Origin of the sequence: Chryseobacterium sp. WG23, from assembly GCF_024586575.1 — a bacterium.
Taxonomy (GTDB): Bacteria; Bacteroidota; Bacteroidia; order Flavobacteriales; family Weeksellaceae; genus Chryseobacterium.
The window spans coordinates 115,343-173,013 of record NZ_JALCZE010000006.1 but is presented as its reverse complement, the minus strand read 5'-3'; the positions used below and the strand labels follow the sequence as shown (position 1 = coordinate 173,013).

The following is a 57,671-nucleotide window of genomic DNA, read 5'->3' as shown; positions in this document are numbered from 1 at the left end:
TCAAGAATAATATCACTGACCCCTTTTTCCAGGAGCTCATTAACCTTTTCTGAAAAATACCGGTTGACCTCCAGTGTTATGTCTTCAAACCTGTTTTTATGATGCATCGTTTCATAAGACGGATTGACATGCATCAGAATATAAGGAAGCTTTGTCTCCGCAGCGGTATCAAACATTTTTTCATCATACTGACCTCCTGAAATATCATTGATCATATCAATGCCTTCATTAAAACCAAACTTTACCGTTTCTGCATAAAATGTATCAAGGGAAACCAATGCTTCAGGAAATTCTTTTTTAATCTGAGAGATTATATTTCCAATCCTGTTTATTTCCTCTTTACTGCTCAGAAATTCAGCATTCGGGCGTGTTGATTGCGGGCCAACATCTATAATTTCAGCTCCTTCTTTCAACAGTTTTCCGGCATGCTCCAATGCAGATTTTTCACTACTGAACCGTCCTCCATCAGAAAAAGAATCCGGTGTCAGGTTCAGGATTCCCATGATCTTTGGAGTATCCAGCTGTACTAACCGACCGTTACAGTTTATTGAGTAAGTTTGAGCGTTTACAGGTCGAGGTGTTTGTGAATCTGAAAGCATAGCGTAATTGGATGATAAATGGTTTTGTATGCTGCAAAATTAGGGAGTTAATAGGTATTTTCGCTGAATATTTACAAAAAATAGTAGAATAGAAATATATTTTAATTGGCATATAGATAGCCGATACCCATCAACATCATAAAAATGCTGAAAAGGTACCGGTTATAAGAAACTTATATTACATATCAATTATCTCTTTATCAAAGTCTAATCAAAATTAGTTTCAGCATTGTTATATGTACTTACTTTTGCTGTTGCTTCAGGGGTTAGAAGAATGTAGCCCGCAGCCGGAGTATTGGTTTTTATAGACAATATATTGTGGCTGATCATCCCTGAAATCAGTCTGTCACTATTGTTTGAAACCATAATAACAGGTTCCGATTCAGAGGTTTTTAAAATGCAGTTATTGATTGTAAAAAACTGGGCATTGTCGATATAAAGACCCTGGCGGGATTTTACATTGTCTATAAAAATATGATATCCGTTGACACGTGTTCTTCCGATCTCCCCTCCTGAAATATGAATGTTAGATCCTACTACTGTATAGGGCAGGCTTAGTAGTCCATTAATATTTGAATTTTTGATAACAACATCTGAGGAATTACTGTTATAGGAAAAATCAGAAATAATTGTAGAGTTTTCTACAATCATTTGTTTGTAATGGGTGATGGTATTAAAATAATAAAAAGAAGATTCTTTAATTGAAATCTTATTAAATTGAGTTGAAACCGGTGATTGAAATTCAATTTTAGAAGCTGGCGCATTAATTTTTGACAGATTAACCTCACCTGTCCCCCAAAATAACAGATTCCCCCCTTCAATTATTCCTCCATTAAGTACAAATTTACTTTTTAAAGGATACTGATCTTTAGCAAATTCCATAATACCATGAAATACAGGCTGATCCTGAAAAGCACCTCCAATATGAAGATTATTTACAGTAACCGTATTATTGTTATTGTAACTTGCCCTTATCCCTTTTTTCAACAATACTTTACTTGCAGCTGTTTTAATCTTCAGATTATCAATATATAATTCCGTATTAAAAGTTTGAAGAGCAGAACTGTCAAAAGTTAGATCTCTCGTTCCTCTATCGCTGATATCAATATCCAAGTTGCTGATGTAGGCATCACCGGTAGCTTCAAACCACATGGCTCCACTGGGATTATTTGCTTCAAATTTATCAGAATCATTGGATATATAAATGCCATTTCCAAAGAATTTAGTATTTCTGTCAGAACAAACTGCAGAAGCGCCATAGTTTTCAACTTTTATATTATCAATATAGTATTCACCAAAAGACACGATAGCCCCATACCCCCATTGTATCATTCCCATAGAATCTGCCCTGTTTCTTAGAACGAAGCTTACATCTGAGTTTAATTTTTCCAAAATTTCATCTGCTAAATAACCACAGTCTTTCGTTGTTATATTCTTAATAAACGTTTTTCCAGACTGAGTTTTACCATCATCAAACGAGTGATAGACATGAAAAGGCTTCATTGAAATATTTTCAAAATGACTGTCCTCAATATCAACATTTCCATAAGAATAAAAAGTAATAGCCGACATCGCATGAATATTTACAGCTCTTAATTTTTTTATACTGGCTTTTGATTTCCCATCGCCCTGTATGAATAAAAAAACATCAACTAAGCTTGGTATGATGGATGGTACAGAAGCATCTCCTGGCCCTTGAATCCATTTTTCAATATTTCCATTTTCATTTTTGTAAGTACCTCTTCCTCCATCAATAAAAATGTTTTCAAATACCATATTTTTATTGACTGTAATTTCCCAGCCACAATCTGAGTCATAATTATCATTTAGCCGAAAATTAAAGTTGATAAAACTAAAATTGTCAACTTCTTGAGTAATTTTGTTGAGTAAATGATAGGTTAGCCCATTACCATCAATGGTATACCCCATAGATGATATTTTCATCATGTTAGAGATAGCAGGACTATCATCATTAATACCATCGCAGAAAGGATTGAAAATCTTTGCATGTAATACTTTAGTGTTTACCATTACTCTTTTATAGAAAAAAGTCCCTTTTTTTCTATAAATAATCTGGTCTACTTTAGCATCAGTCATTGGTGATCCATCTTCCCAAACTAATGTCTTTTTAAAATTGACATTTTCATTTGAGAAGCTGTCTACAAGGATTACTACATCATCTGTTGGATAACTGCTTCCAGGAGAGAAAAAATCTTCTGTGTAAATCATAATTTTGTTTTTTTGGTTGTTACTGTTATCAATTCTTGTAAGAGATTGTAAGCAAAAGTAGGCGGGCATAGCGACAAATCTCGACGTATTAAAATTGTGTTTTATGAAAATAAGAGATATGGAGATGTAGAGATTTGAGATATGAGACAGTCAACGTATTAACTGTAGATTTTGTATTGATGTAGGAGGGGTAAGATTCAAGAACCAAGAGACAAGAAGCAAGACATCAGATATAAGATTTCAGATGTAAGAGGCAGAATATTTACTGTTAAACCTTATCACCCGCATCCCGGACCCCGAATCTCGTACCGTACCCAACAAACTCTCTTATCAAAAATTCTGCTACCTAAAAGCGAATTCGTATATTTGGAAGATTAAGAAAATTTATGCTAAAAACGTCAGTACAATTCGAGAAAGTTATCAGTCAGTGTCGTGATCTTTTCGGTAAAAAATTACAGGATTATGGTGCCGCATGGAGGGTTTTGAGACCGAGTTCCATTACGGATCAGATTTATATCAAAGTCAACAGAATCCGTACGCTTCAGATGACCGATAAAAAAATGGTGGATGAGAGTGAGGAAGATGAATTTATTGCTATTGTAAATTATTCTATTATAGGCCTTATTCAGCTTGAGAAGGGTCTTTCCAATGATTTTAACGAAAATAAAGAAGAAATTCTTGGTCTGTACGACAAATATGCCAATGAAGCCAAGGCATTAATGGAAAGAAAGAATCATGATTATGGTGAGGCATGGAGAGATATGAGGATCTCTTCGATTACAGATTTAATTTATCAAAAAGTACTGAGAACTAAGCAGATTGAGGATAATCAGGGAAAAACCATCGTTTCTGAAGGGTTGGATGCCAATTATTTTGATATGCTGAACTATGCCGTCTTCTGTCTGATCAAGTTCTCTGAACAAGAAAAACAATTCGAACCCAAAACTATTTAATATGATCAAAGGTTTATTACGTTTTATTATTGCAGTCATTTTTATCCTTTCCGGCTTTGTAAAAGCTGTGGATCTGGTAGGTTTTTCTTTCAAAATGGAAGAATATTTCTCACCTGTTGTTTTCAATATGCCATTTTTTGAAAAATTTGCACTGCTGTTTTCAATCATCGTTGTTGTACTGGAGCTTTTCCTTGGGTTTATGCTTCTGCTTAAATTAAAGCTTAAATTAACCTTATCTTTACTGATAGCACTTTGTGTATTCTTTGGATTCCTCACCTTTTATTCCGCCTATTTCAATGTAGTAACGGATTGTGGATGCTTTGGAGATGCCATTAAGTTTACACCATGGCAGAGCTTCTTTAAGGATGTTACCCTTTTGGTAGGACTGATTATCTTATTTGTCCTGTACAGAAAAGAATTCCGTAAAAAAGATGAGTATAGCAGTACTCCACAGAAGAATTCGGGAAAATTCAGATACATTATTCTGGGCGTTTTTTCTTTGGTTATGATTTACATTATGGCACAGGGGATTATGCATGAGCCGATCATTGATTTCCGTGATTATAAGGTGGGAACCGATCTGAAAGCCGAAAAAGAAAAAATCAACAAAAACCCATCTGAATATAAGACTTTTTATTCTCTGAAAAACCAGAAAACCGGTGAGGTCTTAAAGGTAAATCAGGATGATTATATTAAAGAAACTAAATACTGGGCAGAAGGTTCTCCATGGAAAATAGAGGAAGGAAAAAATGAATCTGTTCTGGTAAAAGAAGGCTATAAATCTGAAATCGTTAAATTTAAAATTGAAGATCCTACTGGCATGGAGCTTACTGAGGAGATCATTAAAGCACCAAAGGCTATTTTAGTATTTTCTTACCATCCAAAAGAGGTTTCTGCAGGTCTTCTTCAGAAAGTGGAAGCTAAAGTAAATGCTGAAAAAGGAGTTCTTATCTATGGCGTTTCAACGGATCAGAATGCCTTTAAAACTATTAAAAATGCAATGATGGATGGAACGGCTATCAAAACAATTGCAAGAAGCAACCCGTTTGTACTGATCCTGAAAAACGGAAAAATAGTAAACAAAATCCCAGCAAAAGATTATATACAATAAAATATAAATGATAAGCGATACATGACAACTGATCATTATCAACGATCACCTTTAAACACTAAAATATTCAACAACACATGCAAAAATCAAATAAATCTATCGCCGGATATCACTTATTAATGATCCTTTCTTCTGTAGACGGAGAGTTTGCTCCTGAGGAAGGAATGCTTGTACAGCAATATCTGGCCGATGAATTTCCATTCAGAATGAACCTGGACAATGAGCTTGATACTCTTGCTCTTTTGCAGCCTGAGGAATGGAAAGATCACTTTGAATTCCATGGAAGATGCTTCCTTGATGATTCTACCGAAGAGGAGCGACTAAAGTTTGTTCAGTTTGCAAAATCATTGATCAAAGCAGACAATAAGGTAACAGAAGAAGAGCATACCTTCTATGTCCTTCTGAAAAATTTATGGGGATTGTCTTAAAATATCTTCAGAAAGTAAATAAATAATCTAAAAAGTAAAATAAATAAATCTTATGAGAAGAAAAATAGTTGCAGGAAACTGGAAAATGAACAAAAATGTAATTGATGCACAACAATTAATGATTCAGTTACTAAGCTATAAAAACAACAATACAACAAACTGTGAGGTTTGGATTGCTCCACCGGCTTTATACTTGATGATGGCAAAAGACGTCTTTGAGAAAGATGAGATCGGGGTATTCTCTCAGGATGTGAGCGAGCATGAAAGTGGTGCCTATACGGGTGAGATTTCTGTAGATATGCTGGAATCCATTGATGCAACGGGATCACTGATCGGCCACTCTGAAAGAAGACAGTATCACGGAGAAACAGATTCTCACTGTAACAGAAAGATCAAATTAGCGCTTGACAAAGGTCTTATTCCTGTATACTGCAACGGAGAAACTCTTGAGCAAAGAAAAGCAGGGCAACATTTTGAGGTCGTAAAAAATCAGACTGAAGTAGCTCTTTTCACTCTTTCAGCTGAAGAAATCAAGAAAGTGGTGATTGCTTATGAACCGGTTTGGGCTATTGGAACAGGAGAAACGGCAAGTCCGGAACAGGCTCAGGAAATCCATGCACACATCAGAAGTATTATTGCCGCAAAATACGGACAGGAAGTTGCAGATGAGATTTCTATCCTTTATGGAGGTTCTGTAAAGCCTGACAATGCTAAAGAGATTTTCTCTCAACCTGATATCGACGGTGGTCTGATTGGTGGTGCCGCTTTAAAACTGGAGGATTTCTCTAAAATTATTGAAGCTTTTAATTAAAATATTTATGCTGTAAAAAGGGATGTCGAAGATGTCCTTTTTTACAGCATCTCATTCGTTTTGATTTTTCAGAAAAGCGGATCCGTTCAAAAAATAGAAAATAAACAAATCCCAGGATTTTTATTTTTTCAAATAGGTCACTTAAAATTAAATAAATGGATTTTTTAAAAACGATCGCCATCATATCTGTTTTTATATTGTTCCTTCTTATTTTGTTTTTATTGACTTTAAAGTCCAATAAAAAGTTTCCGAATCAACTTTTTGCAGGATATCTTTTTCTAACTGCTCTTGACGTAAGCGGAGTCTTCATTGCTGAGCCTGTCATTAGCCTTCTTCCCAACCTGGAGATCTTTAGATGGACTCTCATTTTATTGAATATACCGCTATTCTATTTATATGTCTTATCACTTTGCTATGAAGATTTTCAATTAAAAAGAAAACATCTTTTTCATCTTATACCTTTTGTCATTATCAATCTCATATTGGCTTCAGGAATCTATTGGGCAGATGGTATTGAAAAAAAATATTTTTTCAAACATCATCATAAGACCTTTGAAATGATTACTTTTCAATATTTGATAGAAATCCAGTATTTAATATATACCATTGCTATTTTTATGGTGTTGAAAAGAACCCAAAGTATCTATTTTGAAAACCAGTCTTATTCTTCCAATTTAGTCTTTAAATGGCTGTTCCAACTAACTGTACTTTTTATGGTTGTTCATTATTTTGCAACCCTTAAAAATATGCTGAGATATACTGATGAGCATCAGCTACTGACTGTCATTAACGGATTTCTGGAAATCATGGCATTACTTGTCACCAGCTGGTTTGTCTTAAAAGCATTAAAATATCCTGAATTTTTCAGGGGAGTTGATCCTCAGTTACAATTAATAAATGATTTTAAAAATGAAACTGAGCCCAAAACCAGATCAGAGGCCAAACAAAATATAGATAACAGCAACATTAATTTGCAAATCGAATTACTGAATATATACATGGCTGAAAAAAAGCCATACTTAGATCCTGCTCTTACTGTGCAAAGCCTCGCAGCACAAATGAATATGCCCACCCGGGAATTATCAATTTTAATTAATTCAAATATGAAACAGCATTTTTTTGATTTTGTAAATACCTATCGTATCGAAAATGCAATGGAATTATTAAAAAAACATTCTAAAAAAGATTCTACGGTCTTAGAAATTTTATATCAGGTTGGCTTTAATTCAAAATCATCATTTAATACTGCTTTTAAAAAGCACACTACTTTAACGCCCACAGAATATAGAAATACGTATTATAAGAAGAATTAGTCAAACACTTTATTTCTTTTTTATTTGGTTCGACTTTTTAAAATCGGTCGCTTTTCATAACATAATAATTCAAATTTGTCTGCTATAAAACAGAGACTATTTTTGTCTCACAGACTAAACAAAAAAGATTATGAAAACAAAGAAAATATTTTTCAGCATACTATTTTTAGGAGCAAATATCTGGGGATTCGGACAGGACACCATAAGGCTAAAACCCTATATTGAAAACATGAAAACTGTAGAGGTGTCTATTGAAGGAAAAAAATATAATTTCCTGTTTGATACCGGTGGAGCAGAAACTATTATTTCGCCAGAAATCGCAAGGCATCTTAATAAGAAAATATATGGAAGTTCAACAGGATTTAGAATGAGTGGAGAAATTATTAAATCTCAAAAATCAGATGGTATTTCCATTACTATAGGTTCTACAAAAATAGACCATCCAACAGTCGGTGTTTTTGATATCATGGCCATTTTACCAAAAGAATTCCCTAAAATAGACGGTGTTATCTCATTAAAATCATTTGCTGCCCACATCCTGACTCTCAACCTTGCCAACAATGCTATTATTATAGAGAATCATTCTTCATCACAAAAAGCAATACAAGGAAAAAGTATTATTCCCAGCAGATTTGCCAATGGGCTGGAAGCTACTGAACTCAATATTTTTTTGAATATTCCAAGGGACAATCAATCATACTGGTTTCTTTTTGATTCCGGAAACAGTGGTCCCTTGCTTTTATCTACAGAAACAGCCAAAAGCTGGAAGCTGCCGAAGGATAAAGATGATATGAATGTTGAAAATCAGTTTATTATTGGCAAAAAAACATTCAGTTCAAGATCATTTACAAGAGATATTATTTATGATGGTGTACTCAATTTTGAAACCCTTTGTAAATATATTTTCACAATTGACTTTAAAAACAGTAAAGTTTGGGTAAAGTAAACAGAAAGATAATATCTTTTTCACTTAAAAAGCCAGTAATTTTCATATTGATGAATTCTTCATACAGAGATCATGAAAACGGCGGAATCTTCGATTCCGCCGTTTTCTTTAAAAAAATCTAATTATTGAATATCGACTACATACATCGTTCCTTTGTCTACTTTTCCTGTTTTAGGAAGAATTTTGGCTTTAGGATTTCCGTTTCCATCATCTACCACTCCAAAATCATCATCATTAAAAACGGCCAGTTTATTATTTCCCAAATAAACAATTCCTTCAAACTTATCATGCTCATAGCCCAGTTTTGCTACGAGATCCACCGCCAGTTTTTTAGAAACAGGTTTTATTCCGGCATTTGCAATCTCATCCCAGGTACTCTGTTCCAATGCTTTATTATTAATTTTCATTCCGTCTACAGCCGCCAGATCCGTTCCATTAACGTCTGTAGCTCCGGATATATTGATTCTGTATACTTTTTTTATTCCTCCCTGTGTTCCGAAATTTCCGTCTCTTTCAATCACCAGGAATTCATTATTACTTAATGCTGTAATATCACAAACCGAATCAGAAGCTCCGCCATCCTGTTTGTATACATACTGTTTCGTCTGTCCTGTAATAATATCGAATGTTACAATCCTTGTTAATGTAGTATTGGTTGCCAATGCTTTAGTGGGAACCAGCATCATCGACTGTATTGTTCCTACCAGTGTTCTTCCATCCGGAGTGATACAAAGTCCTTCCATACCTCTGTTGGCCCTTCTTTTGGCTAAAACTGCAGGAAGTTTTCTTGTTCCTGTATTCACTCCAATTGGGCTTATCCTTTCCATTTCTACCCCTTCTGCACTATAATGAACGATATGCGGACCATATTCATCAGAAACCCAGAATGTTCCATCCGGAGCTGCCACAATACTTTCACTGTCCAGACCATATGTATCTGTTCCTAACATATTTCCTGAAGCATCATAGGCTACTTCACCGGTACTTCCCATTCCTATAGGATTTGGAAGTCCTGTGATAGGCTGGCCTGAAGGGTTTTTAAGTTTAATATATTGAATGACCTCGATATTACCTTCTGCATTGATTTTAAAATGCATAATCGTTGGGGTAAAATTAGGGACAAGAAATTTTTTACCGCTTAAGTAATCTGTATTCGGACCACGGTCTGTAATGACATAAAATTCTCCTTTTCTTGTAGGATGTGCCGCTGCTCCGGATCCAAATCCTCCGTTGATCACATCTACTCCATTGATAGTAGCCAATTTTGAAAAAGCAAATTCCTGCGGAAGCTTAGAATAATTAATCTCCTGGTTACTGGTGATGTCATCATCTTTACAGGATGCCAGCGCCATTAACACAAATGCGGATAGTAGCAGTCTTTTCATATTCTCTTTTATGGCTGCGAAAATATAAATTGATTGTAAACTGATCTTGAATATAATGATAATTGTATTTTAACAATGGAGCCATGAAAATGAATTTAATATAAACAGTAAAACTTTTGGTTTAAATCCGAAAACCTAACAACATCTTCAATTTGATTATCAATTCAAAAAAACATAGCATTAAAAACCATTCAGCTTCAGGGAAAATATAAAAACTAAAAGATAATTCACAAAACAGGACTCAAAAATTTATATGATATATTTGCGGCGTTTTAAGGTTGAACACTGTTCATTAATAGGGAATCAAGTGAGAATAAAATTTAATTCTTGAGCTGTACCCGCAACTGTAAGCTGTTTTACTTATAGCAAAATACAACCACTGGATACTGATCCGGGAAGGTGTGCTATAGGATGCAAGCCAGGAGACCTGCCTTATCCATTGTCACTTCAGGATCGTGATTATTGTCACTTTTCTTAAGTAAGTTTCGGGAATAAAACTTTAATTTAATTATATCATGAGAAAAATCTATTTTTTTTTCTTACTGCTTTTTATGCAGTTTTTGTCTGCCCAATTTACAGAGAACGACATTAAGTTTTGGGTAGGAACAGGTTCAAAGAAAGCCTATTTCATTGCAGATTTTAACGATAATAATTCTCTTGCTTCTTATGCATGGGGGTACCGTTTTGATGCGGATGGTTTACTGATGGAAGACATGATCAACGCTATTGTAGCTGCAGAACCTCAAATGGAGATTGATATTCCTTCAGGTTTTCTTCAAAGCTTTCATTATAATCATCATACGCCGGATATTGATGACAGCTGGATCCCATGGTCCGGAGCCAGCGCAGGAAATATGACATGGAACAACGGCCCGGGTTATACACCTCTGACTGATGGAAAATGGTACGGAATTACTTATGGAATTGATGATGCTGACACTCCGCCTTCTACACCTGTTGCGGCATACAGCTCACAATGGTATGTTCCCTCTCAGATTACCAACTGGATAGGAACAGGAAGTAATAAAAGCCTGGTAGTGGTTGATTTTGGAACCAATCAGTCAAACGGAAATGCAGATTCTTTTGTGTTTGGAATTAAATATAACGGAAGCATCACAGCCGAGCAGGCCTTACAGCTGATCCGGTCTCAAGCCTCTTATTTTAATTTCACCTCATCAAACAGCCAGATTTCTGCTCTTTCATTGAATAATTTTACAGGAAACGCCACAGTGGCAGACAGCTGGAAATTATATAAAGGAAAAGACCTCTCAAGCTGGCAAAAGAAGTCTGACCTTTCCCAGATTCAGTTAGCCAACAATGACTGGATGGGTATAAGTTTCGGACAGAGAAGACCATTTACCCCTACGGAAGCAGCCGATTCTATGCTGGGAGTTTCTTCTGTCACAAAGAAAAAATTCAGTATTCATCCTAATCCTGCAAATGATTTTATCCAGATCGAATCCATTGAAAAATATAAAGAAATAAATATCTACTCTTCTTTAGGCCAAAAAGTAATCACTTCCCAAGCCACAAAAATTGATATTCATTCTTTGAATTCAGGTGTTTATTTTGTTGAGATAAAGACAGCAGATACTTCAACCATCCATAAGATCATCAAGAAGTAGAACATCCTATGTGAAATGCTTTTTTCATACAATGATAAAACAAAAAAACGCACCGTATTGGTGCGTTTTTTCCGATTTCCAGCATCGATTATTTTTTCTCTGTTGATCTCTGTAAAACCTCATCTACCATTCCGTAGCCTTTAGCTTCTTCAGAAGTCATCCAGTAGTCTCTGTCAGAAGATTTTTCAACCCACTCATAAGTTTGTCCTGAGTGATGTCCGATGATCTCATAAAGCTCCTGCTTTAATTTCAACATCTCTCTTAAGTTGATTTCCATATCAGAAGCAACCCCTTGTGCACCTCCTGAAGGCTGGTGAATCATTACTCTTGAATGTTTAAGAGCAGAACGTTTTCCTTTTTCTCCTGCCACTAATAATACAGCTCCCATTGAAGCAGCCATACCTGTACAGATTGTTGCTACATCCGGTTTAATGATCTGCATAGTGTCATAAATTCCTAATCCGGCATAAACACTACCTCCCGGAGAGTTGATGTAGATCTGAATATCTTTTGACGGATCAGCACTTTCTAAGAATAAAAGCTGAGCCGTAACAATATTAGCTACCTGATCGTCAATTCCTGTTCCCAGGAAAATAATCCTGTCCATCATCAAACGGGAGAAAACGTCCATCTGAGCAACGTTTAATCTTCTTTCTTCCATGATGTACGGTGTAAGATTCGTTGGGCCATACATTCCCATATACTGATCGGTAACCAAACCGTTGTTTCCTAAATGTTTTACAGAGAAATCTCTGAAGTCCTTTTTAATGTCCATATTTATATTATGTATTATTTTAACAAATATTCTCGAAGTTTAAATTACAATATTTATTCCTAAAATTTTATGAGACTTTTTGTCACAGAACAGGAATATATCTGTCCATAAACTATCTGTTTCTGCCGCCATAGATCCCTTTAATCGGTGAATACTCAATAATAGCGCTCAACCGTATGGAAGCCTGTTTCAACAGGGTAATTTTTTTGATCAGATCATAGTATTTGGTCTCATCATTATTACTGTAGCGGTCTAATTCTTTTGCCGTTTCTTTTATCAGATAATCAATATATCTGTATTTATGCAACAATACATCACCTCTTACCTGATCTGCCACTTTATCACCATAATTGGGAGGATAAATATTCCTTGATGCCCAGTTTTCCAGATCATCGAGAGGAATCAACGCGTCAACAACCTTTGTGGTAATGTCTTCGTCCATAAAAGATACAAAAAAGTTTCCACTTCTGAGCTCTTCCTTTTGAATTCCTTCTTTTACCTGATTAATGATAATTTCGTTTTCTTTTACTAAAAATGTATATTGTTCTTCTTCAAAATGATGAAGGATTTCTTCAATGACAGTGATCTGATATTCTTCATTATTATCAGTAGTTCTTTTCAGAACAATATCTCCAAACATCAGCATATGGTCCACCAGTTTGTTCTCCATAAACAGAACATCATACAGAAAGGGATCTTCTTTCTCCTTATCCAAAGGGACGATCTCCATCTTTGGAACAGCCGTTTCTTTCTGCTGTTGCTGAACATGGTGGGTCTGATTCTGTGTAATCTGTTTCTGAACATCAAGCTCATTGAAAAGACTCTGCTCCGAAAGACCAAATTTATTGGATACTTCTTTAAGGTATACTTCCCTTTTCAGTGCATTCTGAACGAAGGAAACCGACTTTACAATATTCCGTATAGCCTCCGCTTTTTTGATAGGATCGGTACCGGCATCTTTTAACAGGATCTCAGCCTTAAAATCGATAAAATCCATCGCTTCATTTTCGATGTATTTTTCAACGTAGTCCTGTGGATGTTTTCGGGCAAAAGAATCGGGATCATCTCCATCCGGGAAAAGCAACACACGGATATTCATTCCTTCGGTCAAAAGCATATCAATACTTCGGAAACTGGCTTTAATTCCTGCGTTATCACCATCAAAAAGAATGGTTACATTTTCCGTAAGTCTTTTGATCAGTTTGATCTGTTCTGTAGTTAGGGAAGTTCCGGAACTTGCCACTACGTTTTCAATCCCGGACATATGAAGTGAAATCACATCCATATACCCTTCCACCAAAAGACAGGTATTCTTTCTCGAAATGGCCTGTTTGCTCTGGTTTAATCCATAAAGGACATTAGATTTATGGTAGATCTCTGTTTCCGGGGAATTGAGATATTTGGCTGTTTTGACATTATTTTTAAGGATTCTGGCTCCAAAACCTAAAACCCTTCCTGAAAAACTGTGAATCGGAAAAATAACCCTTTCCCGAAATCGGTCTATTCCTGCGGGAGCATTTTCAGGGAAAATGGAAAGCCCCGATTTCTCCAGAATTTCTTTAGAATACCCTTTCTCCTCTGCATACGCTGTAAAAGCATTTTTCTTTTCAGGAGAATATCCCAGCTGGAATTTCTTGATGATATCATCTTTAAGCTCACGCTCTTTAAAATAAGCCAGTCCGATACTTCTTCCATCTTCAGCATCCCAAAGAATTTCCTGAAAATAATTATTGGCAACTTCGTGGATTTTATACAGAAGATCTTTCTCTGTCTGGGCATTCTTGGCTTCTTCGGAAATTTCACGGAGATCTTCTTCAATTTCAATTCCGTACTTCTTGGCTGCATGGCGAAGTGCTTCAGGATAGGTAAAATTTTCAATTTCCATCAGGAAAGAGATAGCTGTTCCTCCTTTACCTGTTGAGAAGTCCTTCCAGATCTGTTTACTTGGTGAAACTACAAAACTTGGAGATTTTTCCTCATGGAATGGGCTGAGCCCTTTAAAGTTAGACCCCGCTCTTTTCAACTGCACATATTCACCCACAATCTCTTCTACCCTGATTGTGGAGAATATTTTATCTATCGTCTGCTTAGAAATCATGATGTAAAAATATGATATTTCTTTTCCTCCAACAAAAAAAGAAAGCCCTGCAAAAGTTTTCCGAGGCATAATTTCTTATCATAAAACCTTCTAAACCCCTGCTGCACATACTTCAATAAAAAAACCGGGAGCTTCCCGGTTTAAAAGTATTTGTAAACAAAATTATCTTTTTATGAATTTCATACTCTCTTTTATACTGCCATATTCTACATAAACAATATAAGTGCCTTTTTCCAGATCTTTAGCATGCTTACCAAAGTCTAAGCTATTTTCACCATTTACTTTTACAGTATATTGATTCAATAATTTAGAGGAATAATTATAAATCTTAACACTTACTTCTCCTGTAAGCGCACCATTACTTATTAGTTTTGTATTATCATTAACAGGGTTATCTCCAATATTAAATTGAGTACTCTTTTGAACATTTACGGCCTCAGATTGAGTAACATCTTTGTTATTTGAAACCACAAAACCATTTATAATATTTCTTCTGATGCCATTCCCCAGACTAGCAGCCAGTTTTATAGAATAGATCCCATTTTGTTCACGGCTTACATCTGCTACAAGTCTGTTGTTACGAAGTTCAAATTTCACATTCACTGCCTTTTCTTTCGGTCCGGTATTCTTTCCTTTTAAATCCGATATCCAATAGGTTTCATTTTGAAGTGAAACTTTTTGAAGCTCTTCAGAACTAAGGTTAGGGAAAGTTACCTCCAGATAAGTTTTCTCATTATCTTTTTTAATTCTATATTCCATCGGACTGTCAATTCCATCTTCAACCACAGCCACAAATTTAGAATTACTGCTTAATTTAAGTTCTTTATTTCTCAAATTGAAGCCTGATGATAATAACCGACTTTCAGCCCCCCCACTCTTATCCGGAATCGTATTATTTTTAATTTGACTCAACATCTTTCCTGTAGCAGGATCTAAAATATCTACAGAAGCATTGACATCTTTGGTAATAACTTCAAAACGGACATTATTGGCATTTTTGCCTAGCTGTAAGCTTTCCATATCATTACTTGAAATCAATTGATAATTGCTTATCACTTTAAATTCAGAACTTTCCGGCTGTGACATCTTATTCGCCAAGCCATTATTGACAATTTGTCCGTCCAAAACCGGTTTTATAGCGTTATCCCAAACATAAACACCTTCCATTATATCTATATGGTTAATATATCCTCGGGGGTCAGTGTCCGTCATCAATTGCTTGGAACCCGGTCTTGTGGAGCTGTAAAATGGAGTAACCCCATCATTTTTTCCTCCTCCTAATGCAGCAATCGCAGTTCCCGCCGGAATAATTGCAGGAGAAAGCAGTCCTGTTACTCTGGTATATCCCCAGGCTCCCAAACTATAATGTTTCTTAGGTTGATTAAGCGGGTGATTATCCATATAAGGTCTGAAATAAGTATCACAGTAGGAAGTAGTGGACAGTTGTGATCCCGTTCCCAACTGTAATGCACCGGTTATCCAGGCCCACATCGGATAATTCGCAAAATCTGCAATCTGAGTCCCTCTGTGAGGTGTTCCTAAAGTGATTACCTTGTCTACTTTATTTGTTTTTTGATATTCCAATAGAGCAACATCTGAAGCTTTTCCTCCATTACTGTGTGCAACAATAGTCATTATATTGGCTCCTAAATAAACACCTACCTGATCAATTGCTCTTGATAATATCTCTCCATTTTCCCAATCTCCCAAAAACCTGCTGGTTGCTACAAAAGCTGTTTTGTAACCGGCACTGTATGCTTCTTTATACATTGAATTTCCAATAAGCAGAGATTCGGTAGACATCACAAAACCATGGGTAAAAAGAATAGTTTTTCCATTATAATTGGGTGGTACGGTACCATACAAAATATTCTTTCCGGAAAGACTGTTAAGATAGTTTAACGATAGTGCATTAGGTTCCGGTAAAGTGGCATACGAAAGTTGCTGAGTAAAAAATTTACTCGAAAAAAAAACTAGAAGGAGTAACAAAATTTTTTTCATAAGGTTTAATTTTATAATTAGGTATTATTATATTAAATATCCAATCAAAATTAGACACACAGCAATAAAATGACAAATAAAAATCACATAAAATAAATTAAAAACAATAAAACATAAAAATAACTGGTTTATCAATAAAAATATACATCAACAATGATTTAACTTAGAATTACATTAATAAAAAACAATTGACTTACAAGACTTTCATTCATCAGGTATTGCAGAAACTTTTTTGTTATTCTGATATTCAATTCAGGTCAGCTTATTTTTAATAGTTATTTTACTGCGGATTATTATAATCAATTCCAACCTGTGAGTCATAATTATAAATCTATCAGAAGGGTTTTAAGGTTCAATCATCCGTCAAATTCAAAAATTATTAAGCATAAATTTTACTATTTTTGTAGCAAATTAGCATATGCAATTCACTATACATACAATCGAAGACTGGCAGGAAGTTGTGGATACTGTTTTTCCTGAATTAAAATATAACATTCTTTTACTGAAGGGAAATCTGGGAGCCGGAAAAACCACTTTCACACAGTTTTTGCTTAAAAATCTGGGCAGTGAGGATGAGGTCAACTCACCTACCTACTCTATTGTCAATGAATACAGTACTTCAAAAGGGAAGGTATACCACTTTGATCTGTATCGCTTAAAAAACGTTGAAGAAGTCTATGATATTGGTATTGAAGAATATCTGGATAACTCTTTTTTGTGCATCATTGAATGGCCGGAAGTCTATGAAGAAGAGCTTTACGGGCTCAAGTACCACACAATGAGCATCCTGAATACAGGTGAGCACAGAGAAGTTTCATTCGATTAAATATTATGTATCTTTGCTTCTTAAATCAGTATTAAAATAATAATCTGTAAGACATAATTTAAAGGATGAGTACAAATATTTTTACTCCTTTCACAGAAGAAGAATTGATGCCGAAAGAGGAAAAATTGGAGGTTATAAAAAAGGGGAAACAATTCAGTATTGGAATTCCTAAAGAAACCTGTTTAAATGAAAGGAGAACTTGCATTACTCCGGACGCTGTACAGGTGCTGGTAGAACACGGCCATGAGATTATCATAGAATCAGGAGCCGGACAAGGATCATTTTTTACCGATTTACAGTATTCTGAATCTGGAGCAAAGATCACTAATGATCCCAAAGAAGCCTTCGGACAGGATCTTATTTTAAAGATTAACCCTCCTACCGAAGATGAAATTGATTTTATGAAACCGAATACCTATTTGGTGTCAGCACTTCAGATCAATCTTAGGGATAAAGAATATTTCTTAAAGCTTGCCGAGAAAAAAATAAATGCCATTGCCTTTGAATTTATTGTTGATGAATACAAACAACTATCTCTTGTAAGGCTCATTGGTGAGATTGCAGGATCTGTTTCTATTTTATATGCTTCAGAATTATTAGCCCTGTCCAATGGGTTAATGCTTGGAGGAATTACAGGTGTAAGACCTGCTGAAGTAGTAGTTCTTGGAGCCGGAATTGTAGGTGAATTTGCTACAAAAGCCGCAATAGGCTTAGGAGCCAGTGTAAAAGTTTTTGACAACTCACTATCCAAATTAAGAAGACTTCATACTATCGTTGACAGCCGCGTTCCTACATCTATCATCGATCCTAAAGAACTCAGCAAAAGCTTAAGACGTGCTGATGTAGTCATCGGAGCTCTTCCAAGATTAAATATGACGCCCATCGTTACTGAGGATATGGTCATGAAGATGAAAAAAGGCAGTGTCATCATTGATATTACTATAGATAACGGCAAGGTTATCGAAACATCGGAGCTTACCACTATGGAAGATCCATATATCATCAAACATGGTGTTATTCATTGTGGGTTACCCAACCTTACGTCGAGAATGCCCAGAACTACCACAAAAGCAATTTCGAATTTCTTCCTTTCCTATATCCTAAATTATGATGAAGAAGGTGGTTTTGAAAATATGCTGATCCGCAAAAATGAAATGAAGCAGAGTTTATATATGTATAAGGGAAGACATACCAAAAAGATCATCTGTGACCGTTTCGGACTTACGTACCACGATATCAATCTTTTAATTTTCTAATGAAAAAATTTAAATTTTATTTAATAGGCTTCATTCCGGGGCTGATTCTTGTATTCTTTATTTTAAATAAAAAGGGAGCCAGCTGTAGTGGTTATCTGCCCAACAGCCGTGTCATCGCAGAAACCCTATCCAAAGAATTCAAATATTCTGAAGAGGTTAAGAATGTAATGATCACCAACAAGATTGATGAAAAATTTATCAAAGACAGTATCATTACCCACGGAAAGGTAGATTTTGACCGAAGCAATGCACAGCAAAAGCCATGTCCCGCTTACATTATTACCTATCCTGAAAAGAATCCTAAGTATGAGATTGGCTTTGAAAAATGTGAAGAAACAATGACGGTAAACAGTCTGAAAAAACTTAAATAGTTTACAACCAATACAATTTTATGGAGGGCAATTACTACATGATTCATGATTATCTGATATTCATCGGAGTTTTTGCCATTTTCTTTTTTTTAACCACCAGTATTTACCTCTTCAGTCAGCATCAAAAACTGAAACAGAGAAATACCAAGTTATCAGAAAGCAATAAAATCATTGAACAGCGATTGAATGAAGTTCGTCTTGAACATATTGGTACCAAGCTGAATCCCCATCTTTTTAAAAACATTCTTAATTCCGTTCAGTCACATGCTTACCAGACGTATATGTCTCTGGATAAACTGGCCAATGTTCTGGATTATATTTTATACGAAAGCAATAATAAGTTTGTAAGTCCAAAAGAAGAGCTCGACTTTGCCTTAAGCCTTATTGAGATCAACAAGATTAAAATAAATCCCCTTTTCGACTTCAGGATTAAATCCAGGATCAATAAAACCGATTCTGTATATGAGGAAAAAGTATTTGCCCCGCTTATTTCCGTTGACCTTATAGAAAATGCCTTCAAGCATACCGATTTCCTGGCCCAGGATTCCTTTATTTCCATTTATCTGGAACTTGAAAACGGGATGTTTACGATGAAAGTAAGCAATAAAGCGTCTTTAAAAAACAGCCTTACCAAGGAAAAAAGCGGTTTTGGAAGCCAGTCTTTGGATCAAAGGCTTAAAATGATTTACAGCACCTACTACCAACTGGAAAGAAGTTCAAAAAATGGTATCTTCACAGCAGAACTAAAAATCAATTTAGGAGAATTCTATGATAAAATGCGTTATTCTGGATGACGAGCTGCTAGCGATCAGCTACCTGAAACTTCTATGTGAACAAATTGAAAATGTAGAGGTGGTAAAAGCATTCAACGACCCTAAAATTTTCCTGAACGAAATTGACCATATCGACTGTAATCTATGTATTCTGGATATCGAAATGCCCGGAATGACAGGTCTTCAGGTTGCAGAACTCATCTCAGAGTCAAAAAAAATTATTTTTACAACAGCCTATAAAGAATATGCTGCTGAAGCTTTTGATCTTAATGTAGTGGATTATGTGAGAAAGCCTATCAAAAAAGAACGTCTGATCCAGGCCTTCGAAAAAGCTAAGGAACTGGTGGAAACGCCTCTTAAAAAAAACTTTATCGAATGGAATACCAACATTGGAAAAACAGTCATCTTTACCGAACAGATTGCTTATATCAAAACATCGGAAATAGACAGCCGGGATAAGGATATCACCCTCAATGACGGAACCACGATTGTTTTGAAAAACCTGAACTTTAAAAACCTGCTGGAAATGCTTCCTGCAAAAGATTTTGCACAGGTTAATAAAAAAGAAATTATCGCTCTGGCCTCTATCAAGGTATTTTCAACCAATGAAATTATCAGTACCATCTCTACAGAAGATCATACTTTTCTGAAACTTCAGATTGGTGAAGCCTATAAAAGCTCATTAATGGAACTCTTTGGAAAATAAACTTTCCAGATCTTTACGGTTTCATTACAGAATACCAACCCTTTATTACAGCGCCTTATTTTTAGTCTGCAATCCATGTACTTTTGCTGCAGATTAATGGATGTTGTAATGAAAAATACAGGTGCTCTCATATCCGGCTTTTAATTGATATTGGATATTCTTTCAAGTAGATTTTATTACATTTTTTAGAACATTCATTACATTTTAAAAATAAGGGTATTTCAATATAGGTATATTCTTATCAACTTTACATCAAAATTTAGGAATCATGAATCTGGGGAAATATAAAAATATTATTTTTTACATCAGTACAATTGCATTTTTTTCGTGCCTTATGTATTGGTTTTTTGCAGAAGGAAAAACACTGGAGATTGGAGAAAATATTACTCCCGTTAAATCTACAGGTTCTACCATGTGGGAAAACTTCACAGATTCATTTCTCACCAACCTCCACCATCCTTTAGCTCTTCTTCTTGCCCAGATTGTGACCATTATTCTGGTGGCAAAACTTTTTGGGTGGGTTTGTATAAAACTGAAACAGCCCTCTGTAATTGGAGAGATGATAGCCGGTATTGTCCTGGGACCCTCACTTTTCGGTTTATATTTCCCGGAACTTTCAGCGTTTATTTTCCCAAAAGAATCGCTCCCTAACTTACAGTTTTTAAGCCAGATCGGGTTGATTCTCTTTATGTATATTGTAGGAATGGAGCTTGACCTTAGTGTTCTCAGAAAAAAAGCACACGATGCCGTAGTGATCAGCCATGCCAGTATTATTATCCCTTTTGCATTGGGAATTGGTCTTTCTTATTTCATTTATAAAGAATTTGCACCGGATGGCATTCAGTTCAGCTCATTCGCTTTGTTCATCGCTATTGCCATGAGTATTACAGCATTTCCTGTACTGGCCAGAATTGTTCAGGAACGGAATCTCCATAAAACCAAAATAGGAACCGTTGTCATCACCTGTGCCGCAGCAGACGATATTACAGCATGGTGTATCTTAGCAGCAGTGATCGCCATTGTAAAAGCAGGATCTTTTTCAGGGTCCGTATTTGTTATTTTAATGGCTATTCTGTACGTTTTCATTATGATAAAGGCGGTAAGACCGTTCCTCACCAAGATTGCCGAATCGCAGAAAGGAAAAGGGTTTATCAGTAAAGGGCTGGTGGCTATATTTTTCCTGGTATTAATCATCTCATCTTATGCAACAGAGGTTATCGGAATTCATGCATTGTTCGGGGCATTTATGGCTGGTGCTATTATGCCTGAAAATATAAAATTCAGAAACCTTTTTATAGAAAAAGTAGAAGATGTGGCATTGGTTCTTTTACTTCCTCTTTTCTTTGTATTTACCGGGTTAAGAACCCAGATCGGTTTGCTGAATGACGTTCATCTCTGGAAAATTGGCGGGCTCATCATACTAACCGCTGTTACAGGAAAATTCGTGGGAAGTGCACTGACGGCAAAATTTTTAAAAATGAGCTGGAAAGACAGTCTCACAATAGGAGCGCTGATGAATACCAGAGGGCTAACGGAGCTTATTGTTCTCAATATCGGTTATGATTTGGGCGTTTTAGGTCCGGAATTGTTTGCTTTATTGGTGATCATGGCATTATTTACCACTTTTATGACTGGTCCGTGCCTGGATTTCATCAATTATGTTTTTAAAGGAAAAAAATCCATGGTAGAAGATGATGAGCAGGAACAGAATGATGCAAAATACAGAGTTCTTTTATCTTTCGAAACAGCAAAAGCAGGAAGTAAGCTATTGAGGCTTGCAGATAATTTCACCCGTAAAATGAATGGCAACAAAAGCGTTACCGCCATGACTATTGCTCCTGTTGACGAACTTCATGCTTTTGATATCGAAAACTTCGAAAAAGAACAGTTTAAAAATGTCATTGAAACTTCCCAGGAGCTTCAGCTTGAAGTCACTACCCTCTTCAAAGCCTCTACAGATGTTGAAAGTGACCTGACCAACATAACCAATAAAGGAAATTATGACCTTCTTCTTATCATGTTTGGAAAATCTATGTACGAAGGAAGTTTATTAGGCAGATTATTAGGGTTTACAACAAAAATCATCAATCCGGAAAAATTATTAAATACCGTAAAAGGAAAAGGCAATATTTTCAATACGTCTCCTTTTGATGATCTGACCCTTCAGGTGCTAGACAAAGCTACTATTCCTGTAGGAGTTCTGGTTGATAAAGAATTCACGGCAGCTGATAAGATATTTGTACCGATATTCAACCTTAGTGATTTTCACCTGCTTGAATATGCTAAAAGGCTGATCAATAATAACAATTCACAGATTATTATCCTGGATGCTGCAGGACAGATCCGGAACAATATTGAAGTAAAAGAGCTCATCAGAAGTATTGAGCAGGTAGCCCCCAACCATATCACTCTCTATAATGAAAAAAAGATTGAGAAGGAATTCCTGAACTCACAGGACCTCATGCTTATCAGCAGTAAAAGCTGGAAGAGCCTGATTGACACCAAAAGTTTATGGCTGTCTGATATCCCTTCTACCTTAATTATTTCAAACCCTTAAACAGTCTGGCTGCCGGATATTTTTCTCCAGCAATACTACAATTTTATTGATCATCCAGGTTAACAATAAGTTCAATAAAGGCCATATAATCGGCAGTATTCGTCCAATAAATACTGCCGATTTCTCTTTTTTTGGGTGAATTTTTCAGGTAACTCTGCAAAAAGAGGCTAAAGATACCCTGCTTAGTGAAATAAAACAAGTAATTATTAAAAGTAGAGTTATTACAAAACAAACCTCTATATCAGAAGCTTTAAGAGCCATCTTATTTTCATTAATTTTTACAAGTCAATTAAAAAACATTATTTTTTTCATACAATATGCATTTCTGTTTCAAAATTTTAGCATATATTTAAAAAAACTTCTAATAACCATAGTGACTACTACAATTAAAAAGACTTTTGCGAGTAAGCATTGGGACTATTTTATTCTGATCTGTAGAGTGCTGCTTGCGTGGCAGTTCTTATCTTTCGGATATGCTAAATTTTTCGATGACGGACAATTTGGTATTTCCGGTGAGGAATTGAATAAACCCATTAAAGATCTCAGTCTTTTTAAAGTAATGTGGTATTTATTCGACCACAATCCATTTAAGATCATCATCGGAATTTGCCAGACGTTATGTGGAGCTCTGCTTCTCTATAATAAGACAGTAATTGTAGGAGCTCTTCTTTTTTTACCTATTGCCTTCAATATTTTAATCATGGATATCACCTTTATGGAGCCCTCTATGGTTAATGGGTTTGCATCAAGACTGAGCTATTATATATTCCTTGATATCCTAATTCTCTATCATTATAAAGACAGAATGCTTATTGTTTTTAAAGCCATTACCGGCAATATAAGCAACAGGTTCAGCCATTCTTACGGAATGTACCTTATTTCACCAGTTCTGGCTGTTCTCTTAAGTTTACTTCCTCTAGTACCTGTAGTTCTGTTTTATCTGGTATTAGAGCCGGATCAGATGCTGCATGCACTGGGCAATACCTGGCATGGAGTCACCAAATTAGCAAAACATTTTTTAAAATAAAATTACCATGAAAAAATCAGACAAAAAACTAACAATTTCAAAAAAGAACGTACAGAATTTAAGCAAAAACAGCTTATTTGAAGTAAAAGGAGGTAAAGCCATTGGTGCTGGTGACGATTTAGGATTGTTTACTGCAGGATGTTCAGACGGATGTATGTCTAACTTTATGCACACTCACCTGTTAAACTGTTCAAAAGCAAACTGTACAGCAGATTGCGGTAACTGCTAATTAACATTTGATCTCTTTTGTCATCTTCAACGTAAAATAATATGTCTTCAAAGCAATATACTCCATTTCATTACACCATATTGAGAACTCCGGTTCTTTCACCTGATGATCTAGACAAGTTTTATTCTTCATCGGATGTTATTGAAAATATTTCCTGTAATGATGCTATCATGGATGCTATTAAACTGTCGTCATTAAACTTTTACCATGAGATGACAAAAGAGTTTTCTAAAAAGAATCCTGAACAAAAGGAAAAATTAGAAATATCATTATACAAATATCTTTCTCGATATACGACACGCCCTACACCTTTTGGGCTGTTTTCAGGACTGGGTGCTCTTAAAGCCTCATCGGAAACAGCTGATAAAAAGATTTACTGGAATACATCCTATCCCAGACTCAGGCTAGATTCAGACTACGTATACAAAGCAGTGCACTCACTGGAAACACACGAATCCTACCTTACCAATAATACCTTGTATGAAATCTTTGATGAGTACAAGTATTTGCAGTGCTACACAGGAATCATTGGCAGAGACTACCGATTGGTAACCATAGAAAGTAATGAATACATTGGTTCCGTTATCGAGTTCTGCAGATCAGAAAAAACTTCTGAAGAAATTATCAATTATATTAAAGAAGAAAACGAAGTTACTCAAAGTGAAGCTGAGGATTTCTTCAATGAACTAAAGGATGAACAGATCATCAATTCATCTTTATCTTACTCAGGAACCGAAACCGGAAACCTGATCAACAAAATATATAAAAATGTAGATATACCAGGCTTTAATGAGCTAAAAGAGTATATAGACAAGTCTAATCAAGGAAATAATATCCCTGAAATCCTGTCACTTCCTGATCAGAAAAAGGTACCTCTTCATGTAGACCTTTATTTTGAAACTTCAAATACAATGAGCAAAAAGTTCATTGAAGACATTCAGAAAAGTGATGCGATTTTCGAAAGATTCAGCATATTAGAAAACCAGACTCCTTACAGGATCACTCATTTCAAAAAACAATTCAGCAAAAAATATGACCAGCAGGAAGTCAGTTTACTCTATGCACTCGATATTGAGTTCGGAGTCGGCTATGGAAAATTTGTCAACTCAGAGAATATAGACAGCAGTACTCTCATTTTAGGCTGGCCCAATGAATCCATCAAGGAGGATCATCTTAGTCTCAACAAGAAAGAAGTTCAGTACTCTCATGCGATTATTGACTGTATTAAAAATAAAAAAAATACTATTGATCTCCATGTATTAAGTAAAAACCAGGAAATTTTTCTTCCCGAAAAAGTGAATCAGTCTTTCCCATTTAAATCCTATAAAGCATCTATTTTTCTCGATAAAGAAACTAATAATCCCGTTTATTTTATTGATTATATCTCGTTCCATTCTCCACGAAAAATATTGGGACGGTTTTCAGATCATAAAGAGATAAGTAATTTATTAGATGATATTCATGATCAGGAAAAAAAGATCTATGGTAAAGACACCGTCATTGCCGAAATTGTACATCTTCCTTCGGAAAAAATAGGAAATGTCATTGAAAGAAAAATTAATACTGAATATTACATAGGATACATTGATGAAAGCAGCAACAGAAAGAAAATTCATCTGAATGATCTGTATATTTCTATTGTAAATGACCAGATTGTGTTACGCTCTAAAGCATTAAATAAGTACGTAATTCCGGTTTTTTCCAATGCCTACAATATCATGCATCCCACTAACAGTCCGATTTTTGAGTTTCTGCTGGATTTTCAGGCCCAGCAAAATCACAGTCTCCTGATCAATGAAGACAGGCTGCTGGATATTTTTAAATTTTTTCCAAGATTGCAAAAAGAAAATTTCATTGTCAAAAAAGCTTCATGGCTTATTGAATATCATGACTTTTTCACAAATAAAAATACAAGTGTTACAGAAGCCCTTACAGCATTTGATGAAAACCTTACAAAGCTTAATATCAGGGAAAATTTCTTCATTTCACAGGGTGACAATGAACTGTATATCCATTTGAAGTTTGAAATTTCAAAGAAAACCTTTTTAACAGAACTGAAAAAGAAACAAAAATTAAAAATAATAGAGTCCTTAATTGACGAATTTACTCCGGTAACCTATAATCAGGATGGAAATACCATCAATAATGAGTTTCTGCTGTTTTTCAAAAACGAAGGCCGGGAACTGAAAGAAGAGCACCCGATTCCCGCTGTGAAAACCTCTGATATTCCCAGGTCCTTGTTTCCGGATATTGATAACTGCATTTATCTGAAAATTTATACAGGTAAAGTATTTGCAGACTTTTTCATATGCGAAACGGTAGGAATTTTAAACTTTTTACAGGCTAATACACTTATAGATAAGTTTTTCTATATTAAATTTTATGATCCCGAGTTTCATATAAGACTAAGAATTTTTGCACCCAAAAGCAATCATGAAGAGATAAAATCCCATATCAATGCGCTTATAAAGAAATACCTTACCGGGAAAATACAAAAGATATCTTATGATACCTATGACAGGGAATTAGAGCGCTACGAAGGAAATAACACCAAAATATTTGAAAAGATATTTTATTATGATTCTCTTGTTTCCGCGGCAATCATTGAGAAAAATATTGAAGAAAACAATACTGATATTCTATGGATGTACCCTATCAAACACATGCTTTTCTATTTTAAATTATTCAATCTCAATACGGAAGCCCAATTAAACTTTGTAAGTGGAGTAAAAAGCAGCCTGGCTAAGGAGTTTAATATGTCACCCTTGAAAACCTCTTTTATCAATGCAAAATTTAAAGGTTTCTCCGGAGAAATTGAGAATATTATATCTGAAAAAAATGGTATATTATCAGCGATTCACACTCAATTTTCCAAGGATATCCAGGGAGATTTACCCGCTTTACTTGATCAAAACTCCTATAAGAACCTGGCCAATATTATCCATATGCATATTATCAGGGTGGTACGAAGTGATAACAGGCTTCACGAATATTTAATGTACTGCTTCCTTGAAAAAATTTTAAAAAAACAATTCTTCAGCTTACAAACAAATGCCAATACTTCAACACCTCTGTAAAAACATCTTAGACTACGAGCATAGCCACGTTGGATTAATGAATGGAGCCTGCTCAGAGTTATTATTTATTCACCATTATTTTAATGCTTATCCTGAGCTCTATAATAAAACGGTAGAAAAAAAAATTGACCGGTATAAAGATTTAATCTTCGACCATATAGAAAATGAAAGAATTGATCTTTCCTATGCGGCAGGGTTATCCGGTATTTTATCTTCTGCCTCCTATTTACAGGAATCTCAATGGTGTTCTCTTGATTTTCTGGACATTGAAGATATTGGAGAGATAATGGTAGAAGAAGCTATTGCTCAGTTTCAGAATCATAATTTTGATTTCTTTTATGGTGGAATCGGTATGGTGATGCCTTTCATGAACAAACAGATGGATATCCGAAAACTGGATCCTGGCTTACTGCACACATTAAAAAAAACCATCATTAAAACGAAGACAGATTTATTCTGGCAAAACCCAAAAGATAAGGCAGAAAACATTTCCAATTTTGGAGTTTCTCATGGCTTTCTTCCCAATCTTCTAGTACTGGCCTATATCGCAGATTCGGATTCTGATATTTCTTTTATCAGACAAACCGTATCAGAATTTATGGCCTATGCTTCGATGGAAGATACAGTATCCGTATTCCCTTCAGTAATCGAAACCAATAAAGAAAAGTCAAAATATGCTTCCCGACTGGCCTGGTGCTACGGTGACCTGGGGATATCCTGTGTTCTCTATAAAATTGGCGAGCTCATTCAGGATAAATCTTTACAGGATCAGGCATTACAAATACTGTTAAAAACCACTGTCAGAAAACATGATGATTCCAGTAAAGTAACCGATGCTTCACTTTGTCATGGGAGTGCAGGAATTTCTTCGATATACGATTCATTTTATAACCGCACTCAAAACCCGGCGTTCAGACAGGCCGGAGAATATTGGCATGGGATCACTCATTCTTATTATACTCCTGAAAATAAGGAATGCTGCTTTTTATATAAAGCGGCGGATGAATATGTCTATAACCCGGGATTACTGGAAGGGTTAGCGGGGATAGGGCTGTCTCTTTTGGATAAAAAAGACTGGTCCGGCATCTTATTGATTGAATAAATACACAATAAAATCAAAAATTTGATATTTTTTTCTTAAATAAAAGGAAAAATACATATTTTTATATCCGAAAGTAACAATATTTAACAAATATCAACCATTTAAATACGATACGCAATGTGCCGATATGCCATGACGGTTTACAAAGGTCATTATGCCTGTTTTAACTGTCAGAAAACATTCAAACGCCGCATTTTACACGATGTGGATAGGGATTCTCAGGTTTCAGTAGAAGCCAAATGTCCTGAGTGCGGAAAACTGATGGCCAATATGGGGTTGGATTTTGAATCACCCTCAAAAAATGATCATAAAAGATGGGCGCATATCCGGGATCTGTATACAGTAGGCATCACTTTTCATTCCTGCGGATGTTCCGGTCCGGGATATATTCCTCAGGATCGAAAGGCTATTATCACTTATCTTGAAAAAATCCGCGCAGAATATATGCACTCGCTGGTGTATTGGAGATACCGCATAGAACCGGAAACCAAAAGAGAACGTGAACTGGAATACCAGAAAAACGGGTCTCAGCTATGGACGGTGAACCGGGATGCTTTTAAGAAAACAGTGACTAATCAGGAAGGAATAAATTATTGGATCAATAAAATCAAAGAAGTTGAAGAGCGTCTTGCCCTTATCCAAAATTCAAACAACTGATGGCACTAAAATCCGCCATAGAACCCGATTTAAAAACAGCAGAAACCGATACCCCTGAATTCTCAAATAATTCTGGATTAGTACAGCCCATGTAAATCTTTCCGGTGATGAAGACCTCACAGCCTATCGCCAGCTGGAATCTGAACTACAACAAATCACTCAGAAAAACATCTCACAGCACAGCATGGAATGGTAGAGGAACAATCATCTATATACTCACTAACAGCAAATAACACATTATCTCTATATAATTTCAATCAGAAATTTCATAAGTTTAAAAAAATTTTATACCTTCGCTTTGTGAATTTTAACAACGGAACATATTATTATAGAATTTTTAACTCAGATCTGGGATAGGGATTCTTATGAACATAATTTAAAACCTCGTCCTGGACGGGGTTTTTTTATTTAAAACCAATTTAAAAGATGAAAATAAGTATTATAGGAGCTGGATTAATCGGAGGATCGATAGCATTAAAATTAAAGGAAAAAGGCATCGCCAGCTTTATCTACGGAATTGATAACAATAAACAGCATATTGATGAAGCATTAGAACTGAACATCATTGATGCAGGAGCTGATCTGGAGCAGGGCGTTAAAAACGCAGAGCTGATTATCCTTGCTATTCCTGTGGATTCAGCCCGAAAATTATTGCCGGAGGTTCTGAATCTTATATCAGATCATCAAACCGTAATGGATGCCGGTTCTACAAAAGCAGGAATTGTCAATGCCGTAAAAAATCATCCAAAACGCTCAAGATTTGTGGCTTTCCACCCGATGTGGGGTACTGAAAATAGCGGTCCTAAATCTGCTATTGCCGAAAGTTTCTCAGGAAAAGCGGGGGTTATCTGCAATAAAGAAGAATCTGCAGAAGATGCTTTAACCCTGGTAGAAAAAGTAGTCGATGCACTTGATATGCACATGATCTACATGGATGCAGAAGATCATGATATTCATACTGCCTATATTTCCCATATCTCCCATATTACCTCTTACGCCCTTGCCAATACCGTATTGGAAAAAGAGCGCGAAGAAGAGACTATCTTCCAACTGGCCAGTTCGGGTTTCTCAAGCACGGTACGTCTGGCTAAATCGCATCCCGAAATGTGGGTTCCCATCTTCAGACAGAACAAAGAAAATGTACTGGATGTATTGAACGAACATATTACCCAGCTCAGAAAATTCAAATCCGCATTGGAAAAAGAAAATTATGAATACCTTGAAGAACTGATTACCAATGCCAACAGAATCAGAGGTATATTAAGATAATAATACTTAACCCAGCTTTTTTCCTAAAACTTAGTGTTATTTTAAAATAATAGTTACAATCTTGCCATTCCATAGGAATATTCCAACTGGGATTATAAAAATTGAGATTGGATTCCTGCGGAATGACAAACAGGATGCTGAATAGCACTTTAAAGTAATGTTGTACATCAGGTTATGTCCACTCCATCAAAAATTCTTTGAATTTTCGCCACCCCTCCGAAGGGGAATATCACGTTTTCCCTTGTAATATTTATCGGATATCTATGAAAATCATAGATTTTTATAGACTTAAGTACTTCTTATACGTAAAGCTTGTAACTAAAAATAAGTATTGGTCTTAATATCATTCCATAGTCACCTAAACGGACATCATAAAAATTGAGGTGGATTCGCAATGATAAATTACATGGATAGTTTTTAACCTTCTTACAAACAATTAGGAATTTTCAATTGAAAACAACAACTTCAGGGTGAAAAAACATATATGTTCAATAAAAAATAGTGTTTGACCCCTATTAAGTTCCACTACTGCATAAAAAAATCCTTAGATGTTATGTCTAAGGATTTTTTCGTATTTTTAATTTGTATTCTGTATTAGCATTCAGGAACATTCACTGCAATTGCCAACCCACCTTCTGAGGTTTCCTTAAAACGGTCACTCATAGACTGGGCAGTCTCCCACATGGTCTGAATGACCTCATCCAGGGTTACTTTTGCCTTTGTCGGATCACTTTCCAATGCGATATTAGCGGCTGTAATCGCTTTCATAGCTCCCATTGTATTTCTTTCAATACATGGAATCTGTACAAGTCCTTTAATAGGATCACAGGTTAATCCAAGGTGGTGTTCCATCGCTATTTCAGCAGCCATTAATACCTGCCCTACACTTCCTCCAAGAATTTCCGTAAGCCCCGCAGCAGCCATCGCTGATGATACCCCAATTTCGGCCTGACATCCTCCCATTGCTGCAGAAATGGTTGCATTTTTCTTGAATAATGTTCCTATTTCTCCGGCTACAAGCAGGAATCTTACAATATCATCCTCGCTTGTAAATGGTGTAAACGCCTGTGCATACATTAACACTGCGGGAATCACTCCACTCGCTCCGTTGGTAGGTGCTGTAATGATTCTTCCAAAGCTCGCATTTTCTTCATTTACCGCCAGTGCAAAACAAGCAATCCATTTATTGATATTGGTGAAATTTTCTTCGGCATCAACAACCTGCTGAAACCATTCATCTTTATTTTTATAAATTTCGTCACCTAGTAGTTTTCTATTGATTCCCGCTGCTCTTCGGGAAACATTCAACCCACCGGGAAGAATTCCTTCTTTATTCACTCCTTTGTAGATACATTCTTTAATCTGGCTCCAGATATATAAAGCTTCCTGTCTTGTTTCTTCCTGTGGCCTCCAGCTTTCTTCATTGATTAAAATTAAATCTGAAATTTTGTTGAACCCCAGCTTCTGGCAGTATTTTGCAATATCTGCAGCTTTATGACAAGGATACAATGTACGTACGCATTGTTTTTCTATCGAGTTTTTTTCCTGGCTGGCAATAAAACCTCCGCCTACAGAATAGAAATCCTGAACAAGCTCGGTTCCATCTTCAAAAACAGCCCTAAAGATCATTCCATTCGGGTGAAAATCAAGTGATTTCTGCATATTTAAAACCAAATGATACCCGTAAACAAAGGGAATTTCTTTTTCACCACCAAGATTAATAGTCTGGTTTTTCTTTATTCTTTCTATCTTTTCATCAATTTTTGAAGTATTGATGGTCTTAAAATCTTCACCGTTCAATCCAAGCATTCCGGCGATATCCGTTCCGTGTCCAATTCCGGTTTTGGCCAAAGAGCCAAAGAATTCAAGAAAAACTTCTTTTACCTCCGCGATGGATCTTTCCCTTTTTATAATTCTGATAAATGCAGCCGCTGCATTCCAAGGTCCCATCGTATGTGAACTGGATGGACCTATTCCTACTTTAATAATCTCAAAAACCGATATTGATTCCATAAATGGCTCTTCATTTTGCTTATACAAAGATACATGATAAATCTAATAAACAGCATAGCAGAACCTGGTATTAATAACTATTCATACCCATTAGAAATAAGATTTCACAATTATATTTTTTAAATTAGCAATGAACAATAATTCTTTCTGTAACCTTATTAAATTCACCCTGTATATTTTCATCATTCTAAATGGAAACACTAATTAAAAATATTTCGCAACATATCAAATTGAGTCCGGAGGAAATTTCGGTTTTCAAAAACTTCTGGACAGAAAAAACATTGGAAAAAGGTGAATTTCTTTTAAGAAATGGAGATACATGCCGCTATGACAATTATGTTGTATCCGGTACTTTAAAAGCCTTCTGTATTAATCCTGAAAATGGCAATGAAGAAATTCTTTTTTTAGCAATTGATAATTGGTGGGCAACAGATACCTACAGCTTTTCCAGACAAAAAGCCTCTATTTATAATATACAGGCGATAGAGAAAACAAAGCTGCTACAGATCAGCCATAGCTCTTTTCAAAAACTGTTAGAGCAGATCCCTTCACTGGAAAGATATTTTAGAATTATTTTAGAGGGGTACCTCGGAACTCTGGAGAAAAGAATTGTATTTAATAATATGTATAAGGCTGAACAGAAATATCTTTACTTCCTGGAGTCCTATCCTGATATAGCCGCCAAAGTTCCGCAGTATTTAATAGCTTCTTATTTAGGAGTCTCAGCAGAGTTTATCAGCAGAATTAGAAAAAAAAATAAATCCTCTTGAACTAGATCAATTTTTCCGGACTTAATAATCAAGAATTTTGAGGTATAGAATTTACCATTATGAAAGTATTGATTATTAACGCCAGTGTAAGAGACAAAAGATCTTACAGCCGAAGACTAACCGACCTGTTTGTTGAAAACTGGAAAACCAAACACCCCCATGCTGTATTTACTTACAGAGAAACCGGAATTGGCCATATCCCCAATATTAATGAATCCTGGATTGCAGGAGCATTTAAAAAGCCTTCAGACAGAACAGAGGAAAGCCAAAAAGAATTACAACTGAGTGATGAGCTTATAAAGGAGCTCAAAGAAAATGACATCTATGTGATTGGCACTCCCATGTACAACTGGTCTATTCCATCCGGTTTAAAAGCCTATATAGATCAGGTAATGCGAATCAATGAAACCTGGAAGTTCAGGTCAGGTTCTCCAGACGGTGATTATGTAGGGCTGCTGGAAAATAAAAAAGTATTTATACTCTCAAGCAGGGGAGACACGGGCTATGGAGAAAATGAAAAGAATGGCCATATGAATTTCCAGACCACCTATTTAAAACATATTTTAGGAATAATGGGAATAAAAGATGTCACCGTTTTCTCGTTAGATAATGAAGAATTTGGTGGTGAAATATTTGAGGAATCAAAAAAAATAATCTTTAAGGCTATTGCCTCCATTGCATAAAATCTTAAAGCAATATTTTGAAATTTCAGCTTAAAACAGGGTATTTCGGAAGCCTCCGTGTTATACCCTGATTATTTCTGTTACTAATTGAGACTTTCATCATGCTGGGAAAGATCAAGCCCCATATTTTCAGACTCTTCAGAAACCCGTAGCGTAATAATGGAATCTGTAATTTTATATAAAAGCAATGATCCGAAAAATGTAAATGCAGAAACCAAAACCAAAGCCGCCATATGATGAAGAAATACACTTACTCCACCATGAAGAAGACTTGCATTTTCACCATGAGCGAAAACAGCTGTTAAAACCATTCCCATAATTCCTCCTACCCCATGGCAGGCAAAAACATCCAATGTATCATCTACCTTTTTCAAAGCTTTCCAGTTGACCATCACATTAGAAACGATGGCTGAAATAAATCCTATAAAAAGACTTTCCTGAATACTGACAAAACCACATCCGGGAGTAATTGCCACCAATCCTACTACTGCTCCAATACAAGCTCCCAATGCGGAAATACTTCGCCCATTGATTCTATCAAAAAATATCCAGGTCATCATGGCAGAGGCAGAAGCAATGGTAGTTGTTCCAAAGGCTGTAGCTGCAGAGGCAGAAGCACTCAATGCCGATCCTGCATTAAATCCGAACCAACCAAACCACAGCATTCCCGTTCCCAAAAGGACATAGGGAATATTGGACGGCTCATGGTGCGGATTTTTTCTCCGTCCCAAAACTAAAGCTCCTGCAAGGGCAGCAAATCCGGCACTCATATGTACTACCGTACCTCCGGCAAAGTCTTTCACTCCAAAATATTTGTTCAGAAGCCCGTCAGGATGCCATACCATGTGACAGAGTGGCGTATAGATAAAAATACAGAAAAGGACTATAAATAAAAGGTAAGAAATAAAACGAACCCTTTCAGCAAAAGATCCTGTAATGATAGCAGGAGTAATAACAGCGAACTTCATCTGAAACAGTGCAAAAAGCACAAAAGGAATGGTAGAAGCCATCATTTTGTGTGGTAAGGCTCCCACTCCGTTAAAAAACATATAGCTTAAAGGATTTCCAATAATCCCGTAATGCTTTCCATTCATACTGAATCCTAAAGATTCACCAAAAGATAAAGAAAATCCTACCACCACCCATAAAATAGAAATAACCCCCAACGCAATAAAACTCTGCAGCATCGTGGAGATCACGTTTTTCTTTCCCACCATTCCGCCATAAAAAAAAGAAAGGCCGGGAGTCATCAACAGTACCAGCCCAGCAGCAGCGAGAATCCAGGCAACATCTGCCCCTACAATTTTATCTTCACTCAGAAATGCCCCGGTATCTGAAACATCGGCAGCAGGATTCCAAAACAATCCTCCGAATGCAACAATAGCAATTACCGAAAATGAAACAATCCATTTTAATCCTAATTTCATAAAATTTATATTTAACCCCATCAAATTTAAATATAAATTTAATAAAAACATATTTTAAATTACAATACCCCCATAAAAAAAGTATTTATGAAATAACATTGATCATTTTTTCAGAAAACACCTTAGCCAGTATTTTCGAAACTTCTTTATGTTTGGTAACCGGAAAAAGATGTGAACCGCCTTTAATCACATAATCCGGTTTTGAATACCGTATTGGGAAAACAATATCTTTATCTCCTAATATCTGAATAACATTAGGATTTTCTTCAAACTTCCATTCGGAAACTTTTTCTACAGACCATTTTAAATAATAAGGATCCCGCACTTTGAAATATTCCAGGATTTTAGGATTTCTGGGATCAAAAAGCTTTCTTACCACAGAATACACCTGAGCTGCTCTATTATTAAACAACCCTACGGGAAGGATTCTTGGGATCTTGGTTACCTCACCGGTCTTTATGAACTTGGATTTCTCTTTATCTGATTTTATACTTCCCAGGATCACTACTTTTTCAGCCGGCTTCAGCTGATTAATCTCCTGTACAATAATTCCTCCAAAAGAATAGCCTAACAAACAGAACGGTTCCGAATCATCCACCTTCTCAGCCATTCTTTTTACATAGTCATCAAAAGGTTCATTACTTTCAGGAATAAGCCAATCTATAAAGACCGGTTCATAGTTTGGAGGGAACTCCAATCTTTCAAGTACCTTAAAGTCTGCTCCAAGACCGCTTACAACATAAATTTTCATAGGACTAATTTATAAAAAAACAGGAAAATAAATGGCAGATTAATAAGGAAAAGCTAAAGATATTGCTGTTGAATTTAAACTGCAAAAGCTTTAAACATTCAAGCTGTTATAAGACTTAAGTTTTATGTAAAAAGGAAACATATTTTTTTTAATCTTCTATTTCACAAGTATTACAATTGAAGAAGGAAGTTAAAACGATCTATACAGTTTGTCACTCCGTAGGAATCTAAACAGTGTTATTAAAAAAGAGTAGATTAGAAGTGTAGGTTGGAATAAACGCAAAGACGCAAGAAGATTGAATAACTAAGCGTTTTTAAGGCGCAAGGATTTTATCTGCGATAAAATTGTTCCAGAGGTATTTGAATATTTTCAGCTTCCTTTTGCTGTTGCATTGTAGGATGTGTTTTCTATAAGGGAGAGTACAGAATTTTTTGACTAGCGCTCTCTTTGTCATTCCTTAGGAATCTAAGCACAGATTTATTTTTCCAGGCTTGGATTCCTAAGGAATGACAAATTTTGTGTTACAATTTCAAAAAAATTTTAAAATAATACTCCAGTTTTTTAGTGATGAGCTCATTGCGTAAGAAGTATACCATAGTTTTTAGAGATCTAATATATTTATGAATATTAAAATTAGAGAGCAAAATATCCTCTTCTCCAACACATATCCATTCAACAGATTTGACAGAATGTTCTCAACACTAACTGTACAATATATTCCATAAAAAAAGAGCAATCCATCAACTGAACTGCTCTTTTTTATCAATATTATATTTAATCTTATTTCTTTTTCTTTACCGGAATTCTGTTTTCGTTATCCAACTGTTCTGTAGAAACTCTGAACTGGATATCCATTTCATTCTTGATGAAATAGTCTTTCAGTGAAGACTGGTAGAATACCTTAAAGTCTCTTCTGTTTAATGAAAACTTAGCAGACTCAATGACTACGGTAAACTGGGTAACATATACATTTGCAGGAAAAGTGATGGTTTTTCTCACTCCTTTAATGGTAACATCTCCATACACTGTAGAATTGTATTCGCTGTTGGCTAATGGAATAATCTTAGTCAAATGGAATTTAGCTACCGGAAATTTTTTCACTTCAAAGAAGTTTGAACTTTTAAGGTCATCTGTAAGCTTGATCTGGTCCTCATCGGAAACATCTCCGGCCATCATACTTCTCATATCTATTACAAATTCTCCGTCTACCAAAACAGTATGGTCAAAGTTAAATTTCCCGCTTTTCAGTTTCACTGTTCCTGAATGGGAAGAGGCTTCAGTTTTTACAACCTTATATCCCCACCATCTGATCTCTGATGAAGTCACTTTTGAAACTTTATCAAATTTCTTTTGGGCAGAAACAAATGATATGCCTACACACACCATAGCAAACAATAGTAATCTTTTCATTCTTTTTTATTTACAATTCAACAAAAATAAAAAAAAGTGTAGAACTTCTACACTTTTAACAATATTTTTTTGATTAATTTATTGAGCAGTAACCTTAACCTGCATATCGATATCATCTTTCACAAAAACATCCTGCATTGTAGATTTGTAAGCTACATCAAATTTCTGTCTGTCGAAAGAGAATTTGTTTGATACTAAACTCACCACTCCTTTGCTGTAAGAGATCTTTGCAGGGAAGGTAACCGGGTTTGTTTTTCCTTTTACCGTAAGATTTCCTGTTACCAGAGAACTGTAGATTTTATCGCTGTTTTTCTTAATGCCCGTAATTTTGAAGCTGGCAGTAGGAAATTTTTCAACCTCAAAGAAGTCACCGTTCTTAAGGTGCCCGTTTAGCTTTTGCTGGTATTCTCCTGAAAGGTCAGTTGCATTGATGGAAGTCATATCTAAAACGAAGCTTCCTCCTACCAGTTGATTTCCTTTCATCACCATATCTCCGGACTTTACTTTTACAGTACCGTCGTGAGAACTGGCCTCAGATTTTGCAACTTTATATCCCCACCAGTGAATATCAGACGCTACTACTTTTTTTGACTGTCCGAAAGCTAACCCACCGGCTAAAACTGCTAATAAAAATATTTTTTTCATTGAATAAAAGTATTTACTTATTTAATAACACAAAGATAGCTATCTCGTTTAATAGATAGCGTTGATGTAAATCAAGAAATATGATTATTTTTATGAATAATATCATCCTATAAAAAAACTCCGAATTTCTTCGGAGTCTTTTATTTATTCTTGGTAATAAGCGGTATAAAGTGCTACCCCTTTTAATGCTGTATGGTTTTGCTTGACCAGGTAAATAGGAATATTTTTCAACATTCCTTCCATTTTATCACTGATCTTGAATTTTTCGTAGAATTTATCCTTATCAATATATTCTCTAACCATCTGGGGAATATCTCCAGAGATCAGTAGTCCTCCTGTCGCCTTCACCTTTAATGTAAGGTTATTAGCCTCTCTTGCCAAAAACTCAATGAAAGTATCTAAAGCGATTCTACAGATCAGTACATTATCTTCTACTGCAGCTTTATAAAGTTCTTCAGCAAAATTACCTCCTGAAAGGCGTTCGCTTAACCATTCCGGTTCCGGATGTCTTTTTACGTCTCTTAGGAATCTGTAGATATTAAATAATCCTGATTTGGATAATACATTTTCCCAGCTTACAATTCCATAGATATTGTTTAAGAATTGGTAAAACTCAACTTCTACGTTGGTTCTCGGTGAAAATTCAGAATGTCCTCCTTCTGTAGCAAAAGGTCTTAGATATTTTCCGTCAAAGAAATATCCAGCTTCCCCTAACCCGTTTCCAGGGGCAAGAATGGCAACATTCCCTTTTTCAAGATGTCCGCTTGTATAGATGGCTTCCAGGTCGTCATCCTCAAGAAGACCCATTCCGTAAGCGGAAGCTTCCAGGTCATTCAGCATATCTGCTTTTTCAAACCCGAAATCTCTTTTATATTCTTCAATATCTAAATTCCAGCCTAATCTTGCCGGGCTGCTTTTTCCGTCAAGTACAGGACCTGGCACGGCCACTCCCAGACGTTTTACATTTTCCAGCTGATTATCCTGAATAAACTTCTTTAAAATATCAGTAAAAGAAGCATATTCTTTTGTGGAATACGTTTGTTGAATTTTTATCTCAAGACCTCCATTACTGGACACAAAATAGCCTAAGATCGTCATGTCTTCACGGAGACTTGCTCCAATGATAGAAACATTATCATTATTACTGTTCTCTACTCCTGGTAAATAAAGTGGAAATTTTGGATTCAGAATCATAACCTCAAATTTTACCAAATATAATAATTGTTTTTGTAAATCCTGCAGACAAGAAAAAAACCTTTTCACAAAAGTGAAAAGGTTTGGCTAATAATTGTTTATATTAAATCTAACTACTTTCCTAATGGAATATTATACCCGAAGCCTACTCCGATGTTTCCCACATTATAGTCCTGACCTGGTAAATCTCCTTTAGTTCCTACAAAAACCTTCTGGTATTGTACAAAGAAGTTCCAGTCTCTGTTGTGATATCCGATCTCCGGCTTAAGGTAAAAACCTCCGCTTGCTCTCTCTACATTTGTATTGGAAGCTACCATTTTGTCTCCAACTAAGAATCCATATCCTAAATCAGCTCCAAAATAGAAACCTGTTTGTTTTGGATAAATTCTAATTAAAGCAGCTACAGGAACTACTCCTACATCATTATTTTTATATCCGTTATTTTCTTTTCCGAAATAATGGCTATATCCTGATGCAATACCTAATCCAAAACCAGGAGTAATAAGGTTCTGGTAAGCTACATCTACTCCAACAGCAGCCGAAAGGTTATCTGAAGGAACTGCTAAACCAACATTTGCGCCCACCTTGATCATATTATTCATTTGTGAACTCTGTGCGCTTGCTATTCCTGCTGTTAAAATTCCAGCCAGTAATATTGCCTGTTTAAACATTTTCATAACTCTAATTTTTAAATTTTACTAAGCAAGTAAGATGTAAAAATCATGCCAAGCACAGCTTTACCTGTTACTTTAACACATTTAAAAATCATAAAATAATGATTATCAACGCATTATTTTTAACAAAATTTAAATGTTTGTTTAACAAAATTTACCAAAAATAATCTTAAAAGGTGAATTAAGGAATAAAATTCAGAAAAACTTCTGGTTTCCAGTCATCTTACAATATTAACAATCTTTAACCCGTTATTATTTTAACCTTATCTCTTCAGAAACATCAAAAAACAAATATCCTCCAATGGCTGATTCATTATTAAAAAATAAACATCTTTTATGGCGTGCGGGTTTCGGTATCGGAATCAGTCAAATCGACGATCTGAGGAATAAAAGCAGTAAAACGTTGATTAATGAACTATTTGCAGAGGATAATTTCACTGAAATCACCTATGACACTCCCGATATTGATCCTGTGGCAGATTATATGGGCAATACAGCTCCTGCAGAAAAGAAAAAACAGATGCAGAAAATCAACAGGGAGCAGAATAATGAACTGAATCTTCATTTTCTGGATAAAATGGTGAACAGCAAAGAACAGATGAGAGAAAAAATGGCCTTTTTCTGGCATGGTCATTTTGCTTCCAGAGTTGTGAATCCAAGGTTTAACAAACAGCTTTTAAATACCATACGAAAACATGCATTGGGTAATTTTAAAGACCTTCTTTTTGAAGTAAGCAAGGCTCCGGCCATGCTGAACTTTCTCAATAATCAACAAAACAAAAAGGACCATCCCAACGAAAATTTTGCCCGGGAAGTTATGGAGCTGTTTACCATGGGAAGAGGAAATTATACTGAAAAAGATGTAAGGGAGGGCGCCAGAGCCTTTACCGGATGGGGATATGATAAAGAGGGGAATTTTAAAGAAAGGAAGAACTTTCACGATGCGGAAACAAAAACCTTTTTAGGAAAGACCGGTAATTTCAGTGGAGATGATGCCTTACATATTATTTTGGAACAGAAAGCGACCTCCAGATTTATCACAACCAAAATTTATAAATTTTTTGTTAATGAAAAAATAGATACCGATAAGATAGACCAACTAAGCAACAGCTTCTATAATTCCGGATATAATATCAAAAAGCTCATGACGGAGATATTTTCAAGCTCATGGTTTTATGAGCAGAGTAATATAGGAAACAGGATAAAATCACCTATTGAACTGATGGCAGGAATTATGCGGCTGCTTCCCATGCATATCCAAAACCCGGAAAACCTCATCGTTTATCAGAAATTACTGGGACAAATGCTGCTTTATCCTCCCAATGTTGCGGGATGGCCTAACGGAAAGGCATGGATCGACAGTTCAACATTAATGCTGAGACTTCAGGTTCCACAGATCTGGTCAGGCTTAAGGCCTTTGGAATACAGCCCGCGTCAGGACGATGATATCGATATGGGGATAAAATCCCGGGAAACTGCTTTAAACAAGTCTTTTAAAAATCAGAATATCACCATAGACTGGGAGCGGGTAGAAAAAATTTTTGCCCGGAAAAACTGTGAAGACTATCTGATTCAAAATATTCAAAGCCTGGATATGAACTCAGTCAGAAATTTCTCTGATAAGAGCGTAAAAATGACAGTCATCAACCTTATGTCTACTCCTGAATATCAGTTAATGTAGTTTTTTAAGACAGCTGGTTGCAGATTTCAGGTAATAGTTCCCACGGCCATTGATACTACCTGTAACTTATTGCCGCACAATTAAATTCAAAAGTTATGTTAATCAAAAGAAGAGAATTCTTAAAAATAAGTTCATTAGCCTCAGCTTCCCTGCTGATGCCCAGCTTTCTAAAGTCTATGGCTTTGGATAATGCCCTGAACCCTCATCAGAACATCCTGATCGTACTTCAGCTGACAGGTGGTAATGATGGCTTAAACACCATTATTCCTGTAAAAAATGATATTTATTTCCGGGAAAGAAAAACGCTTGCTATTCAGGATTCTTTATCTCTGACTGATGAAGCCGGAATCAATCCTTCCCTCTCTTATTTTAAAGAACTCTTTGACAATGGTGAACTTTCCATCATGAACAATGTAGGCTATCCCAATTCTGACAAATCCCATTTCCGGAGTATGGATATCTGGCAATCTGCCAGCAGGAGTGATGAATTCCTGGAAACAGGATGGCTGGGTCGTTTTTTAGATGAAGAATGCTACCGTTGTGAACATCCCACCCAGGCGTTGGAAGTAGATGATATGTTAAGTCTTGCTCTTAAAGGTGATCATAATAAAGCATTTGCCTTTAAAGATCCTAAAAGGCTTTATCAGACCAGCCAGGAAAAGTATTTTAAGTCTCTTTATGACCATCATCATGAAGACGAAACTGTATCTTACCTTTATCAGACACTTGGTTCTACTATCAATAATGCGGATTATATTTTTGAAAAAAGCAAAGCAAAAAAAACCGAGCAGATTTATCCGAATTCCCAGCTGGGAAAGGACTTTAAAACAGTCTCTTCTTTGATCAAATCTGACATTAACACTCAGGTTTATTATCTTTCAATCGGAAGCTTTGATACCCATGTTAATCAGAATGAAAGACAGAAAAAATTATTCAGTGATATCAATGAGGCTGTACAGTCTTTTGTTGCGGACATGAAAAGCAACGGGTTATTCAACAATATCTTACTTATGACATTTTCAGAATTTGGCCGCCGTGTTGCCCAGAACGCCAGTAACGGAACGGATCACGGAACCGCCAATCAGATGTTTTTCATCAGTGGAAGCTTAAAAAAGAAAGGACTGCTGAATGCTCTTCCCAATCTGCAGAACCTAAATGAGGGTGACCTTATCTATACGGAAGATTTCAGAAAGGTATATGCCACTATTCTGAAGAACTGGCTTCATGCAGACTCTTCCAAAGTGCTGGGCTGGAAAAACGGAGTCTATGATTTTATATAGGTAATTGATTATTGATAAAGCTTTGAAAGCCCGGATACCATATTTTGAATTACTAGAGCATGTATAAGTAATAACCAGACCGAGAAGATTCTCATTTTATTTGAAGAAATCTTCTATTTTCACAACTATTACAATTATAATTCTTTGAGTTTTTTGTTGGGGTGGTTAGGAATACCCAGTAAAAAAGAGACTGCACGTTATACGGCAGTCTCTTTTCAACAATTTTAAATTCTAACTACTTTTTTTTATGCAGTAATCTGCTTTGGTTCTTTCTCTTTCTGATCATCTTTTTTATCAAGTTTCTCAGATATTTTTTTAACGATATATTCTATCACTATAGGTGCTATAATTGCAATTAATGCTTTAAATATTCTTGATTTCATAATGTGATGTTCTTTTTAAATCAATGCAATTTCCAAGCCAAGATAAAAATCTAACTGATGATTTTAGCTGAATTGATAAGTTTCTGCTAGCTTAGCCATTGTATTGATATAAAAAATGACCACTCCATCGTTTTGTAACATACTGAAAATCACAATTTATTTAGTTTTCATCAGCAACAAAGTTTTGATAATTTTCACTGGCTATCCTGAATTTTTCCTCCATTCTTAGTCTCAGTTTTTTAGGTTTATGAACCATCAGGGAGTCTCCAAATCCCAGTAACAACCTTTCCAGCTCAAAATTAATCTGGACACAGATTTTAAACAGAGTTCCCTCCTGATCTTCGCTGATCACTTCCTGACTTTTATGCAGAGGCTTTGTTTTTACGTAGGGTGCATTACCGGAATCTACCCAGAAAACAACAGTTCTGGGAGCAATTGAATCTGAGACCGTAACGCCTACAATATCCTTAAAATATTCATCACCATCAAGATCCTTATCAATATACAGAAGGGTATCATCTGTTTCGATACTTTCCATTCTGTCCAGTGCCAGATTATACATTTTCTGTTTGTAAAGGCAAATCAGAAACCAACGGTTGTTAAATTCTTTCAGCAACTGCGGATGAACAGTATATAGATTGGATTCTCTTGCCGTAAAACTTTTATAGAGAATTTTCAACACCTTTTTACCTACAATACTTTCATAGAGAATATCTATATGTTCCAATCCTTTCAGCTGTTCATTTTTATCCAGATGGATGACGGACTTCTGACTGGTTGAGTGAATAGAATCTTCCAGCTTCTGGATGACCCCGTTCATTTCTTTGAACATAGAAAAATCTTTGAACTGCTTTAGGATCTGAACGGCATTATTCATTGCTTTGAGATCGCTTTCGTTTACTGAAATATTATGAATGCTGTACTCAGGATCGCTGTAACGGTAATATTTTCTTTCATAGACTTCAATGGGAGCTTCATACCCGAATTTCTCACTGCGCATATTTTGCAGATCGAGCTGCACCGTTCGTTTGCTTACATAGGATTCTTTGCCTTCGAATTCAAATAACGCTTCGGAACATTCATCAATAAGATCTTCCAAAGTATATTTCCTGTATTTGTTTTTAAGACACTTATCTAATGTTTTATAACGGATTAAAGCATTTTTATTAGATGACATACATATTGTGTTTATTGGAATAAAAGGCAAATCCGCTGATTTGTAAATTTGCCTTTTCGCCGTTTCATTAAAATTATTTCTCTTTCAACGCGTCTCCGTCAAAAGTAATGCCCTCCCAGCCAAATTTCATAAAATTTCTGATATTCTGGTGATCAGTACCATTAGGTTTTTTCAAAACATCTTCCCTGTAAAATTCTCCAAAAAGAAGAAGGGTCTGTTCTTTGGTCAGCCCATGATATAAAGCAAAGCTGAAGACTTTACAAGATCCGTTATTCTGTCCGGCCTGATTAGTGGTATCACCATTTTTAAAAGCTGTAGGGGTGAAATCATATTTTCCGTCAATATATTCAATAACATCACTGAACTGAATGGTTTCCGGGAAATGCTCTAATTGTTCTAGTAGTTCCATAGTATTAATCATTTTTAATTATAATCCGTTGGCAAATCTGTTTTATTTCCAGATTCGCCTTTAATTTTTGTAAAAATAATTAAAAAAAAACAATCTACGCAAAACTATTGCGCAATAATGATATTACTTTGCATTATCAAAATGAGAAAACAAATGGAATTTAATGGAAATCACTTAATCGAATTAGGATATAGACCCGCTAAATGGTTCAAAGATGCTATTACTTATATCAACGAAAATAATCTGGATGAGGTTCAGATTAATGAATACCTGGAACAGTTCAGACAACCGGAAATTATACCGCTTCATGAAACGGCAAAAGATTTTATCATCAATATCAGAGCAGAACATGAAAGTGAAAATGATAATGTGGAAAAAGTAATCAATACGATGAAAGTTTTGATGAAAACTCCAACATTGATTAATGGTGCTTTAATGCCTGATGCCTGTCCTACAGGACCTGAAGGCCAGATTCCGGTAGGAGGTGTGGTGGTTGCTAAAAATGCCATTCATCCGGGATTCCATAGTGCTGATATCTGTTGTTCTGTTATGCTGACGGACTTTGGTAAAACAAATCCTAAAGAGGTTTTGGATGCAGCACATTCTATCACACACTTCGGATATGGAGGAAGACCGAGAGGGGAACAGATGCCAATGTCTCAGGAATTGATGGATGCTTTCAGAGAAAATGAATTCTTAAATGATGAAAAACTGATCAGCATTGCCCGTTCTCATATGGGAACTCAGGGAGACGGAAATCATTTTCTGTTTGTAGGAATCTCCAAAAATACAGGAAATACCATGTTGGTGACTCATCATGGTTCCAGAGCTCCGGGAGCTGCTTTATATGATAAAGGGATGAAGGTAGCCAACCGTTTCAGACAGGACATTTCTCCTGAAACATTAAGAGAAAATGCCTGGATTCCGTACGATACTGAAGAAGGAAAATCCTACTGGGAAGCCCTTCAGCTGATAAGACAATGGACAAAGGAAAACCATACTTCTATTCATGACGCAGTGCTGAATAAACTGGAGATCGAAAAAGAGAACAGATATTGGAATGAGCATAATTTTGTATTCAGAGATGGTGATTTATTTTACCATGCTAAAGGAGCTACTCCACTGGATGACAAATTTATGCCTGATATCACAGGACCAAGATTGATTCCTTTAAATATGGCTGAACCGGTATTAATCGTTCAGGGAAGAACAACGGAAAGAAACTTAGGTTTTGCCCCTCACGGAGCGGGAAGAAACTTCAGCAGAAGCCAGCATAAAAGATCTATGGCTCATAAAACAACCGAGGAAATCTTCAATGAGGAAACACAAGGATTGGATATCCGTTTCTATTCCAATGAGATTGATATCTCCGAGTTGCCAAGTGCTTATAAAAGTGCTAAAAACGTAAGAGCACAGATTGAAGAATATGGCCTTTGTGAGGTCCTTGATGAAGTGATGCCTTACGGATGTATCATGGCTGGTGATGTTCAGAAAAACGCGCCATGGAAGAAAAAGAAAAAGTATAGAAAAGCTTAATCCGTTACTTTAATGTTTAATCCTTAAGGCTTTCAAACCTTATAGGTTTTAAAAACCTATAAGGTTTAAATAATAATAGACGGGCAGCGGCTCCGCTGACAGAGCGATAATAATTTCCCGGAGTTGGTACATAAAGTTACTCAGCTTGTGGATCACAGATTTGATTTTTGTCTGTCTGGCAGAAAGATAGAATATATAATAAAAAAAAATTAAGGCAAAGGGAGTTCCTATATACATTACCAGGTTTTACTCCCCGCCTTTTTCAAAATTATAGGTAAAAGGAGTTCCTATATCATTTTTCTTAAAAAAAATTACTCCTCACTTATTAATTTTTATATCATGAAAACACTTCAGTTATTCAATGCCGTACTGGCTCAGAAATCTGATCACAACCCTTTTGTTTCCAATGACGGTTTTGTGATTGAACCTGGTGCACTTTGGGCTAAAAAACAGATTATTGCCTATTATTCAAAGGAAAAATTAAGCGGTAATGATGTTAATAAAACCTTCCATACATCCTGGAAGAAAATAAAGAACAGTACAAGACTGGAACTTTTAATGGATCAGATCAGGCATTATATTTCTACCTACGGAAGTGATTTCCAAGAGGAAATTTATATCCCTGATGAAGTATTGAATGTTCCCGAAATGAAGCTTACTTTCAAAGTAATTAAAGCTTATTCTCCAGATGAAATGACAGAAAAATGTTTATCATTACTGAGATCTGGTATTGCTTTAAAGGAAGAAACTATTAATGATCTGTTATTTATTTTGACAGAAGAACTGAACTATGAATTCACCGGAAAGGAAAACATCAGAAATAAGGAAGCTATTGTCAAAATTGCGGATCTTTACAAGGTTTATCCCGAGAATGCTGTAGAATTTTTCAGGTATGTTATTTTTAAAACAACAGCTACCAGTCTTCTGATCAAAAATGATGAGCTGATTGAGAATATCAAGCTAAGTAAATTTGACCCATCCGATTTGTTTGAAACCTTCGGATTGGAAAAACTTGCAGAGATTTTTAACAGGTTTAAACCTTTATTTTTAGCTTATAAAAATAAAAATAAGTCTACGACAGCAGCTGTTAATAAAATTTCCAAGTTGTCAAAGACTTACCATAAGCCTTTAATTTCTAACCCATTGAATGATGCTACAAACACATTACTGGAAGAAAATGATATGCATTGGCTGGATAATGCAACACCTTTTGCCTTATTCAAAGCTTTATCTGCCTGCTACCAGAGAATGTATGGCCAGGATACTTTTGTCTACAGAATCAGAAACGGAAAGTCCTGGGTAAAAACAGGAAAAAACAGCATTGCAAGTGAATTGAATTATGAATTTATATTAAGTTACTTACAGTCAAAATTTGATCTATCCGGAAAGAAGTTTTATTTCCCTGAAAATGTGGAATTCGGGCTTCCTACTTCTGAAAAAATGTATGTAGGGAATATTCCCACGGGAACGAGGTTTTCCGGTGAAAAGCTTGCGGTAGGAATCTACTGGGAAAATGCCTGGGGTGCTTATGATCTTGACCTTTCCGGATTGAATATAGCGGGAAAAACAGGATGGAATGCCGCCTATAATCAAGGGGATGGAAATCTGATGTATTCTGGAGATATGACCTCTGCACCCCAGGGTGCCGTTGAATATCTTTACGCCAACAGAGGTCTGAACACGCCTACATTAATCATGAACAATGTGTATTCCGGAAATGCGGAATGTGATTATAAAATTGTGATTGGAAAAGGAGATACGATCTCAAGAGATTATATGATGGATCCCAACAAAGTATTTGCTGAAGCTAAATGTAAGTCGGTTCAGAGACAGACTATTCTGGGAATGCTTCTTCCAAAAGGAGAAAAACAATGTTTTGTACTTCTGAATTTTGGAGCGGGTCATTCTCATGTTTCAGGAAATTCTGAGATTGCTGTACTGGCAACGGATGCACTTTATCAGCAATGGTATGAACCAATGTCTTTCAATGGGCTTGTAAAAGAGCTGGGAGCAACAGCTACTGCTGAAAAGTCAGAAGCAGATTTTGATTTTTCATTGGAAATTCTGGAAAAAGATAGCTTTACAAAAATCTTTAAATAAATAATATAGCCATTTGAGTAAGACCGAATGGCTTTTTTGTTGGGTAATGCAAAGGACAAGAGCTTATTTTCTATACAGTTTACCTGGGATTATGACTGGTTGTTAAACATTTATCTTTTTAATGGAAAAGTAGCCGTCATCCTTCTGAATAATCACTTTCTTCCCGTAGTCAATCCGGATACTGAACATATTCTCTAGGGGAAACTGTAAAACCGACTGAAGAATAAGACGGATTACACCGGCATGCGCAACAACCAAGACTTTAATTACATTTTGTTCCGCAATCAGCTCTTTCCAGAAGCTAAGTACGCGGTCTTGCATTTCAAGAAGATTTTCTCCACCGGTAGCTTTTACATTAATAAAATCCTGATACCAGGGGTTAATTTCTTTCTCAGGAATATCCGTCCATTTTTCCATTTCCCAGCTTCCGAAATTCATTTCGCGAAGTCTTTCATCGATTGTATAATCAAACCCAAAATAATCAGCCAAAAGACGGCAACGCTGTGACGGGCTTGAAATAACAAGATCGAAATCATGATCCATATTCAGCCTTTTAAAATCTTCAGGATAATCTTTTCTTAAAGGCATTTCGGTAAATCCATAACACAGGTTTTCCGGATTTTCCACTGCCGTATGTCTGATCAGATGAATTTCCATGCTATAATTGTTCCTAAGTAAAATAAAACCTCACTTACCTGCTGTACGGAACCCAAACAGTCTCCGGTATATCCTCCGATATGCTTTTTAAAATACCATCCCATACAGATTTTACCGGCATAAGCCAATGCAAAAGCCAGTATCAAACGCCCATCCGGAATGAAAGCAAAAGAAATTAAAACACTGATTAAACCTACTAATAAGGCTATTCCGTCTAAAGGTTTATTAGCTAACGGTTTTGACTTACTGACATCAATATCCGTAACGTATTGGTGAGTATAGATCATCGTACCTGAAATAAAACGGCTTGATGAGTGTGCTAAAATGACAATACCCAACGTTTTAAGAAGATCAATACTTCCTAAAGCCTGAATACTGAGAAACTTCAAAGCAAACAGCAGAATAATTCCAATAGTTCCATATGCTCCTACCCTGCTGTCTTTCATGATGGTAAGGATTTTTTCTTTCCCATATCCACCTCCAAAACTGTCACACATATCCGTGAAACCATCTTCATGAAAAGCTCCGGTGAGTAAAACACTGGTGATCATCATCAAAACAATACCTATTTCCAGGTTAAAAAGCTGAGCACAAAAATACAGGATCACAGCATTAATAAGTCCTACCAACAGCCCGATCCATGCAAAATATTTCTGAGATTTATTCATGATCTCACTGGAATACGGAATGGTAAACGGAACCGGAATCCTGGTGAAAAACATCAGCGCTGTTGCCAGATAGATCAGTTCATTTTTTATTATTTTCATCTATTCTCTATTTGAAACATGGGCATCTTCAAAGCTTGACATCTCATTAAGAAAATTCACGGCATTCTGAATCACAGGATAAGCCAGTGCACATCCCGTTCCTTCCCCCAAACGAAGATTAAAATTCAACAATGCTTTCTGACCCAATAATTCTAACAGTTGAAGATGGGCATTCTCATCACTTACATGGCAGAAAATACAGTTGTTCAGGATGTCCGGATTCTTTTTCCATGCAGTGGCAATTGCTATGGTAGCAATAAATCCATCCACCATAATCAGCATATTCTGACGAAAAGCTTCTTCCATGGCACCGATCATTTGCGCAATTTCAAGCCCTCCGAAAGTCTGTGCTATGTCATCTGCTGTCTCAGTATCGGCATGCATTTCTATAGCGGTTGATAAAATATGGATCTTATTCTGTAACTGATCATCATTTAAACCCGTTCCGCGTCCGATACAACTTACAATCGGCAGGTTAAAAAGCTTACTCATCATCAGCGAAGAAGCTGAAGTATTCCCGATTCCCATTTCTCCAAAACCAATAATATTACAACCTGTCAGGGCAATCTCCTCAACTACGGAACTTCCGTTTTTCAAAGCTTGCCGATATTCTTCAGCAGTCATGGCAGGTTCTTCCAATATATTACGGCTGGATTTTCTGACTTTTTTATCAATCAAATTCAGATCTTGAGGAAAATCAAAATTTACTCCGGCATCTACAATCTTTATTTTAATACCATTTTGCCTGCAAAACACATTTATTGCTGCACCGCCGCCCAAAAAGTTCATCACCATCTGATAGGTTACTTCCTGTGGATAAGCACTCACTCCTTCTGTAGCAATCCCATGATCGGCAGCAAATACCACCATATGAGGATTTGATAACCGGGGAGAAGTTGTCTTTTGAGCCATCCCAATTTTATAGGCTAATTGTTCAAGATCGCCTAAGGCACCTAAAGGTTTTGTTTTAAAATCAATTTTATGCTGTAATTTGTTTGATAACATGAATGTAAATTAATTATGTGAAGTAGAAGAAGTGCAATATTAGTGAAATGGGGAGTATTTTGTACAATGTCAAATATAAAAAGTAAAATGGATTGATGAAGGAGGGGATTGGAGATTAAGAGATTCGAGACTTGGAGACAAGAGACGTATAGACAGGAGACTTAGAGATTATCTTATACTTTGGGTTACCAGCTCAATAATAGAGTTTCTCACTCCCAAACTCTGAAACCTCTCACTCACCCTCAAACGCTCCTACCCTAAAATCCTCAAACCTTATTATTCTCAAACTTAAAAAAACTACGCAAGTAGATTACGCATAAACCTGCTTACTTTGCAATATAAATAAAAGATAATGACACCAAAAATACTTGAAAAAATAAAAGAAATAGAAGCCGAAAAGGGCATAGAAGTCCTTTTGGCTGTAGAATCCGGAAGCAGGGCCTGGGGTTTTGCCTCTCCGGACAGCGATTACGACATCCGTTTTATATACCGACATGATGCTGAGTGGTATCTCTCCCCCTGGGATAAGGATGAAACCATAGAGTTTACGACGGAGGATGATCTGGATGGTTGCGGATGGGATTTGCGGAAAACCTTTCATCTTTTACTGAAGTCAAATGCCGCTTTACTGAGCTGGTTCTACTCTCCTATCGTATATAAAGAGAACAAGAGATTTGTAGATCTGTTCAGTCCTCTGGCAGATGCTTGTTTTTCTCCGATAGCAGTTTCTTACCACTACTTGAGTATGAGCAAAAAATATCTGGATGCTTGCAGAAACGAAGAAGTAAAACTGAAAAGTTATTTTTATTGCCTGAGAACCACTTTAACCGGAAAATGGATTATAGAAAAAGGAACTGTTCCTCCTGTATTGTTCAGTGATCTGTTGGTTTTGGCAGATGGCTATACAAAACGGAAGATAGAGAATCTTGTTGCTTTAAAAGCTACAAAAGGGGAAGCTTATCATCATCCGAATGATTGGGAACTGTTTGGGTTTTTAGAAAATATGATCGCTGAAAATGAGGAAAGATCAAAGAGTTTACCCAGTGGAAAAGTAGGTAAGACTGAAATGGAAAGGGTTTTCAGAGAGATACTAAATTAAATGGTATTGGAAACTGAAGAGACAGGATAAAAGTGGACTATTAAAATTTTATTACAATAAACTTTAAGATGCTACAACTATAATTTTCCCAATATCCAGTCTTTCCCTTTAAAAACAACTACAGAAAGCCATTATTATAATAAACTTATGATAATATTATCAATAATAAACCATAACCGCAGTTTTCTATTGTAAATCAACAATTTATTGATAAATTTAGGGATTGTTTTGTATCTTTAAGTTCTACATCATCTCACAGTATAAAGTATTTGAAACATAGTAAAAAATCACAAAAATGGAAAACAAAAGGAACTTCACTCCCGTAGAGGAATCTTTCTTAAATGATCTTTCAAGAAACAGTAAAACCAATATACCTTATATTGCTGTTGACAATTTTCCTAATTTAGGAATGCTTACAGCCTTACGATTTCTGGAATGGGCAGCTGGAAATCCCAACGGTGTTATCAGTCTTCCCACGGGAAAAACACCGGAATATTTTATTTACTGGACTAAACATATTCTTGAAAACTGGGAAAAGGAAAATATTATTGAGCTTAGAAAAAAACATAATTTATCCGTCCAGAAACCATCACTGACAGAGCTCCATTTTATTCAGATTGATGAATTTTACCCTATAAAATCATCCCAGGCAAACAGCTTCTATCATTACGTGAATAAATATTATATTGAAGGGCTGGGATTAAAAAGGGAAAATGCTCTTCTGATCAATTGTGATGAAATTCCTTTAGCGTATGGCAAAAGCTTTGAGGAGGTTTTTCCCAGTCATAAAGTAGACCTGGAACTGAGATACCGTGAACCGCAAAATCCTTTGGAGAAACTGCAAAAAGAATCTATTTTCCTTATAGACAACTGGTGTTCGGAATATGAACAGCAGATCCGTAAGTTAGGGGGTATTGGATTTTTTCTGGGAGGAATAGGTCCTGATGGGCATATTGCCTTTAACATTAAAGGTTCTGACCCTTATTCAACAACCCGATTGACTTCCACCAACTTCGAAACACAGGCGGTTGCAGCCGGAGATCTTGGAGGAATTGAAATTTCCAGGGAACGCCTTGTGATCACTATCGGTCTGGAGACAATCACTTATAATAAAGATGCTGTAGCCATTATTTTCGCAGCAGGAGAAGCAAAAGCACCTATGATAAAAAACGCACTGGAACTTCCTCCTTCCAATTTATATCCGGCTTCTGTACTTTCCTGTCTCCCGAATGGCAGATTTTATATTACATTAGGAGCGGCAAGCACACTGAATGACTTCATTGCCGATTATTACCAATCCGGAAACTGGTCACAGGAAAAAACCGATAAATCAGTTATGATGCTGACCCAAAAACTGAACAAATATGCTGAACATCTTACCCTGGAAGACCTTCAGTCTGATCCGTATACCCAGTTAATTCCGGATCTTAATGAAGACACTGTTCAGTCAGTGATTACTTCCATTGAAAACAAAATAAAAAAAGGAACAGAAGCACTTACCCATGAAGTTTTTTATCATACAGGTCCTCATCATGATGATATTTCATTAGGACTTTTGCCTTATATCCATTACCAGTCCCGAAATGAGACCAATGAATCTCACTATTCTGTCCTTACATCCGGCTTTACTGCGGTGACCAATAAGTTTCTGACAGATATTCTCCGGGCTACTCTTCTTTTTACCGAAAAAGGAGAAATCGAAATGCTTAATTATCCGGACTTTTTTGAGGTTGGATATAAAAATAAGAGGGATAAAGACGTCTATCATTACCTTATCAATATAGCTTCCGAAAATGCTGACGAAAGGTCAAGAGCGGTATCTCACAGAATGGTAAGAAATATCGTTGAACTTTGGGGTTTAAAAACAAAACAAGAACTGGAAGAGAAAATAACAGAAGTGATTGCTATCATCAATTCCAGCTATGATGGTCAAAATCCGGAGCAAAAGATCCAGACACTGAAAGGAATGATCCGGGAATATGAAGAAGAATTAGTATGGGCACACTTCGGTGTAAGAACAAAGAACGTTCATCATTTAAGACTTGGATTTTATACAGGAGCTATTTTTACGGAGAAGCCCAAAAGAGAAAGGGATGTATATCCTATATTGCAACAGCTGAAAACCATTAATCCTACCGTTATAAGTTTAGCGTTCGATCCTGAAGGAAGTGGTCCTGATACCCATTATAAAGTCTTACAGGCAATTGCCGCTGCCGTAAGGGAATGGAGCAAAGAAAAAGATCTGTCTCAACTTAAAATATGGGGCTACAGAAATGTTTGGTATCAGTTCAATGCAGCCGATGTCACTCATATTTTCCCGGTATCCCTTAATGGAATGAGTACAATGGATGAAAGTTTTACCAACAGCTATCTAAGCCAGGTAAATGCCTCCTTCCCAAGTTACAGATACAACGGAAAATTCAGTCATCTTTCTATACAAACCTGGGTAGAACAGCTTCAGGCTTCTCAGTTGATATTGGGAAAACCTTATTTTTATGATAACGAAAGTCCACGTCTCCGGGCAACCCATGGCCTTCTTTTCTTTAAAGAAATGAATGTGGAAGAATTTCTGCAATCTGCCCGTGAGCTGGAACAATCTACAGAAGGGGTGTTTTAGTAGCCGTTTTTATAAGTAACTTTCCCACTCTTTGAAAGAAATACAGAGAAAACAAAACTTAATAAAAAAAGAAATACGAATGACGCAGGGCTAGTCCTTGTATCACAAGATAATCAATGACCATACAAGATCTAAAAACCAATAACCTCATCCTCTTTGAAGCCATCTCCGGAAGCCGTGCTTTCGGCCTGGCCACGGAAACCTCAGATACGGATATCCGTGGAGTATATTATGTACCGAAAGAAGATTTCTTTGGGCTGAACTATATTCCACAGATTTCTAATGAGACCAATGATATCACCTATTATGAAATCGGGAGATTTGTAGAATTGCTGCAAAAAAACAATCCCAATATCCTGGAGATTCTGGCAAGCCCGGAGGACTGCATCCTTCATAAAGATCCGCTGATTGATCTTCTGAAAACAGAAGACTTTCTATCCAAACTATGCAAAGACAGTTTTGCAGGATATGCCGTTTCACAGATTAAAAAAGCGAAAGGTCTCAACAAAAAGATATTAAATCCTATAGATAAAGAAAGAAAATCTGTTATGGATTTCTGTTGTATCCTTGATGGACAAGGCTCTGTTCCTTTGAAGAAATGGCTGCATGAATTCCCCTCATCTGGAGACAAGCCCGAAGGACGGGATGGTCTTTTACAGGAAAGGTGTGGATTAGTGAGCATCGACCATACGAAAGGAATGTTTGCCTTATTTTATGATGAATCAGGAACATTAGGGTATAAGGGTATTATTCAGAATGAAGAAGCCAATCAGGTTTCCGTATCATCTGTGCCGAAGGATGAAAAGCCAATCACTTATCTCTTCTGCAATCTGGACGCCTATTCTACGTACTGTAAAGACTACAGGGAATATTGGAAATGGGTTTCTGAACGTAATGAAGACCGCTATAATGTCAATCAAAATCATGGACAGAATTATGACAGCAAAAATATGATGCATACCATCCGTCTGTTGCAGTCGTGTGAGCATATTTTTAAAACCAATTCTCTGCATACCCGTGTAGAAAACCGTGATGAATTACTGAATATCAAAGCCGGAAACATGCCTTATGATTCATTAATACAAAAAACTGAAGATTTGCTAGAATCAATTGACTTCCACCATACAACATCCAATTTGCCTGAGTCTCCTAATCTGGAAGAAACAACGAAGATTTTAATAATGATCAGGGAGAAGCTATATCAATAATATGGAAAGCCCGGAGGGTAGAGACTGGAAATTTAGAGACTATTTATCCTTTAGGTTTTGAACTCAATAATTCATTACCTCTAGAATCTCTCACTCTCAAACTCTACCACCCTCTAACTCCGGAAACCTCACTTCTTCTTCGAAGCTTTAGCAATTGTATTATAATCAAGACAGATTTTTATCCAATACTCAAAATCATCAGGTTTTTGAAAACCAATGGGCTCTACATAGCAATAGTCTTTGAGCTGTTTTCCTCTCATGATCATCGGAAGAAAACCGTTTTTTTCCGAAACCTCATCTTCCAATTCGGGGTTATAGCGGCACATCAGGTTGTCATGGCTGATATTGATGCACATCTTCCCGTTGACAAGAAATGATAATCCGCTGAACATTTTCTTTTCCTCAACTTCAATATCATGAACTTTGGAAAGCCGTTCACGAACCCTATCTGCCAATTCAATATTGTAAGCCATGATCTTTTATTTTTTCACTATTTAAAATTACATAAAAACAGTATTCAACACAGCTTTTTTCACTATTATTTCATTGTAGAGGTTTTATAAAATAAAATTTTATTTAAATTAATTATTGTTTTACGATAATTAATTATATATTTGTAACACTAATTAATGATCGTGTCATGAACCAGACCAAAATTATTTCAAGAATTTTATTTTATATCTGCGCTCTGCTTTCTGCCGGATATTTAATCACTTTTGTGTACTCCGTTCTATGTCTGGTAACAGGATTCTCTGTTACGCCTTATAAAGATGGACAATATCTTCATATCAATTATCCGTTCACCGAAAAACCGTTTCTGAATATTGAAAATAATTCTCCGTATATTATCTTTTCTTTTCTAGCTGTTTTACTTTCTTATGGAATCTTTTTCTGGCTTTCCGCAAAAGTTTTCAAAGTTTTTTTCCAGCCAAAACTGTTTACAAAAGATCATATACAACAGCTTAAGAGATTTTACCTGTATAATATTTTTATCCCACTCCCATTGGTTATTGTTGCCAGTTTCTTTGTGGAAGTAGAAAGTATCATCTGGGGACTGGTGTTTATTCACTTTATGCTTGGAATTTTCTGTCTGTTTCTTGCGAATATCTTCAAGCAAGGACTACATTTGCAAAACGAACAAGACCTATTTATTTAACATGCCAATTATAGTCAACTTAGATGTCATGCTAGCCAAACGAAAAATGCAGAGTAAAGAATTGGCAGAAAAACTGGGAATCACTCCCGTAAACCTTTCTATCCTAAAAACAGGAAAGGCCAAAGGCGTGCGTTTCGATACCCTGGAAGCCATCTGTAAAATCCTGGAATGCCAGCCTGGAGATATACTGGAATATAAGGATTAGGTTTTGAGTGAAAGAGTTTGAGGGTTTGAGGGTGGTAGAGTTTGAGAGTGAGAGCTTCTATTATTGAGCTGCTAGTCTAAAGTATAAGATAATCTCTACGCGTCTCTTTGTCTCCTGTCTCCTGTCCCAAAATCTATCATTACTCTTAAGTCACAGTTTACAAATCATCATTATTTACCATTATTAAAAGCAGCCTGAAAAAGGACTGCCTGTCATTCTATTACCCAAACACAACACTATGAACACCTTATCTATCAATAACCTTAGCCTCACCTACAAGAATGGTTTCCAGGCCATTAAAGACATTTCATTGGAAATCGGAAACGGGATGTTCGGTTTACTGGGTCCAAACGGAGCCGGAAAATCGTCCTTAATGAAAACCATTGTAGGATTGCAGAAACCCAGTTCCGGAACCCTGTTTTTTAATGATGTGAATATTGCTGAAAGCCCTGGATATATAAAACAGAACCTGGGATTTCTTCCACAGGATTTTGGAGTATACCCTAAAGTCTCCGCTTATGATCTCCTGGAGCATATCGCAGTACTCAAAGGTATTACAGACAAAACGAAACGTAAAAACCAAATTCTAAATCTGCTTGAAAAAGTGAATCTTTCAAATTTCAGGAACAAAGAAGTTCATACTTTTTCCGGTGGGATGAAGCAGCGTTTTGGAGTTGCTCAGGCTCTATTGGGTGATCCT

General features: G+C 36.1%; 52 protein-coding genes and 1 riboswitch (2 of these 53 running past the window's edge). Of the genes, 32 read left to right on the top strand and 20 right to left on the bottom strand.

All coding sequences use genetic code 11. From position 1 onward, the window contains the following. Together folP and MP477_RS11100 are read right to left on the bottom strand one after the other, a co-directional pair. On the bottom strand, window positions 1-599 hold the 5' portion of the coding sequence (folP, locus tag MP477_RS11105) for a dihydropteroate synthase (RefSeq protein ID WP_373567418.1). The gene continues 268 nt to the left of window position 1, outside the view; only the first 599 of its 867 coding nucleotides appear in the window; the start codon lies at window positions 597-599; its stop codon lies beyond the left edge, outside the window. 207 nt (window positions 600-806) lie between these two features. Continuing rightward, a complete protein-coding gene (locus MP477_RS11100) occupies window positions 807-2,828 on the bottom strand; it encodes a hypothetical protein (RefSeq protein WP_257190468.1) in 2,022 nt (673 codons plus the stop codon). A gap of 386 nt (window positions 2,829-3,214) precedes the next feature. Between MP477_RS11100 and MP477_RS11095 the strand changes: the two genes are divergently transcribed. From MP477_RS11095 to MP477_RS11070, 6 genes are all read left to right on the top strand, one after another. Beyond that, window positions 3,215-3,781 carry a DUF1599 domain-containing protein gene (locus tag MP477_RS11095; RefSeq protein ID WP_230037658.1) on the top strand — a complete coding sequence of 189 codons (567 nt, stop codon included), beginning with the start codon at window positions 3,215-3,217 and terminating at the stop codon, window positions 3,779-3,781. 1 nt (window position 3,782) lies between these two features. Further along, window positions 3,783-4,892 (top strand): BT_3928 family protein, encoded by a 1,110-nt coding sequence (locus MP477_RS11090; RefSeq protein ID WP_257190467.1) that lies wholly within the window; start codon window positions 3,783-3,785, stop codon window positions 4,890-4,892. Between the two features lie 77 nt (window positions 4,893-4,969). Continuing rightward, window positions 4,970-5,320: a TerB family tellurite resistance protein gene (locus tag MP477_RS11085; RefSeq protein ID WP_230037662.1), complete on the top strand. Its 351-nt coding sequence runs from the start codon at window positions 4,970-4,972 to the stop codon at window positions 5,318-5,320. A 52-nt stretch (window positions 5,321-5,372) separates the two neighbouring features. After that, entirely contained in the window at window positions 5,373-6,131 is a 759-nt protein-coding gene (tpiA, locus tag MP477_RS11080) for a triose-phosphate isomerase (protein ID WP_257190466.1), read from the top strand. A 155-nt stretch (window positions 6,132-6,286) separates the two neighbouring features. Then, the gene (locus MP477_RS11075) at window positions 6,287-7,444 is read left to right on the top strand and encodes an AraC family transcriptional regulator (protein WP_257190465.1); all 1,158 of its coding nucleotides are present in this window, start codon (window positions 6,287-6,289) and stop codon (window positions 7,442-7,444) included. Between the two features lie 130 nt (window positions 7,445-7,574). Then, complete coding sequence (locus MP477_RS11070; RefSeq protein ID WP_257190464.1) at window positions 7,575-8,390, top strand: aspartyl protease family protein; 816 nt, start codon at window positions 7,575-7,577, stop codon at window positions 8,388-8,390. Between the two features lie 122 nt (window positions 8,391-8,512). Here MP477_RS11070 and MP477_RS11065 read toward each other — a convergent pair whose 3' ends face one another. Next, window positions 8,513-9,775 carry an esterase-like activity of phytase family protein gene (locus tag MP477_RS11065; protein ID WP_257190463.1) on the bottom strand — a complete coding sequence of 421 codons (1,263 nt, stop codon included), beginning with the start codon at window positions 9,773-9,775 and terminating at the stop codon, window positions 8,513-8,515. 258 nt (window positions 9,776-10,033) lie between these two features. Then, window positions 10,034-10,225: riboswitch (cobalamin riboswitch) on the top strand. 101 nt (window positions 10,226-10,326) lie between these two features. On the opposite strand from MP477_RS11065, the gene MP477_RS11060 reads away from it, so the two are divergent. Then, window positions 10,327-11,400: a T9SS type A sorting domain-containing protein gene (locus MP477_RS11060; protein ID WP_257190462.1), complete on the top strand. Its 1,074-nt coding sequence runs from the start codon at window positions 10,327-10,329 to the stop codon at window positions 11,398-11,400. Between the two features lie 88 nt (window positions 11,401-11,488). Here the strand turns inward: MP477_RS11060 and clpP are convergent, their stop codons facing one another. The 3 genes from clpP to MP477_RS11045 form a co-directional block, all read right to left on the bottom strand. Then, the gene (gene clpP, locus MP477_RS11055; RefSeq protein ID WP_034726592.1) at window positions 11,489-12,175 is read right to left on the bottom strand and encodes an ATP-dependent Clp endopeptidase proteolytic subunit ClpP; all 687 of its coding nucleotides are present in this window, start codon (window positions 12,173-12,175) and stop codon (window positions 11,489-11,491) included. Window positions 12,176-12,287: 112 nt separating this feature from the next. Next, window positions 12,288-14,273 (bottom strand): DNA primase, encoded by a 1,986-nt coding sequence (gene dnaG, locus MP477_RS11050; RefSeq protein ID WP_257190583.1) that lies wholly within the window; start codon window positions 14,271-14,273, stop codon window positions 12,288-12,290. Window positions 14,274-14,435: 162 nt separating this feature from the next. Continuing rightward, window positions 14,436-16,274 (bottom strand): T9SS type A sorting domain-containing protein, encoded by a 1,839-nt coding sequence (locus tag MP477_RS11045; RefSeq protein WP_257190461.1) that lies wholly within the window; start codon window positions 16,272-16,274, stop codon window positions 14,436-14,438. Between the two features lie 418 nt (window positions 16,275-16,692). On the opposite strand from MP477_RS11045, the gene tsaE reads away from it, so the two are divergent. The 13 genes from tsaE (at window position 16,693) to MP477_RS10980 (ending at window position 30,124) form a co-directional block, all read left to right on the top strand. Then, entirely contained in the window at window positions 16,693-17,100 is a 408-nt protein-coding gene (gene tsaE / locus MP477_RS11040; protein WP_230037675.1) for a tRNA (adenosine(37)-N6)-threonylcarbamoyltransferase complex ATPase subunit type 1 TsaE, read from the top strand. 65 nt (window positions 17,101-17,165) lie between these two features. Then, window positions 17,166-18,356, top strand: coding sequence for an alanine dehydrogenase (locus MP477_RS11035; RefSeq protein ID WP_230037677.1), 1,191 nt, complete (start codon window positions 17,166-17,168; stop codon window positions 18,354-18,356). Continuing rightward, window positions 18,356-18,727 (top strand): hypothetical protein, encoded by a 372-nt coding sequence (locus MP477_RS11030; RefSeq protein WP_257190459.1) that lies wholly within the window; start codon window positions 18,356-18,358, stop codon window positions 18,725-18,727. The genes MP477_RS11035 and MP477_RS11030 overlap by 1 nt, the downstream gene beginning before the upstream one ends. 20 nt (window positions 18,728-18,747) lie before the next feature. Continuing rightward, window positions 18,748-19,521 (top strand): sensor histidine kinase, encoded by a 774-nt coding sequence (locus MP477_RS11025; protein ID WP_230037681.1) that lies wholly within the window; start codon window positions 18,748-18,750, stop codon window positions 19,519-19,521. After that, the gene (locus tag MP477_RS11020; protein WP_257190458.1) at window positions 19,496-20,206 is read left to right on the top strand and encodes a LytTR family DNA-binding domain-containing protein; all 711 of its coding nucleotides are present in this window, start codon (window positions 19,496-19,498) and stop codon (window positions 20,204-20,206) included. Before MP477_RS11025 ends, MP477_RS11020 begins: the two co-directional genes overlap by 26 nt. Before the next feature lie 268 nt (window positions 20,207-20,474). Beyond that, window positions 20,475-22,763 carry a cation:proton antiporter gene (locus tag MP477_RS11015; RefSeq protein ID WP_257190457.1) on the top strand — a complete coding sequence of 763 codons (2,289 nt, stop codon included), beginning with the start codon at window positions 20,475-20,477 and terminating at the stop codon, window positions 22,761-22,763. A 373-nt stretch (window positions 22,764-23,136) separates the two neighbouring features. After that, window positions 23,137-23,790 (top strand): hypothetical protein, encoded by a 654-nt coding sequence (locus tag MP477_RS11010; protein WP_257190456.1) that lies wholly within the window; start codon window positions 23,137-23,139, stop codon window positions 23,788-23,790. A gap of 7 nt (window positions 23,791-23,797) precedes the next feature. Further along, complete coding sequence (locus MP477_RS11005; protein WP_230037689.1) at window positions 23,798-24,019, top strand: class I lanthipeptide; 222 nt, start codon at window positions 23,798-23,800, stop codon at window positions 24,017-24,019. Window positions 24,020-24,060: 41 nt separating this feature from the next. Then, on the top strand, window positions 24,061-27,096 hold the full coding sequence (locus MP477_RS11000) for a lantibiotic dehydratase (protein WP_257190455.1): 3,036 nt from the start codon (window positions 24,061-24,063) through the stop codon (window positions 27,094-27,096). After that, on the top strand, window positions 27,071-28,198 hold the full coding sequence (locus MP477_RS10995; protein ID WP_230037693.1) for a lanthionine synthetase LanC family protein: 1,128 nt from the start codon (window positions 27,071-27,073) through the stop codon (window positions 28,196-28,198). Before MP477_RS11000 ends, MP477_RS10995 begins: the two co-directional genes overlap by 26 nt. 117 nt (window positions 28,199-28,315) lie before the next feature. Continuing rightward, complete coding sequence (locus MP477_RS10990) at window positions 28,316-28,855, top strand: hypothetical protein (RefSeq protein WP_230037695.1); 540 nt, start codon at window positions 28,316-28,318, stop codon at window positions 28,853-28,855. Window positions 28,856-28,962: 107 nt separating this feature from the next. Continuing rightward, window positions 28,963-29,088 (top strand): hypothetical protein, encoded by a 126-nt coding sequence (locus tag MP477_RS10985; protein WP_257190454.1) that lies wholly within the window; start codon window positions 28,963-28,965, stop codon window positions 29,086-29,088. A gap of 193 nt (window positions 29,089-29,281) precedes the next feature. After that, complete coding sequence (locus MP477_RS10980; protein ID WP_257190453.1) at window positions 29,282-30,124, top strand: prephenate dehydrogenase; 843 nt, start codon at window positions 29,282-29,284, stop codon at window positions 30,122-30,124. A 594-nt stretch (window positions 30,125-30,718) separates the two neighbouring features. On the opposite strand, the gene MP477_RS10975 is transcribed toward MP477_RS10980, so the two are convergent. After that, a complete protein-coding gene (locus tag MP477_RS10975) occupies window positions 30,719-32,137 on the bottom strand; it encodes an L-serine ammonia-lyase (protein ID WP_257190452.1) in 1,419 nt (472 codons plus the stop codon). Between the two features lie 191 nt (window positions 32,138-32,328). Between MP477_RS10975 and MP477_RS10970 the strand changes: the two genes are divergently transcribed. Together MP477_RS10970 and MP477_RS10965 are read left to right on the top strand one after the other, a co-directional pair. Continuing rightward, complete coding sequence (locus tag MP477_RS10970) at window positions 32,329-32,907, top strand: Crp/Fnr family transcriptional regulator (protein ID WP_257190451.1); 579 nt, start codon at window positions 32,329-32,331, stop codon at window positions 32,905-32,907. Window positions 32,908-32,966: 59 nt separating this feature from the next. Next, complete coding sequence (locus MP477_RS10965) at window positions 32,967-33,590, top strand: FMN-dependent NADH-azoreductase (RefSeq protein WP_257190450.1); 624 nt, start codon at window positions 32,967-32,969, stop codon at window positions 33,588-33,590. A gap of 83 nt (window positions 33,591-33,673) precedes the next feature. Here MP477_RS10965 and MP477_RS10960 read toward each other — a convergent pair whose 3' ends face one another. The 6 genes from MP477_RS10960 to MP477_RS10935 all read right to left on the bottom strand — a co-directional run bounded on the left by MP477_RS10960 (window position 33,674) and on the right by MP477_RS10935 (window position 39,694). Then, window positions 33,674-35,017, bottom strand: coding sequence for an ammonium transporter (locus MP477_RS10960; RefSeq protein WP_257190449.1), 1,344 nt, complete (start codon window positions 35,015-35,017; stop codon window positions 33,674-33,676). Between the two features lie 85 nt (window positions 35,018-35,102). Then, a complete protein-coding gene (locus tag MP477_RS10955; protein ID WP_257190448.1) occupies window positions 35,103-35,768 on the bottom strand; it encodes an alpha/beta hydrolase in 666 nt (221 codons plus the stop codon). 780 nt (window positions 35,769-36,548) lie between these two features. After that, the gene (locus tag MP477_RS10950; protein ID WP_230037709.1) at window positions 36,549-37,178 is read right to left on the bottom strand and encodes a YceI family protein; all 630 of its coding nucleotides are present in this window, start codon (window positions 37,176-37,178) and stop codon (window positions 36,549-36,551) included. A gap of 78 nt (window positions 37,179-37,256) precedes the next feature. After that, window positions 37,257-37,823: a YceI family protein gene (locus MP477_RS10945; protein ID WP_257190447.1), complete on the bottom strand. Its 567-nt coding sequence runs from the start codon at window positions 37,821-37,823 to the stop codon at window positions 37,257-37,259. A gap of 144 nt (window positions 37,824-37,967) precedes the next feature. Beyond that, the gene (locus tag MP477_RS10940) at window positions 37,968-39,017 is read right to left on the bottom strand and encodes a glucokinase (RefSeq protein ID WP_257190446.1); all 1,050 of its coding nucleotides are present in this window, start codon (window positions 39,015-39,017) and stop codon (window positions 37,968-37,970) included. Between the two features lie 113 nt (window positions 39,018-39,130). Continuing rightward, window positions 39,131-39,694, bottom strand: coding sequence for a hypothetical protein (locus tag MP477_RS10935; protein WP_257190445.1), 564 nt, complete (start codon window positions 39,692-39,694; stop codon window positions 39,131-39,133). Between the two features lie 298 nt (window positions 39,695-39,992). On the opposite strand from MP477_RS10935, the gene MP477_RS10930 reads away from it, so the two are divergent. Both MP477_RS10930 and MP477_RS10925 read left to right on the top strand, forming a co-directional pair. Beyond that, window positions 39,993-41,372 (top strand): DUF1800 family protein, encoded by a 1,380-nt coding sequence (locus tag MP477_RS10930; RefSeq protein ID WP_257190444.1) that lies wholly within the window; start codon window positions 39,993-39,995, stop codon window positions 41,370-41,372. 95 nt (window positions 41,373-41,467) lie between these two features. Beyond that, on the top strand, window positions 41,468-42,652 hold the full coding sequence (locus MP477_RS10925) for a DUF1501 domain-containing protein (protein ID WP_230037716.1): 1,185 nt from the start codon (window positions 41,468-41,470) through the stop codon (window positions 42,650-42,652). Window positions 42,653-42,897: 245 nt separating this feature from the next. On the opposite strand, the gene MP477_RS10920 is transcribed toward MP477_RS10925, so the two are convergent. The 3 genes from MP477_RS10920 to MP477_RS10910 form a co-directional block, all read right to left on the bottom strand. After that, window positions 42,898-43,035, bottom strand: coding sequence for a hypothetical protein (locus tag MP477_RS10920; protein WP_257190443.1), 138 nt, complete (start codon window positions 43,033-43,035; stop codon window positions 42,898-42,900). A 160-nt stretch (window positions 43,036-43,195) separates the two neighbouring features. Next, window positions 43,196-44,212, bottom strand: coding sequence for a YafY family protein (locus MP477_RS10915; RefSeq protein WP_257190442.1), 1,017 nt, complete (start codon window positions 44,210-44,212; stop codon window positions 43,196-43,198). Window positions 44,213-44,285: 73 nt separating this feature from the next. Beyond that, complete coding sequence (locus tag MP477_RS10910) at window positions 44,286-44,621, bottom strand: HopJ type III effector protein (protein WP_230037722.1); 336 nt, start codon at window positions 44,619-44,621, stop codon at window positions 44,286-44,288. Between the two features lie 735 nt (window positions 44,622-45,356). Here MP477_RS10910 and MP477_RS22820 point away from each other — a divergent pair. After that, window positions 45,357-46,157, top strand: coding sequence for an RtcB family protein (locus MP477_RS22820; protein WP_373567422.1), 801 nt, complete (start codon window positions 45,357-45,359; stop codon window positions 46,155-46,157). A 339-nt stretch (window positions 46,158-46,496) separates the two neighbouring features. Further along, the gene (locus tag MP477_RS10900; RefSeq protein ID WP_257190441.1) at window positions 46,497-48,257 is read left to right on the top strand and encodes a hypothetical protein; all 1,761 of its coding nucleotides are present in this window, start codon (window positions 46,497-46,499) and stop codon (window positions 48,255-48,257) included. 102 nt (window positions 48,258-48,359) lie between these two features. Here the strand turns inward: MP477_RS10900 and cobC are convergent, their stop codons facing one another. Genes cobC through cobT form a run of 3 tightly spaced genes read right to left on the bottom strand, consistent with a single transcriptional unit; the run spans window position 48,360 to window position 50,686 of the window. Then, complete coding sequence (cobC, locus tag MP477_RS10895) at window positions 48,360-48,914, bottom strand: alpha-ribazole phosphatase family protein (RefSeq protein ID WP_257190440.1); 555 nt, start codon at window positions 48,912-48,914, stop codon at window positions 48,360-48,362. Continuing rightward, complete coding sequence (locus MP477_RS10890) at window positions 48,899-49,681, bottom strand: adenosylcobinamide-GDP ribazoletransferase (protein ID WP_257190439.1); 783 nt, start codon at window positions 49,679-49,681, stop codon at window positions 48,899-48,901. The genes cobC and MP477_RS10890 overlap by 16 nt, the downstream gene beginning before the upstream one ends. Further along, on the bottom strand, window positions 49,682-50,686 hold the full coding sequence (cobT, locus tag MP477_RS10885; RefSeq protein ID WP_257190438.1) for a nicotinate-nucleotide--dimethylbenzimidazole phosphoribosyltransferase: 1,005 nt from the start codon (window positions 50,684-50,686) through the stop codon (window positions 49,682-49,684). Window positions 50,687-51,038: 352 nt separating this feature from the next. Here cobT and MP477_RS10880 point away from each other — a divergent pair, with 352 nt between their 5' ends. The 3 genes from MP477_RS10880 to MP477_RS10870 all read left to right on the top strand — a co-directional run bounded on the left by MP477_RS10880 (window position 51,039) and on the right by MP477_RS10870 (window position 55,610). Continuing rightward, window positions 51,039-51,785, top strand: a complete 747-nt coding sequence (locus tag MP477_RS10880; protein WP_257190437.1) for a nucleotidyltransferase domain-containing protein — start codon at window positions 51,039-51,041, stop codon at window positions 51,783-51,785. Between the two features lie 295 nt (window positions 51,786-52,080). Beyond that, complete coding sequence (locus MP477_RS10875; protein WP_257190436.1) at window positions 52,081-54,402, top strand: glucosamine-6-phosphate isomerase; 2,322 nt, start codon at window positions 52,081-52,083, stop codon at window positions 54,400-54,402. 116 nt (window positions 54,403-54,518) lie between these two features. Then, complete coding sequence (locus tag MP477_RS10870; protein WP_257190435.1) at window positions 54,519-55,610, top strand: nucleotidyltransferase domain-containing protein; 1,092 nt, start codon at window positions 54,519-54,521, stop codon at window positions 55,608-55,610. Window positions 55,611-55,738: 128 nt separating this feature from the next. Here MP477_RS10870 and MP477_RS10865 read toward each other — a convergent pair whose 3' ends face one another. After that, complete coding sequence (locus MP477_RS10865; protein ID WP_230037737.1) at window positions 55,739-56,083, bottom strand: TfoX/Sxy family protein; 345 nt, start codon at window positions 56,081-56,083, stop codon at window positions 55,739-55,741. Between the two features lie 167 nt (window positions 56,084-56,250). On the opposite strand from MP477_RS10865, the gene MP477_RS10860 reads away from it, so the two are divergent. The 3 genes from MP477_RS10860 to MP477_RS10850 all read left to right on the top strand — a co-directional run. Then, complete coding sequence (locus tag MP477_RS10860; RefSeq protein ID WP_257190434.1) at window positions 56,251-56,766, top strand: DUF2975 domain-containing protein; 516 nt, start codon at window positions 56,251-56,253, stop codon at window positions 56,764-56,766. 1 nt (window position 56,767) lies between these two features. Then, a complete protein-coding gene (locus MP477_RS10855) occupies window positions 56,768-56,971 on the top strand; it encodes a helix-turn-helix transcriptional regulator (protein WP_047487719.1) in 204 nt (67 codons plus the stop codon). Between the two features lie 238 nt (window positions 56,972-57,209). Then, on the top strand, window positions 57,210-57,671 hold the 5' portion of the coding sequence (locus tag MP477_RS10850; RefSeq protein ID WP_257190433.1) for an ABC transporter ATP-binding protein. Its footprint extends 411 nt past the window's final position; 462 of the gene's 873 nt are visible here — the first part of the coding sequence; its start codon is at window positions 57,210-57,212; its stop codon lies off the right edge, out of view.

Excerpts from the sequence above, each read along its gene's own strand:
- MP477_RS11100 (WP_257190468.1), bottom strand. The coding sequence starts at position 2,828 with ATGATTTACACAGAAGATTTTTTCTCTCCTGGAAGCAGTTATCCAACA.
- MP477_RS11095 (WP_230037658.1), top strand. The coding sequence starts at position 3,215 with ATGCTAAAAACGTCAGTACAATTCGAGAAAGTTATCAGTCAGTGTCGT.
- MP477_RS11090 (WP_257190467.1), top strand. The coding sequence starts at position 3,783 with ATGATCAAAGGTTTATTACGTTTTATTATTGCAGTCATTTTTATCCTT.
- MP477_RS11085 (WP_230037662.1), top strand. The coding sequence starts at position 4,970 with ATGCAAAAATCAAATAAATCTATCGCCGGATATCACTTATTAATGATC.
- tpiA (WP_257190466.1), top strand. The coding sequence starts at position 5,373 with ATGAGAAGAAAAATAGTTGCAGGAAACTGGAAAATGAACAAAAATGTA.
- MP477_RS11075 (WP_257190465.1), top strand. The coding sequence starts at position 6,287 with ATGGATTTTTTAAAAACGATCGCCATCATATCTGTTTTTATATTGTTC.
- MP477_RS11070 (WP_257190464.1), top strand. The coding sequence starts at position 7,575 with ATGAAAACAAAGAAAATATTTTTCAGCATACTATTTTTAGGAGCAAAT.
- MP477_RS11065 (WP_257190463.1), bottom strand. The coding sequence starts at position 9,775 with ATGAAAAGACTGCTACTATCCGCATTTGTGTTAATGGCGCTGGCATCC.
- MP477_RS11060 (WP_257190462.1), top strand. The coding sequence starts at position 10,327 with ATGCAGTTTTTGTCTGCCCAATTTACAGAGAACGACATTAAGTTTTGG.
- clpP (WP_034726592.1), bottom strand. The coding sequence starts at position 12,175 with ATGGACATTAAAAAGGACTTCAGAGATTTCTCTGTAAAACATTTAGGA.
- dnaG (WP_257190583.1), bottom strand. The coding sequence starts at position 14,273 with ATGATTTCTAAGCAGACGATAGATAAAATATTCTCCACAATCAGGGTA.
- MP477_RS11045 (WP_257190461.1), bottom strand. The coding sequence starts at position 16,274 with ATGAAAAAAATTTTGTTACTCCTTCTAGTTTTTTTTTCGAGTAAATTT.
- tsaE (WP_230037675.1), top strand. The coding sequence starts at position 16,693 with ATGCAATTCACTATACATACAATCGAAGACTGGCAGGAAGTTGTGGAT.
- MP477_RS11035 (WP_230037677.1), top strand. The coding sequence starts at position 17,166 with ATGAGTACAAATATTTTTACTCCTTTCACAGAAGAAGAATTGATGCCG.
- MP477_RS11030 (WP_257190459.1), top strand. The coding sequence starts at position 18,356 with ATGAAAAAATTTAAATTTTATTTAATAGGCTTCATTCCGGGGCTGATT.
- MP477_RS11025 (WP_230037681.1), top strand. The coding sequence starts at position 18,748 with ATGGAGGGCAATTACTACATGATTCATGATTATCTGATATTCATCGGA.
- MP477_RS11020 (WP_257190458.1), top strand. The coding sequence starts at position 19,496 with ATGATAAAATGCGTTATTCTGGATGACGAGCTGCTAGCGATCAGCTAC.
- MP477_RS11015 (WP_257190457.1), top strand. The coding sequence starts at position 20,475 with ATGAATCTGGGGAAATATAAAAATATTATTTTTTACATCAGTACAATT.
- MP477_RS11005 (WP_230037689.1), top strand. The coding sequence starts at position 23,798 with ATGAAAAAATCAGACAAAAAACTAACAATTTCAAAAAAGAACGTACAG.
- MP477_RS11000 (WP_257190455.1), top strand. The coding sequence starts at position 24,061 with ATGTCTTCAAAGCAATATACTCCATTTCATTACACCATATTGAGAACT.
- MP477_RS10995 (WP_230037693.1), top strand. The coding sequence starts at position 27,071 with ATGCCAATACTTCAACACCTCTGTAAAAACATCTTAGACTACGAGCAT.
- MP477_RS10990 (WP_230037695.1), top strand. The coding sequence starts at position 28,316 with ATGTGCCGATATGCCATGACGGTTTACAAAGGTCATTATGCCTGTTTT.
- MP477_RS10985 (WP_257190454.1), top strand. The coding sequence starts at position 28,963 with ATGAAGACCTCACAGCCTATCGCCAGCTGGAATCTGAACTACAACAAA.
- MP477_RS10980 (WP_257190453.1), top strand. The coding sequence starts at position 29,282 with ATGAAAATAAGTATTATAGGAGCTGGATTAATCGGAGGATCGATAGCA.
- MP477_RS10975 (WP_257190452.1), bottom strand. The coding sequence starts at position 32,137 with ATGGAATCAATATCGGTTTTTGAGATTATTAAAGTAGGAATAGGTCCA.
- MP477_RS10970 (WP_257190451.1), top strand. The coding sequence starts at position 32,329 with ATGGAAACACTAATTAAAAATATTTCGCAACATATCAAATTGAGTCCG.
- MP477_RS10965 (WP_257190450.1), top strand. The coding sequence starts at position 32,967 with ATGAAAGTATTGATTATTAACGCCAGTGTAAGAGACAAAAGATCTTAC.
- MP477_RS10960 (WP_257190449.1), bottom strand. The coding sequence starts at position 35,017 with ATGAAATTAGGATTAAAATGGATTGTTTCATTTTCGGTAATTGCTATT.
- MP477_RS10955 (WP_257190448.1), bottom strand. The coding sequence starts at position 35,768 with ATGAAAATTTATGTTGTAAGCGGTCTTGGAGCAGACTTTAAGGTACTT.
- MP477_RS10950 (WP_230037709.1), bottom strand. The coding sequence starts at position 37,178 with ATGAAAAGATTACTATTGTTTGCTATGGTGTGTGTAGGCATATCATTT.
- MP477_RS10945 (WP_257190447.1), bottom strand. The coding sequence starts at position 37,823 with ATGAAAAAAATATTTTTATTAGCAGTTTTAGCCGGTGGGTTAGCTTTC.
- MP477_RS10940 (WP_257190446.1), bottom strand. The coding sequence starts at position 39,017 with ATGATTCTGAATCCAAAATTTCCACTTTATTTACCAGGAGTAGAGAAC.
- MP477_RS10935 (WP_257190445.1), bottom strand. The coding sequence starts at position 39,694 with ATGAAAATGTTTAAACAGGCAATATTACTGGCTGGAATTTTAACAGCA.
- MP477_RS10930 (WP_257190444.1), top strand. The coding sequence starts at position 39,993 with ATGGCTGATTCATTATTAAAAAATAAACATCTTTTATGGCGTGCGGGT.
- MP477_RS10925 (WP_230037716.1), top strand. The coding sequence starts at position 41,468 with ATGTTAATCAAAAGAAGAGAATTCTTAAAAATAAGTTCATTAGCCTCA.
- MP477_RS10920 (WP_257190443.1), bottom strand. The coding sequence starts at position 43,035 with ATGAAATCAAGAATATTTAAAGCATTAATTGCAATTATAGCACCTATA.
- MP477_RS10915 (WP_257190442.1), bottom strand. The coding sequence starts at position 44,212 with ATGTCATCTAATAAAAATGCTTTAATCCGTTATAAAACATTAGATAAG.
- MP477_RS10910 (WP_230037722.1), bottom strand. The coding sequence starts at position 44,621 with ATGGAACTACTAGAACAATTAGAGCATTTCCCGGAAACCATTCAGTTC.
- MP477_RS22820 (WP_373567422.1), top strand. The coding sequence starts at position 45,357 with ATGGGAACTCAGGGAGACGGAAATCATTTTCTGTTTGTAGGAATCTCC.
- MP477_RS10900 (WP_257190441.1), top strand. The coding sequence starts at position 46,497 with ATGAAAACACTTCAGTTATTCAATGCCGTACTGGCTCAGAAATCTGAT.
- cobC (WP_257190440.1), bottom strand. The coding sequence starts at position 48,914 with ATGGAAATTCATCTGATCAGACATACGGCAGTGGAAAATCCGGAAAAC.
- MP477_RS10890 (WP_257190439.1), bottom strand. The coding sequence starts at position 49,681 with ATGAAAATAATAAAAAATGAACTGATCTATCTGGCAACAGCGCTGATG.
- cobT (WP_257190438.1), bottom strand. The coding sequence starts at position 50,686 with ATGTTATCAAACAAATTACAGCATAAAATTGATTTTAAAACAAAACCT.
- MP477_RS10880 (WP_257190437.1), top strand. The coding sequence starts at position 51,039 with ATGACACCAAAAATACTTGAAAAAATAAAAGAAATAGAAGCCGAAAAG.
- MP477_RS10875 (WP_257190436.1), top strand. The coding sequence starts at position 52,081 with ATGGAAAACAAAAGGAACTTCACTCCCGTAGAGGAATCTTTCTTAAAT.
- MP477_RS10870 (WP_257190435.1), top strand. The coding sequence starts at position 54,519 with ATGACCATACAAGATCTAAAAACCAATAACCTCATCCTCTTTGAAGCC.
- MP477_RS10865 (WP_230037737.1), bottom strand. The coding sequence starts at position 56,083 with ATGGCTTACAATATTGAATTGGCAGATAGGGTTCGTGAACGGCTTTCC.
- MP477_RS10860 (WP_257190434.1), top strand. The coding sequence starts at position 56,251 with ATGAACCAGACCAAAATTATTTCAAGAATTTTATTTTATATCTGCGCT.
- MP477_RS10855 (WP_047487719.1), top strand. The coding sequence starts at position 56,768 with ATGCCAATTATAGTCAACTTAGATGTCATGCTAGCCAAACGAAAAATG.